Source organism: Mycobacterium sp. IDUB_3, assembly GCF_055419585.1.
Genome location: NZ_JBVAXZ010000001.1, coordinates 2460780 through 2515591 on the forward strand (window position 1 = coordinate 2460780; position 54812 = coordinate 2515591).

The following is a 54812-nucleotide window of genomic DNA, read 5'->3' on the forward strand; positions in this document are numbered from 1 at the left end:
GACGAACCCCGAGTAGTCGGCGTCGCGGGCCGCAACGATACCGCCCGGCGCACACACGCGCCGCATCTCCCGCAGGGCTGCAACCGGATCGGCGACGTGCTGTAGCACCTGATGCGCGTGCACGACATCGAAAGTGCCGTCCGGGAACTCGAGGTTGCGCACGTCGGCCGTCGAGAACGAAACGTTGGGCAGAGTGCGTCGCTCGACTTCGGCGCGGGCGACCTCGAGCACGTCGGCGACCTGGTCGACGGCGGTGACCGGTCCGGGCGCGACGAGGGCTGCCAGGTCGGCGGTGATGGTGCCGGGTCCGCACCCGACGTCGAGCACGGACAGCCCTGGCTTCAGGTACGGCAGCAGATACGCCGCGGAGTCCTCGACGGTGCGCCGCTGATGAGAGCGCAACACCGATTCGTGGTGTCCGTGCGTGTAGGTCGCTTGATGTTCGTCGCTCACTGTGACCCCTTGCCTGGCGCGTCTCGTCTGGCAGCTTACGCGGCCGGGTCACATTATGAAACAAACGTCTCATATATTGAGACAGTCTAGTCGACGGGCACGTTGAGTATCGGTTGGTCGATACCGGCTCCCGGGCCGTCGAAGTGCCACCACTCCCCCGAATACGCCTTCAGCCCGCCGTAGCTCATCGCGTTGCGCAGCGCGGCGCGGCTCGCCACGGCGTCGGCACTGATGCCCTGGTTGTTGAAAGCCGTTGCCCGAGAAGTGAAGTCGTCGAAGTCGGTGCCCATGTCCGCCAGGCAGAGTCCGCCCGCATGCAGCCCGGATGGGCACGGTTGCTGGGCGGTGGTGAACGTGACGTCGACCGAGCGCCCCGACTCGTGGCTGTGTGCAAACGGTCCCGGGCGTGCAACCCACGCGGGGTTGGGGACCAGGTTGAACATCTTGACCTGAACGTCGTGCGGCCGATAGCAGTCCCAGAACACCAAAAGGTGCCCCTGCGGGCGTAACGCGCCGGCCGCGGCTGCCAGGCCGGGAGCCATCGATTGGTGCACAAGACATCTGGCATCGGACGGATACAGCTGCGTGTGGGTGAAGTTGTTCGTGGTCGCGTAACGCAGATCGAGCACCGCGTCAGTAACGACGGTGCGGATGTCCACGAATCCTGCCGCTCGCGCGGCGTCACTGACCGGCGGCACGTCGGGGCCGGCCGAGGCCCACGGAGTCCCGCCCATCGAGACGAGCGCCGCCAAGACCGACGACCGCAGCACCCACGCGAGACGCATGCCGTCATTATCGCGGCTGGCCCGCCCGGATCGGGTTAAGAACTAGATGATGTCGTAGCCGGCGTCTAGCTCGGAAAACACCAGTGGGCTGGTACGGAGCAACCGCACCAGCCCACTGTGATGTATGTGAAGTTCTTAGACGCTACTGACTCCTACTGCCTGGGGCCCCTTGGCTCCTTGCTCAACCTCGAACTGAACACGCTGGTTCTCATCGAGCGAGCGATAGCCGTTGCCCTGGATCTCAGAGTAGTGGACGAAGAGGTCCTTCGTACCGTCGTCAGGGGTGATGAAGCCGAAGCCCTTTTCACCGTTGAACCATTTCACAGTTCCCTGTGCCATTTACTTACTTCTCTCATCAAATGCGGATGTTCCAAACACACCCATGCGGGCTCAGGGTAGCACGAGGCCCACCACATTTGGAAAATAGTTGCGTTGCTTGCCAATTGGTTTATCAGCGGGTCGGGACGGTGCCCACGCCTGTGGCCAGGTAGAACAAGCGCGCCCAGGCTGTGACGGAGCCGCCCTCTTCGATGCAGATAGCACGCCATGGCAGCATCTCACCTGAGCGCGGTGTGCACGGCGCCGGCGGCCTGTAGAGTGGACGGGGAACCGCCCTCTAGCGGTCACCGCGAATCGCGAACGAATCACGAATGAGACCACGGTGCGATTCGATCGTTCGACGCCAGGTAACAACGCCTATCGGTCGAACTCTTCATTCGGAAGGACAGCCCATGGACCAGTCGAACCTGTTTTCCCACCCCGAGGAACCGAAGTATGTCGCTTCGGGCGAAACCTCTGCGACACCGGTCGAGCACCCGACGTTTTCCGATCGGCCCGATACAGAGGCCGTCGGTTCTACAAATCGCGGTCGCTGATCGACGTTGAAGTGCTAGGACGTCAGGATGCCTTGGCGTACCTGCGGACCAATTCGCCCTCTCCAAACGTGCTGGTTCGCTGCTGGCCGTGATCGTCTCGACTGAAGAATGTCCACTGCCCCGGCCCGCTCTGCGGGCCACTGATCATCTTGACCGTCAGGCGCAATTCGGTGGGACGCCGCGTGCCGATGATGTCACCGACCCTGACCTGCGATGGATGGATCTCGACCGCGTCGCGCCAGTTGTCTATTGCCATGTAATCCGTCCTCGCCGTTGTCACCACCTTACCCGTCATGCCGCTCCACGGGGCAGTTGACAAGCATCGTCTTCTCATCCCTTGCACCGCAGGGGATCTGTTGCGGTTGGCGATGGCAAGGTTCAGTTGCCGGGCGAATTGCCCAGACGCGGGCGGCCAAGCCGTGCCGTGCTTGCGCGCTGTCGCCGGCCACCCGACCGCCCCGGCGGGCCGGTGGTGGCGTAGCGTTGAAATAGAGCCGTTCGTTGTCAGCGGTGGTCCACCGCGCGGTCGGTGCGGATGACACCCCCGGGCAATGTGATTCCTCCGTTGGTCCCGCACCCGCGGGCCCGACGACGCTGAGCGCGAAGGAACCGCCCATGGGTTATGCAGACCCGGCCATCGCCCAACACCGGAAAACTCCATTAAATGCTGCGGTTGACTGCACCGTCGTGAATGGGTGGGCGAACTGCGAACTGCGGTATTTCCGATGAGCTACGCGGCCAGGTCCCGGCGCCAGGCCACTCCTATCCGGCTATCGGTTGCGCGCCACCTCGGCCGCGATATCGATGGCGCGTGGTGGCCGCGTGCAGATCGCATCACCAATGAATTACCCGAGCTTGTTGCGGTCCTGACTCCGTTGCTCGGGGATGTCACTTCCATCAATGTGAATTGGTCATCGCTGCAGCGACCACCCGATTTCAACTGGCCGGGCTGGGAAGGCAAACGCCAGCACGTCATGACGGTGAGCGGGGCGCTGGGTTGCGCGAACCTGCTGATCGTCTCTTACGCGACCCACAGTGCGTTGGCCCTGATGGTGCTGCGCTGCGCCGCAAACCTGCCCGTCGAGGGTGCCGACCGAACCAAACCCGCATTTATCGCCGCAGAGGCGATCCTGCGGGCCGCACACCAACAACGTGAACGGTCTTCCAGCTACTAGCCGGCGACCAGCGCCATATCCCACCGCGATATCGCCAAGGTGTTCACGCTCGTCCGTGGCCTGAAGAAGCTGTGAGGAGCGTGCCGCAATGCCGATGATCGATCTGACGTTCGTGCGTGGCTCGCTGGATGATCAGGCGTTGAACCGATTGACCGACGAGCTGGTCACCGTCCTGCTGCGCGCCGAACGCGCGCCGGACACACCGTTTTTGCGGGACAACACCTGGGTGTACCTGCACCCGCTGGAGAAGGCCGAAGTCTCGATCGGCGGGCGCGGGCCCGGCGAGCCCCGGTTCAGGGTCGACCTGACAGTGTTCGAGGGCGGCCTGGATCCGGCCCGCAAGGAACAACTCGCCGCCGACGTGCACGCTGCCGTGTGCGGCGCGGCGGGAATCGAACCGCAGGGCGCACGGGCCTTTCACGTTTGGACGTTGATCCACGAAATCCCCGAAGGAAATTGGGCAGGTGGCGGCAACATCATCTACTACCAGCAAGTGAAAGGCCTTGCGGCACAGGACTAACGCTGGTCAGTCGGCCCGGTTGAACTCGATGTGCAATTCCTTGAGCCCGCGCAGCAAGAACGTGGGCTCGTAGCGGTACTCGCGGTTGGGCGGCAGGCCGTGCTTGGCCTCACTGACCCGGATGTCGCGCGTTCGGTCCAGGAGCCGGTTGACGGTGATTTGGCCTTCCACGCGCGCCAGTGGTGCGCCCGCACAGGTGTGGATTCCGCGACCAAAGGCGATGTGCTCGCGAACGTTCTTTCGGTCAACCTGAAATTCGTTGGGATTATCGAATTTTCGGGGGTCACGGTTGGCCGCTCCCAGGCACAGCATGATGACCGTGCCGGCCTGGATGCGCACTCCGCCCAGGGTGGTGGTCTTGCGCGCCAACCGGAAGTCGACCTTCGTCGGGCTCTGCATCCGCAGCGACTCCTCGATGAACGAGCCGATCAGGCTTCGGTCGGCGCGCAGCCGCGCCGCAAGCTCGGGTTGGTCAGCGAGGACCTGCACCGCGGCGCTCAGCAGCTTGGTCACGGTCTCCTGGCCGGCCGCGAACAGGAAGGTGGCCGGCCGCACGACCTCCAGCAGCGGTGGGGTCGAGCCGTCGGGGTACGTGGCGGTGGCCAGCCCGGTCAGCACGTCCGCGCGGGGGCGTTCCCGCCGGTCCGCGATGTAGGCACTGAACAGGTCATCGAGGTACTGCAACGGGTTGCTGCCCACCGGTTCGTGATCGAGCGCCCCCACCCTGGCGCCCGGCGCGTTACCGGCCCCGAGATTGCGCCGAATCTCGGCACGGTCCTCATCGGGAACCCCGAGCAGATCGGCGATCGCCAGAGTCGCGAACGGCTTCGCGTACTCGCCGAGGAACTCACACTGACCGTTGGCGATGAACTCGTCGAACTGCCGGTCCGCCAATCGCCAGATGTAATCCTTGTTTTCCTGCAGGCGCCGCGGCGTGAGCAGCCGCCCGAGCAGGGAGCGCGCCTTTTCGTGTTCGGGCGGGTCCATGACGACCATGTGCTCGAAGATCGGGAACTCGTGGCGGTGCGCTTCGATCTGGTCGCTGATGTCGTCCCCCTGCGGGGTGAACGGCAGCGGCGGAAACGGACCGCCGATCGCGTTCACGGCGGAGAACGAAGCGATGTCTTTGAAGGCGGCCTGGACTTCCTGGTAACCGGTGACGGCCACGACCCCGTAATGCGGCTCGCGGAATACCGGGCCCTGGCCGCGCAGGTAATCCCAGTAGGCATACGGATCTTGCGCGATGTCTGCGTCGGTGAAGTAGTCGACGTCGGCGAGTTCAGTCATGAGTTCGATTCCTTCTCTTGGCCGACAAAGCGGCGCATCACGCGTCCCCGGCGACCACGCTGATGGCCTGGCGTGGGCAGGCGGCCACGGCGGCGTCGATGCTGTGGCCCCTCCATCCCGGTTAACTCCGGTCCGTGTCAAACAAAACTGATCGATCGACCAAATTGCTAGGATGCGGTATGCCTACCACGGATCGAGCGGGCCGGTCAAGCAAGCCCGGCGCGCCCAACCCCGCGGCGGCTCGCCAAAACAAGAGGGGCACCGATGCGGGGGCGCGGGGCAAGCTGATCGAGGCCACCGCCCGGATCATGCGCGAGGAGGGCTATGCCGCTGCCTCGTCGCGGCGGGTGGCCGCGGAGGCCGGCGTCAAACAGGCCCTGGTTTATTACTACTTCCCGACGATGGACGATCTGTTCGTGGAGGTGCTGCGCGCGGGTGCCGAGACCGCACTGGCACGCATGCGCGCCCTGCTGGCCGACGACGACCCGCTGCAAGCGCTGTGGTTGATGAACAGCGATTCAGCCGTGACGGCACTTAATGCCGAGTTCATGGCATTGGCCAACCACCGCAAGGCAATTGGCGCCGAACTCAAGGCCTACGCCGAGCGGGTACGCGACATCGAGACGGCGGCCGTCACGATGGTGCTGCGCGCCAACCACGTCGATCTCGAGGAGTACCCGCCGGTGGCCATCTCGATGCTGATCGCGCAGGTGGCGCGCAGCCTGTGCAACGAGAGCGCGGTCGGCGTCACCCAAGGGCACGACGAGTTGCGTGCGTTCGTCGAGCGCCAGATGAGTCTGCTGAAGGCACCCGCGACCGGACCGATACCGAGCAGCTAAGGTCCGCCGCCCCTCCCGCGGCGACCCCGCGTCACTTCCCCGCCGCGCAGCGCCAAATCGTGCAACCATCCCGGCGGCCGTTGACACTGCGACCGAATGGTGCCACCCTTCCTGATCGATCGACAAATAATTGAAGTCGACCGACAACACGCCGGGCCGTCGTCATCCCGGCCTCTCGGATCAGTGAGGTGCAGTCATCTGCGGAAGAGTCGAGGGCAAGGTTGCGTTTATCACCGGGGCGGCCCGGGGCCAGGGCCGCAGTCACGCGGTGCGCCTGGCGCAGGAGGGTGCCGACATCATCGCCGTCGACATCTGCACCCCGATCAGCAGCAGCAGCGAGATCCCGCTGTCGACGCCGGATGACCTGGCCGAGACGGCCGACCTGATCAAGGGGCTCAACCGCCGCATCGTGACCGCCGAAGTCGACGTGCGCGATTACGACGCCCTGAAAGCGGCGGTGGACAGCGGAGTCGAACAACTCGGCCGCCTCGACATCATCTGCGCCAACGCCGGCATCGGCAACGGCGGCCAGACTCTCGACAAAACCAGTGAAGTCGACTGGCGAGACATGATCGACGTCAACCTCTCCGGCGTTTGGAAGACAGTCAAAGCCGGTGTACCCCATCTGATTTCGCAGGGTCAGGGCGGCTCGATCATTCTCACCAGCTCGGTCGGTGGCCTGAAGGCCTACCCGCACACCGGTCACTACATCGCCGCCAAACACGGCGTAGTCGGACTGATGCGTACCTTCGCGGTCGAACTCGGCCAGCACTTCATCCGGGTGAACTCCGTTCACCCGACCAACGTGAACACGCCGATGTTCATGAACGAGGGAACGATGAAGCTGTTCCGACCGGACCTGGAGAACCCCGGACCCGACGACCTCAAGGTGGCCGCGCAATTCATGCACGTACTGCCGGTCGGCTGGGTCGAACCGGTCGACATCAGCAACGCGGTGCTGTTCCTGGCATCCGACGAATCGCGTTACATCACAGGCCTTCCGGTCACCGTCGATGCCGGGAGCATGCTCAAGTAGCGGTACCCACCGGTTGCCTGCCAGCCCAGCGCCGTGTTGCCCGGATCGCAACCTAGCGGCCACAGACAGTTCATAGCCGCGACATGTCCCGTCAGGTTCAGGCCTTGTCAGTTCCGCTATTACGATCAGCCAATGCGCGCGGTCGAACGCGAGCTGGCCAGAGAACGCGAGGGCAGGTCGATGACGACGAGCGAAGAACCCAAGGCCGCAACAGAGGCCCCCGAGGCCGAACTGTCAAGCGCGTCAGAAGAAGACGGTAAACCCGGTCACCGCGGCGTCATCCAAGCTTTCACCGCACTCTGTGTCCGGTATGTCGAACGGTTGATGCCCGACCCCTACCTGTTCGCGGTCATCCTCACCGTCATCGTCGCCGCGCTGGTTGCGCTCTTGGTGCACGGTGCCTCGGCGAGCGGCATGCTCAAGGCGTGGTACGGGGGCGTGTGGGGATCGCAGAATATCTTCACTTTCGCCTTCCAGATGGTCTTGATCCTGGTGACCGGCTACACGCTCGCCGAGGCACCGGTTCTGAAGCGGGCCATCGTCTTTATCGCGAGCAAGCCGAGGAACCAGGTACAGGGAGCGCTGCTCTGTTTCGGGTTGAGCGCCGCACTGTCCCTCCTGAACTGGGGGCTCGGGTTGGTCGCAGGTGCGCTGATTGCCCGCCAAGTCGCGAAGCGCTTCACCGACGCACATTTCGGCTACCTCATCGCCGCGGCGTTCATGGGCTTCATCGTCTGGACGCAGGGACTGTCGTCGTCGATCGCGCTGGCGAACACGGACGACGGCAGCCCAATCAATGTGATCCACAAGATGACTGGCGCCACCGTGCCGCTCAAGCTGACGATCTTTGAGCCCTACAGCTGGCTGTCGGTGATCGTCGTACTGGCGCTGCTCGCGCTTGCCATCTGGCGCATGCAGCCGACGCAAAGCCTTGCGCCCGATCCCGCCGTGTTCGAGGACGAGGACCAGTCCGAGGTAAAGGCCGAGGGCAAGCGATCGTTCGCCGAATGGCTGGAAAACCAGTGGATCCTCAATGTGCTCGTGTTCGCCGCGGGCATTGCCTACTTCTGCCTCAGCGGCTTCGCGCTGAACATCTCGTCGATGATCATGTTGTTCACGATCACCAGTGCGCTGCTGCACCGTACGCCGATCCGGTTCATCCGGGCATTTACCGGCGCCGCGAAGGTGTCCGGTCCGCTGCTGCTGCAGTACCCGCTCTACGGCGGTCTGGTTGCCCTACTCGGCTATGCGCCCCCGCACCCCGCCGGCAAGGCCGTGCCCCTGCAGACGCTGCTGGCCCACGGGCTGGTGAGCGGCGCGACGCAGTACACGCTGCCGTTCCTGACCTTCATCGGCTCGTTGATCATCAGCTTGTTCGTGCCTTCCGGCGGCGGGCACTGGGCCGTGCAGGGCCCGATCGCGGTCGACTCGGCGCGCGCGGTCGGTCAAACCTCGCCGGGCTACCTCGGGCTGATGTCCATGGCGGTCGCCGTCGGCGAGGGGGTCGCCAACATGATCCAGCCGTTCTGGTTGCTGCCCCTGCTCGCGATCGCGAAACTCAATGTCCGCCAGGTGATGGGCTTCACGATCGTCGCGTTCCTGATCGGGTTGGTGGTGTTGGGTGCCACCACTCTGATTGCGCCCTATGTGGTTTGACGGGACGCTAGACGAGAATTCGCAGATCCTTGGTGGCCAGGGGCGGGATCGAACCGCCGACCTTCCGCTTTTCAGGCGGACGCTCGTACCGACTGAGCTACCTGGCCGGAGGGCAGCGAGTGCCTCGCCGCGCTTGGCGACCCTGACGGGACTCGAACCCGCGACCTCCGCCGTGACAGGGCGGCGCGCTAACCAACTGCGCCACAGGGCCTTGCTGCTGCTCCGCGTCACCGCGTCGCGTACCCCCAACGGGATTCGAACCCGTGCTACCGCCGTGAAAGGGCGGCGTCCTAGGCCACTAGACGATGGGGGCCAGAACCGAATCACTCCGGGGTACTCACAACGTGGTTTCGTTGGGAGCCACGTCAGCTTAGGTCACGGTGTGCCCAATCCTCAAACGAGCCTCGTTTTCGGTCCAAGTATCCTGAATCTCCGCGGCCCCTATAGCTCAGTTGGTAGAGCTACGGACTTTTAATCCGCAGGTCCTAGGTTCGAGTCCTAGTGGGGGCACCACCACGCGCACGGCCGGAGGCTGTGCGCGCCAGAACGACGGCTCATTGCCCGAGCACCGCGCTGCTGTAGGTGACGTCGGCGAAAGCCGCGGCGACGTCGTCGTCGGCGTAGACAAACCCGTTGGCCGCATGCAGCTCCGCGACGGTCTGAGAGCTGGTCTTCCAGCCGCGCCGGCTCAGGTGGTCGACGATGTGGCTGCGCTGGCCGTGGTAGACGAGATCGTTGAAGTCGATCTCGAACCCGAGTTCGCTCATCCGGTCGTGGTGGGCGCGCCACCGCGGGTCGGCGAAAACGGCAGTGTCAGGCACGAATTCGAAGGCGAGACGGCTGCCGGGGACGCTCAGCGTCGTGATGTTGTCGAACAGCGCGTCCTGAGCTTCGTCGGGCAGGTATACCACCAGGCCTTCGGCGCTCCATGCCGACGGCGCCTGCGGATCGAATCCGGCCGCCTGCAGGGCCGAGGCCCAATCGTCGCGCAGGTCGATGCCGACGGTGCGCCGCTCGGCGGTCGGCTCGGCTCCCAGGTCGCCGAGCGTCAGCGTCTTGAATTCGATCACCTCCGGCATGTCGACCTCGTACACGACCGTCCCTGCCGGCCAGGGCAGCCGGTAGGCGCGGGAATCGAGGCCCGACGCCAGGATCACCACCTGGCCGATGCCGCTGCGGGTCGCGTCCAGAAAGAATTGGTCGTAGAACCGGGTCCGGCAGGCCATCCCCTGCGCCATCCGCTGCGGGTCGAACTCGGTATTACCGCCGGCCGCGATTTCGCCGTTGACCAACCGGACGTAGACATCAATCCCCACCGCGCGCACCAGCGGCGCGGCATACGGGTCGTCGATCAACCTCGCGTCGGATGAGAGCGCCCGCTGGGCGGCCACCATCGTCGCCGTCGCCCCGACACTCGTCGCGAGATCCCACCGATCACGTTCGGCGCGCGCCATGGTGCCCCCTTAACCGGGTCAGAAAAAAGATAGATAATCTAGTTAGTATCACAACGTCGCATCCCGGCCCTCGGGACTACCCTCCGAGTCATCCGCTCCCGTTCCACGCCGGAGGACCCATGACCGATTTCGCACAGCGGACGATCGACCTGGCGCGCCGAAACGTGACCGAGGGTGGCCGCCCGTTCGCGACCGTCATCGTCCAGGACGGCGCGGTGCTCGCCGAGAGCGCCAACAAGGTGGCGCAGACGAACGATCCCACCGCCCACGCGGAAATCCTGGCGATCCGCGAGGCCTGCATGAAGCTGGGCACCGAGCACCTCGTCGACGCCACCATCTACGTGCTGGCCCACCCATGCCCGATGTGCCTGGGCTCGCTGTACTACTGCTCCCCCAAGGAAGTCGTCTTCCTGACGACCCGGGACAGCTACGAGCAGTACTACACCGATGACCGCAAGTATTTCGAGTTGTCCACGTTCTACGACGAATTCGCGAAGGAATGGGACCAGCGACGCCTGCCCATGCGTTACGAGCCCAGGGACGACGCCGTGGAGGTCTACCGGCTCTGGAACGAGCGCAACGGCGGCCGCCAGTCGACGGTGGTCCCGTCGTCCTGATCCGCGTCTTGGCAGCCGAATCGACTTTCGCTAATATTTGCGTATGCATGCAGATAATGGCAAAGGCCGACTGCCCGACGACCAGGCCAGCCTGGTGGTCGAGGTGTTCCGGATGCTGGCCGATGCCACTCGCGTGCAGGTGCTCTGGTCGTTGACCGACCACGAGATGTCGGTCAACGAACTCGCCGAGCACGTGGGCAAGCCGGCGCCGTCGGTTTCCCAGCACCTCGCGAAGTTGCGGATGGCACGCCTGGTCCGCACCCGGCGCGAGGGCACGACGATTTTCTACAGCCTGGAAAACGACCACGTCCGTCAACTCGTCATCGACGCGGTCTTCAACGCCGAGCACGCCGGCCCCGGGGTGCCCGGTCACCACCGACGCGACAGCGGGCTCAAGGCGGTCGCCGAGTCCTCCCGCCCGCCGAGCCGGCAGCACAGCGCCGGCCGCTGAGCGAGCAGCAGCCACAAGGCATTTCACTAAGAAGGGAACAGCAATGAGCGAACAGCACACCCACGACGGTCCGCACGCGCACGAGCACCAGCACGGCGACCAGACACACGCCCATGCGCACACCACCCATGAGCACGACCACGTCGAGCACGAACACTCACACGCGCACGCCGACGGGACCGAACACACCCATGCGCACGTGCATCAGGCGGGCCTGGAAGAGGTTCACGGCCACACCCACGAGTAGCGCGGCCGGGGCCTGGTCGGCTCAGGACACCACCGGGCAGTAATGCTTGGGGTTACCGCGCTCGTCTTCGGGCGGCAGGTTGCGGGCCGGCGTTTGCACCAGGGGCGTATCGAGCGGGATCCGCCCGTTGGCGCGGTCCAAGCCGGCCCGGGCCCGCGGGTGCTTGCGGAATCTGCTGGGCACCAGGGCGAACACGCCGCGGACGAGGTCACCGAAACACCGGTGCAGCCACTCGTCGCGGCGTGACCAGCGATAGCCCATCAGCTCCCGCACCGGCGGGTCGTACAACCCGACCGTCACCCAGACGAAGAACGGCGCCAACAGCTTACGTTGCGCGGCCCACAACTGATCCGGAATCCATTGCGCGAACGGGGGTTTCGGCAGCTCGGTCAGATCGAGCACGGCCCGGGCCGCCCAGTTGTTCTCCAGCACGTTGCGGCACATGTGGTCCCAGTAGACCTGGAATTCCTCCCAGGAAGCCGGCACCGGCCGCATGCTCATGCCGTACATCCGGTACCACTCGACGTGTTCGTCGAACAGCTGGCGCTTCTGCTCCTCGGTGATCCCGCCGCAGAATCGCTCGGCCACATGGATGGTGCCCATAAAGAAGGTGGAGTGCGCCCAGTAGAAGACGTCGGGGTTCAGCGCGTGATAGCGCCGGCCCTGTTCGTCGACCCCCTTGATGTCGGTGTGGTAGTCGCGCACCTCGGCACCCGTGCCCGGGGCGCGGTCCCCGTCGAACACCACTCCCCCGATGGGATACAACGAACGCAGTAGACGCGGCCAGCGCTCTCGGAAGAACGTGGAGTGATCGATGACCGCTGCGCCCAGCTGCGGGTGCATGTTCTGCATCGAACCCGCCCACGGACCCTGCAGCATGCCCCGCCAGTCGCCGAAGTACCGCCAGGTCAGCGAGTCGGGTCCCAGTGGTGCGGGCGGCGCGTCGTACCCCGCCGGCGACACCGGGCAGCCACCCGCGACACCGTCGGACGCGTCGGCCCGCTCGGCCGAAACCGACTGCTCAGCGGTGCCGACCACGTCGCTGCGTGCTACGTCGCTGGTCAGAGGGCGCGATGCGGACGTATCTTGAGTCACTATTGGATCCCTGTAGGTATCGTGAATTTTGACTACAACCGTTGTCAATTTAGAGCTTAGGAGCGATGTGCAGACGGGTCAACGACGGGGCCGCTGGACCGGCGTCCCCTTGGAGAGTCGCCTCGCGCTTCGCCGCGACAACCTCATCAGCGCCGGCGTACAGCTACTCGGCAGTCCCGGCGGGCCGGCGGTGACCGTACGCGCGGTCTGCCGTGCTGCCGCGCTGACCGAACGCTACTTCTATGAAAGCTTCGCCGACCGTGACGAATTCGTCCGCGCGGTCTACGACGACGTCTGCACGCGCGCGATGAACACCCTGACGTCGGCGACGACCCCGCGCGAGGCCGTCGAGCGATTCGTCGAGCTCATGGTCGACGACCCGGTCCGCGGTCGCGTGCTGTTGCTGGCGCCGGCGGTGGAGCCGATTCTGACCCGCTCCGGTGCGGAGTGGATGCCCAATTTCATCGACCTGCTACAACGCAAGCTGTCGCGGATCGGCGATGCCGTGCTGCAGAAGATGATCGCCACCAGCCTGGTCGGCGGCCTGTCGGGACTGTTCACCGCCTACCTGCACGGACAGCTGGGCGCCACCCGCGAGCAGTTCATCGATTACTGCATCAACATGCTGTACATCACGGCCGCGCCGTACGTCCCGGCCGGCGAACTCGGCAATTCGCAATAACGCGCGTTTTCAATTGCGCCGTATCGGCAAGCCGTACAACTAGACGTATAAACCACGCCAGCTCGAAAACCGGCATCAAAACGTCACCTGGCGCGCCGGATGAGGAACTTGATGCTACTGAAGTTCACAGATATATTGACTGCTACCCATCGACACAGATAACTGGAGGCCGTATGTCAGCCGGGCTGACCGACTTACAGCTGCTGCACGAGCTCGAGCCGTTCGTCGAGACGTACCTGAATCGGCACGAGAGCATGCACAAGAACTGGAACCCGCACGACTACATCCCGTGGTCGGACGGCAAGAACTACTACGCACTCGGTGGGCAGGACTGGGAGCCCGGTCAGTCCCGGCTGTCTGACGTCGCCCAGGTGGCGATGGTGCAGAACCTGATGACCGAAGACAACTTGCCCTCATATCACCGCGAGATCGCGATGAACTTCGGCATGGACGGCGCCTGGGGCCAGTGGGTCAACCGCTGGACCGCCGAGGAGAACCGGCACGGTATCGCGCTGCGCGACTACCTGGTGGTGACCCGCGCGGTCGACCCGGTCGAGCTGGAGAAGCTGCGCATCGAGGTGGTAAACCGGGGCTTCAGCCCGGGCCAGAACCAGCAGATTCGGGCCGATCTGTTCGCCGAGAGCCTGTTCGACTCCGTCATCTATGTCACGTTCCAGGAGCTGGCGACCCGGATTTCGCACCGCAACACCGGTAAGGCCTGCAACGAGCCGATCGCCGACCAGCTGCTGGCCAAGATCTCCGCCGACGAGAACCTGCACATGATCTTCTACCGCGACGTCAGCGACGCCGGTTTCGCGGCCGCGCCCAATCAGGCGATGAGGTCGCTGCACAAGGTGCTGCGCAACTTCCAGATGCCGGGCTACCAGGTGCCCGAGTTCCGCCGCAAGGCCGTCGTCATCGCCGTGGGCGGCGTGTACGACCCGCGCATCCACCTCGACGACGTGGTCATGCCGGTGCTGAAGAAATGGCGCATCTTCGAGCGCGAGGACTTCACCGGTGAGGCGGCCGCCATGCGCGACGACCTTGCGCTGCTGATCAAGGAACTCGAGCAAACCTGCGAGAAATTCGAGATCTCCAAGCAGCGCCAGCTCGACCGCGAAGCCCGCACCGGCAAGAAGGTCACCGCCGCCGAGCTGCACCAGACCGCGGGCACGCTGACCATGAGCCGGCGGTAACCAGGCGGTGCGCATCGGTTCCATCGCGCTCCGCAGCCCGGTGGTCCTGGCACCGATGGCGGGCGTCACAAACGTCGCATTCCGGACGCTGTGCCGTGAACTCGAGCAAGCCAAGGCCGGCACCGTCAGCGGGCTCTATGTCTGCGAGATGGTCACGGCGCGTGCGCTTGTCGAGCGTCATCCCGCCACCCTGCACATGACCACGTTCTCCCCGGACGAGTCGCCGCGCTCGCTGCAGCTCTACACCGTCGACCCGGCGACCACCTACGCGGCCGCCAAGATGATCGCCGACGAAGGCCTGGCCGATCACATCGACATGAATTTCGGCTGCCCGGTGCCGAAGGTGACCAAGCGCGGCGGCGGGTCGGCGCTGCCGTACAAACGGCGGCTGTTCGGTCAGATCGTCGCGGCGGCGGTGCGCGGAACCGAGGGCACCCAGATACCGGTGACCGTCAAGTTCCGTATCGGCATCGACGACGCACACCACACGCACCTCGATGCCGGCCGCATCGCCGAAGCCGAAGGGGCCGCCGCGGTCGCACTGCACGCCCGCACCGCGGCGCAGCGCTACTCCGGCACCGCCGACTGGGAGGAGATCGCCCGGCTCAAGCAGCAGGTGCGGACGATCCCGGTACTCGGCAACGGCGACATCTATGACGCCAGCGACGCGCTGACCATGATGGCCACCACGGGCTGCGACGGCGTCGTCATCGGCCGCGGCTGCCTGGGCCGACCCTGGCTTTTCGCCGAGCTGTCGGCCGCATTCACCGGCAGCCCGCCACCCACGCCGCCAACGCTGGGCGAGGTCGCCGACATCGTCCGACGGCACGGGCAGCTGCTTGCCGCGCACTTCGGCGAGGACAAGGGCATGCGCGACATCCGCAAGCACATCGGCTGGTACCTGCACGGCTTTCCGGCCGGCTCGGAGCTGCGCCGGGCCCTGGCGATGGTCAAGACGCTAAACGAGCTGGACACCCTGCTCGACCGGCTGGACGGCACCGTGCCGTTCCCGGACGAGGCGACGGGCCCGCGCGGCCGGCAGGGTTCACCGGCCCGGGTGGTGCTGCCGGAAGGTTGGCTGACCGACCCGGACGACTGCACAGTGCCGGCCGGAGCCGACGTCATGCACTCCGGCGGCTAGCCGATAACTCGAAATCGCGTCTGGACCAATAACTCAGTACGATGTGGGCTTTGTTGCATGCGTTTGGGTGGCGGATGGGTTCGGTGCCGCTGCACCCGGGCAACAAAAGTGGTTGGCACCAGCGGCAGCGCCCGCAATGCGGGGCTGCGCTGACATCAGGGCACGGACACGCTGACGTCTGCATCAGAGCTTCGGAGGCCGGTACGACATGAGTGACGCCGAGAGCGACGCCACTCGTAATGGTCGGCGCGGCCCGGGCGGGACGCACGCCCGCCCGATCGCGCCCGACCCGGCGCCGTTGGGCGCCGCTCCGTGGGAACGATTCTTCGAGCCCCCCGCCGACGACAACCTGCACCGCTGGCAACCCGAGGCCCCGATGGAGCCCGTCGTGCCGCGCGAGGAGGAATCCGAACACGGCGGATCCCACACCGGCGGCGGCGTCAGCGTCGCCGATCTGATCGCCAAAATCGGTGCCCCCGGCCGGCCCGTCCACCATCGTGCGGCCGCCGACGATCCGGAGGTCGAGCCGTCCGGCGCCGAGCCGCGCCTGCCGATCGAGCTGCAGAAAACCCAGGTCATCGAGGACCTGGCCTACTCCGTGGACGCCGTCGCCGAGCTTCGCGCCCTCGAGGCCGCCGACTATCCGAACGAGGACGACCCCGACGACCTGGCCCAAGACACCAGCCCCGAGGAACCCGAACGCCGGCGCCGTCCGTTGCTGGTGGCCGCGCGCTCGACGGCCGCACTGGCTGCGGTGCTGGCCCTGGCCATGACCGGCGGGGCTTGGCAATGGAGCGCGTCGAAAAACGCCCGGCTGAACACGATCAGCGCGCTCGACCAGAACTCCACCGACATCCGCGACCGCAACGGCCAGTACGGCGACGAGGACTTCTTGATCGTGGGTCTCGACTCCCGGGCCGGCGACAACGCCAGTATGGGCGCCGGCAACACCGACGACGCCGACGGTGCCCGGTCGGACACGGTGATGCTGGTCAACATTCCGGCCAACCGAAAGCGCGTCGTGGCGGTGTCGTTCCCCCGCGACCTGGCGATTACCCCGATGCAATGCGAAGCGTGGAACCCCGAAACCGGGCAGTACGGGCCCCTTTACGACCCCAAGACCAAGACCTACGGGCCCAAGATGATCTACACCGAGACCAAATTGAACTCGGCGTTCGCCTTCGGCGGCCCGAAGTGTCTGGTGAAGGAAATCCAGAAGCTGTCCGGCTTGAGCATCAACCGATTCATCGCCGTCGACTTCGCCGGCTTCGCGAAAATGGTCGACGCCCTCGGCGGCGTCGAGGTCTGCTCGAGCACACCGCTGCACGACTACGAGCTGGGCACCGTCCTCGACCACGGTGGACGCCAGGTTCTCGACGGCTCGACCGCCTTGAACTACGTGCGGGCGCGTCAGGTCACCACCGAGGTCAACGGCGATTACGGACGGATCAAACGCCAGCAGCTGTTCTTGTCGTCGCTGCTGCGGTCGTTGATCTCCGAGGACACCCTGCTAGACCTCAACAAGCTCAACAACGTCGTCAACATGTTCATCAGCGACACCGTCGTCGACAACGTGCAGTCCAAGGACCTGGTCCAACTCGGGCAGTCGCTGCAGGGCATGGCGGCCGGGCACGTCACCTTCGTCACCGTGCCGACCGGCGTGACCGACCAGAACGGCGACGAGCCGCCGCGAATGGACGATATGCGGGCGCTGTTCGATGCCGTCATCAACGACGATCCGCTGCCCGAGGAGAACGACCAGAACGCGCAGAATTTGAGTACGTCCCCGACGAAGGGCCCGTCGAAGGCGCCGACGACCAAGAAGACGCCGGCACCGGCGCCCGAGGCGCAACACGAGCAGGTGACCACCACGTCGCCCAGCGGCGTGACGGTGCGGGTCTCCAACGCGACCACGCAAACCGGCCTGGCGGCCACCGCGACCACCCAGCTCAAGCGGGACGGCTTCAACGTGATGTCGCCTGACGACTATCCGAGCTCGGTGAACGCGACGACCGTGCTGTTCTCGCCCGGCAATGAAGAGGCCGCCGCCACCGTCGCGTCCTCGTTCGCCAACGCGAAAGTCCAGCGGGTATCTGGCTACGGGCAGGTCGTGCAGGTGGTCCTGGGCCCCGATTTCAAGTCGGTCGCCAGCCCGCAGCCCAGCGGATCGTCGATGAACCTGCAAATCGAACGCGGTTCGAGCAATGCGCCGGCCAAGCTGCCCGAGGACCTGACCGTCACCAACGCGGCCGACACCACCTGCGAGTAACCGCTTTTGACGGCGCTCCGCTGCCCTTTTCTTGCGGCGAGACCGTACCCTTGGTGCTATGCGGACCGCCTACCACGAGCAACTCTCGGAGTTATCCGAGCGCCTCGGCGAGATGTGCGGCTTGGCAGGAATCGCCATGGAGCGGGCCACCCAGGCTCTGCTGCAGGCCGACTTGGTGCTAGCCGAACAAGTCATCTCCGATCATGAAGCCATCGCCGCGCTCAGCGCGCGTGCCGAAGAAAGCGCCTTTGTACTACTGGCATTACAGGCACCGGTGGCCGGCGATCTGCGGGCCATTGTGAGTGCCATCCAGATGGTGGCAGACATCGACCGGATGGGTGCGCTGGCGCTGCACGTCGCCAAGATCGCCCGCCGGCGCCATCCCCAACACGCGCTGCCCGAAGAGGTCAACGGCTACTTCGCCGAAATGGGCAGTATCGCAGTCGAATTGGGTAACAGCGCCCAAGAGGTGGTGCTGTCGCGCGACCCGGAGAAGGCCGCCCGGATTCGCGAAGAAGACGACGCCATGGACGACCTGCACCGGCATCTGTTCTCGGTGCTGATGGACAAGGAATGGAAGCACGGCGTCGCGGCGGCCGTCGACGTGACGTTGCTGGGCCGGTTCTACGAGCGTTTCGCCGACCACGCCGTCGAGGTGGCCCGGCGGGTCATCTTCCAGGCAACGGGCAGGCTGCCCGAGGAAGAAGCGAAATCCGCCTCGCAGTAAGCGACCCCGCTAGCCGAAGCGGCCCGAAATGTAGTCCTCGGTCGCCTTCTGATTCGGGTTGGAGAAGATCTTCTCGGTGTCGTCGACTTCGATCAGCCGCCCCGGCTTACCGACGGCCTCCAGGTTGAAGAACGCCGTGTAGTCGCTGACCCGGGCCGCCTGCTGCATGTTGTGCGTGACGATGACGATGGTGTAGTCCTGCTTCAGTTCGCTGATCAACTCTTCGATGGCCATCGTCGAGATCGGGTCCAGGGCCGAACACGGCTCGTCCATCAGCAGCACATCGGGTTGCACGGCGATGGCCCGCGCGATGCACAGGCGCTGTTGCTGCCCGCCGGACAGCCCGCCGCCGGGCCGGTCCAACCGATTCTTGACCTCATCCCACAGGTTCGCCCCGCGCAGCGAATACTCGGCCGTCTCATCGAGCACCTTGCGGTTGCGCACCCCCTGCAACTTCAGGCCCGCGACGACGTTGTCACGAATTGACATGGCGGGGAACGGGTTTGGCCGCTGGAACACCATCCCGATGGCTCGGCGCACGCCGACCGGGTCGACCCCGGCGCCGTAGATGTCTTCGTCGTCGAGTAGCACGCTGCCTTCGACCCGTCCGCCGGGCACCACCTCGTGCATCCGGTTGAGGGTGCGCAACACCGTCGTCTTGCCGCAACCCGACGGGCCGATGAACGCCGTCACGCTGCGGGGCAGAACCGACAGCGTCACATCCGAGACCGCGTGAAACGATCCGTAATAGATGTTGACGCCCTTGAGGTCCAACCGTTTGGCCACTTAGTGCTCCTGCCTATGACTTTCTGACGCCCAGAAATTTCGCTATCACCCGGGCCGCGACGTTGATGGTGGCGATCACCAGGATGAGGGTTAATGCAGCACCCCACAACCGATCCGTGGGGATGGGATTGAAGCTCGCGCCGACCGTCGTCTGGTTGAACATCATGCCGGGCAGCGTCCCCATGAACCCGCTGAAGATATCGAAGTTCATCGACTGTGCATAACCAACGAGGATCAGCAGCGGCGCCGTCTCCCCCATCACCCGGGCCATAGCCAGCAGTATCCCGGTGACGATGCCGGACAGCCCGGTGGGGATGACCACCCGGGCAATGGTTTTCCACTTGGTGACGCCCAGCGCGTAACTGGCCTCGCGAAGATCCACCGGGACGATCCGCAACATCTCCTCGGTGGCCCGCACGATCACCGGGAGCATCAGTAGGACCAGCGCCAGTGACACCGCGAATTCCGACCGGGGAAGTCCCAACGTTGCCACGCACAACGCGTAGATAAACAGTGCCGCAACGATTGACGGCACACCGCTGAGGATGTCGACCATGAACGAGGCCAATCTGCCCAGCGCGGTGCCGCCGCCGTACTCGACCAGATAGATGGCGACCATCAGCCCGAGCGGGACGGAGATGAGGGCGCACAACAATCCCTGCAGCACGGTGCCGACCAGCGCGTGGTAGGCGCCCCCGCCGGTCACGAATGCCGTCATCCCCGCCTGCGAGTGCGACCACCACGTGGTTGACACCACCGCCTTGAAGCCCTTGGCGATTACCGACCACAGCACCATCACAAGCGGGGTCACCGCGACCAGGAGTGACAGCGAAACAAGCAGGGTGGCAACGTAATTCGTGATGCGGCGGCGCCAGCTGACCGGCGAGAAAGTCCGCGGCTTGAGCGGGCGGTCCAGCATCGAGGTCATCGGGCGCCCTTTCGCCCGGCTCCGGCGACGGCGCCCCGCGCGAAGGCGTCGACCAGGAAAGTGAGCACGAACAGCGTCAGCCCCGCGGCGATATACGCACCGGCCTTGTACCGGTCGTCGAATTCGGCCGCGGCGCCGGCGATCTTGGTCGCGAAGGTGGAGCCGCCGTCGAACAGCGACCAGCCGAACGCCGACTGGGTGCCCCGCAGGATGATCAGCAGCGCCACCGTCTCGCCCAGGGCGCGGCCCAGCCCCAGCATCGAGCCGCTGACGTAGCCCGACCGCCCGAACGGCAGCGTGACCGTCTTGACCACTTCCCAGCGGGTGGCGCCGAGCGCCAGCATGGCCTCGATCTGGTCCTGCGGCGTCTGGACGAACACCTCACGCGTGACCGCGGTGATGATCGGCAGGATCATCACCGCCAGGACGATGCCACCGGTGAAGATGGTGCCCCCACCGGCGGGCGACGCGTTGCCGCTGGCGAACAGAAAACACCAGCCCAAGGAGCGATTAAGCCAGGCGGCGACCGGCCGTAGCTGCGGTGCCAGCACATACAGGCCCCACGCTCCGTAGATGATCGATGGCACCGCCGCCAGCAGATCGACCGAGTAGGCCAGCGGCGTGGCGACCCGCCGCGGCGCGTACTGGGTGATGAAGAGGGCTACGCCCAGCGCGACCGGCATGGCCAGGATCAGCGCGAACAGCGACACGAACACGGTGACCGGGACCAGGCTGGCGATACCGAAGTGCATCGCGGACGTGTCCGTGGTGGCCCAGACACCGCCGTAGCTGAAGAAGTTCTCCCGATTGCGGTGCAGCGCCGGTATCGCGCGTCCGAGCAGAAAGGCGGCGATCGCGGCGATGACCACGATGATGACCACCCCCGACGACTGCGCGAGCCAGCGGAAGACCCGGTCCGCCACATGGGGCCGCCCCTCTCCCCAGGGGCTGGTGGGTGTGGCCTGCTTCTCCGGATACGGCGCGGCGACAACCGCACCCGAACCCGCGTCGATGGGATTTGGCCCTGAAAAACCCGTCACTGTGATCCCGTCACAGTTCTGCTGTCGCTCCTTGAAACCCGAGTCACTTGTTACTGCATCGCATTGATAGCCGTAATCAGTCGCTCCCTGACCTTATCGGGCAGCGGGACGTAGCCGGCCTTCGCGAGTTCGCCCTGCGCGCTCGTGGCGGATATCGAGAGAAACGATTTGACGGCCGCCGCGGTCTGCGCGTCGTAGCCCTTTGAGCACACGATCTCGTAGGTGACCAGCAACAACGGGTAGACACCCGGCTCCTCGGAGCCGTACATGGCATTGAGGTCGAGCACCAGGTCATCGCCCTCGGCCAGGAATCGGGCCGCGTTGACGGCGTTCCCGGCCGTGTCGTTGGTCAGCGGAATCACGCCGCCGCGGGTGGCGATTTTGGCGTAGGGCACGCCGGCCTGGTCGGCGAAGCCCTTCTCGACGTATCCGATGGCGCCCGGGGTGGCCCGCACCGCCTGGATGACCCCGGCCGACTTCGCGGCGCCCTCGCCGACGCCGCCCTGAAATTCCGTGCCAACCCGTTTGGACCAGCTCTGCGGCGCGGCCGCGGTCAGGTACTTCTGAACGTTGTCGGTGGTTCCCGACGAGTCGGTCCGGTAGATCGGTGTGATCTTGGTGTCGGGCAGCGCCGTGCCCGGATTCAGCGCGACCAGGATCGGGTCGTTCCAGCTGGTGATCCTGCCGGTGAAAATCTTGGCCAGCGCGTCACTGTTGATCACCAAAGCCGGATTTCCGGGCACGTTGTAGACGATCCCGATGGGGCCGAATACCAGCGGCAGATCCCACGCCGGATTGCCGTCGCAGCGTTTGGCCGCGGGCCCGATCTGCTCGGCGACCAACGGAGAGTCCGCGCCCGCGAAATCGACATGTCCGGCGATGAACTGCTCACGACCGGCGCCCGATCCGGTCGGGTTGTAGGCCAGGCCCTTGCCCGGGCAGTACTGGCCCCACACCTGGTTGAACACCGTGACGGCGTTCTGTTGAGCGGTCGAGCCCTCCGCCGTCAGCTTGTCCTTGCCGCCACACCCCGCCGTCCCGGTGACGCCGGAGCTGGGCGCACTGGCCCCGCGGGGGTTCTCGTCGCTACCGCAGGCGGTCAGCGCTCCAGCCCCGAGCGCCGTCGCCAACGCCACGGCGGCCAGCGTCCTGCCCTGCCTGTCCAGCCTCACCGATCTCGCTTTCCTGACGCGTTCCCGGACGCATGTGGGCGCCGCTGGCCATCTGTCATGTGAGGTTGCCAAGTGCCGGCGAAAATATGCGCCGACGCGGTCCACAGCAACGTCTCGGTGGCCAGGACCAGATTAACGATCTGGGTAGATGCGGCTCGTACCCGCGGTCAGTTGGCCGCGGGTACGACCGCGTATGCGGTGTCGACGCTGTAGGTGGTGAAGCCCAAGCGCTGGTAGGTGCGCACCGCGGCGACGTTGTCCGACTCCACGTAGAGCATCACGGTGGGGTCGGGGGCGTCGGCCAGGCGCCGGCCCAACCAGTCGATGCCGACGGCGGTCAACACCTGCCCCACACCGCGGCCCTGCGCCGACGGGTCGACGCCCACCACATACACCTCGCCCAGCCCGGGCCGATCGAGGTGCACCTTCGTCCAGTGGAAACCCAGCAGCGCGCCGGCCTGGTCGCTGCCCGAGTCGGCGAACGCAAGGAACAGGCCCGCGGGGTCGAACCACGGTTCGTTGCGGCGCTCCGCCAGCTCGACGTCCGTCCAGCCGCCCTGTTCGGGATGGTAGGCGAACGCGGCATTGTTGACCCGCAGCAGCTCGGCGTCGTCGGCGGTGCCCGCATAGGTGCGGATCTTGACCCCGGGCACCGACGGCACGGTCGAGGGCAGGTCGCGCAGCGAGCGTCGCATCTGCATCAGTTCCCGCACGGGCGCCAGGCCCAGGGCCGACGCGGTCGCACGGGCCGGCTCGAGCGTGCCGTGGGCCCAGAACCGGTTTCCCGCACCGGTTTTGGCCAGCGCCGCACGTGCCAGTGTGGACCCGATACCGCGGCGGCGCGCCTGCGGGTGCACCACGAGTTCGGCCATCCCGGTCTCCCCGTCGCGTGGCGGGCTCAGGTTGAGGTAACCGACGATCGCGTCGCCGGCCGGGGCGGGATCCGTAATCAGCAGATGCTCGGTGCGGTCGTGCCCGAGCTCGCGCAGCACCTGCTCGCCAACCGGTGCGACGCCATCGGATTCGGTTGCCGCACTGACAAGTTCGCGCACGCCCCGCTGCTCTTCGACGGTCAGCGTCCGGCGCCAGTCGGGCGCCGTCACTGTGTGTGCAACGGATCGACCAACGGATGTTGGACGTCCTGCGATTCGGATTCGGACTCGCCGTCGGCCTCGTCGGCCTCGTCGGGCTCGGCGACCGGCGTGCGCCCCCGCGCCGGGCGGACGGCCTTGTACCCGACGTTGCGGACGGTGCCGATCAGCGCCTCGTGCTCGGGACCGAGCTTGGCCCGCAGCCGGCGCACGTGCACGTCCACGGTGCGGGTGCCGCCGAAGAAGTCGTATCCCCACACCTCGTGCAGCAGCTGCGCGCGGGTGAACACCCGGCCGGCATGCTGAGCCAGGTACTTGAGCAGCTCGAATTCCTTGTAGGTGAGATCCAGCGGGCGGCCCCGCAGCCGGGCGGTGTAGGTGCCTTCGTCGATCACCAACTCGCCCAGGCTGACCTTGCCGGCGCTCTCCTGGTCCGCAAGCCCGCCGCGACGTCCGATCACCAGCCGTAGCCGCGCGTCGACCTCGGCGGGCCCGGTGGTGGGCAGCAGGATCTCGTCCAGACCCCAGTCCGAGCTGACGGCCACCAGCCCGCCTTCGCTCACCACGGCCAGCACCGGGACCGACCGGCCGGCAGTGCTCAACAGGCGGCACAGTCCGCGCGCCGACGACAGGTCGGTGCGCGCGTCGACGATCACCGCGTCCGCGGTCCCGGCCTCCAGCAACGAAGAGGGTTCTGGCGGCGCCGTCCGGACGGCATGCGGAAGCAGGGACAGCGAAGGCAGGACCGGGTCGGGATGAAGCTCCGACGTCAGCAGTAGTAGCTCCAACTAGCCCCTCCAGCTCGGGGGAACGGCATCTCCCAATTTCACAACGTCGTTAAGCGTTAGTTACCAGGTCATCTAACGATAACGTGTCACCTGCTTTTTTCGCGTGGCGGACGAGCCGGGTGTGAGCCCCACCACGGCCGATCCTGCGGCGACCGGCTCTTGGGCGTTACGCCACAATATGCGGGTGCGCAAGGTGCTGATAGCTGTGACCGCGACGGCGATCCTGGTTGCGGTGGTCGCCCTCGGCGCGATCGGTTTTGACTACGGGACCAGCATCTATGCCGAATACCGGCTGTCGGCCAGCGTCCGCAAAGCGGCCAGGCTGGGCACCGACCCGTTCGTGGCCATTGTCGCGTTTCCCTTCATTCCGCAGGCGGTGCGCGGCAACTACAGCCAGGTGGAGATCAAGGCCAACGCCGTCGACCACGCGATGACCGGCAGGGCCACCCTGGAAGCCACGATGTACTCGGTGGACCTCGCCCGGGCGTCGTGGCTGATCAGCCCGGACGCGAAGCTCCCAGTGGGCAAGCTGGAGAGCCGCATCATCGTCGACTCGACGCACCTGGGCCGGTTCATGGGCATCAGCGACCTGATGGTCGAGGCTCCGCCCAAGGAAACCAATACCTCGACCGGGGGCGTGACCGCATCGGGCATCTCGGACAGCCACGGGCTGGTGTTCACCGGCACACCCAAATCGGCGGGCTTCGATCGCCGAGTCAGCGTCTCGGTCGACCTGTCCATCGCCCCCGATGACCCGGCGACGCTGGTGTTCACCCCGACCGCCGTGCTCACCGGATCGGACACCGCCAACCAGACCGTGCCGGCGGACAAGCAGGACGCGGTGCTGCACGCCTTCAGCGGCCGGCTGCCCAATCAGCGTCTGCCCTTCGGTGTCGCGCCGACCACCGAGGGCGCGCGGGGATCCGACGTCATCATCGAGGGCATCACCCATGGAGTAACCGTGACCCTCGACGGGTTTAAGCAGTCATGACCGTCATCGTCGTGACCGTCGCGGTGCTGGCCGCGGCAACACTGGCCGGGTGGTTGCTGACCCGGCGCTCCGGACGCATCCGCGAAATCGACACCACGCCGGATCGGGACACCGACGCCGACATCGCGGCGCTGGGACTGTCCCGCAGCGGGCCGACCGTGGTGCATTTCAGTGCCCCGTGGTGCGGCCCGTGCGATCGGGTCCGCCGGGTGGTCGAGCAGGTCTGCGACGACCTGGGCGACGTGGCTCACGTCGAGGTCGACCTGGACGCCAAACCGGAGACCGCGCGCCGCTATTCGGTCCTGTCCCTGCCCACCACGTTGATCTTCGACGTCGACGGGCGGCAGCGATACCGCACGTCCGGGGTGCCCAGCGGCGCCGACCTGCGGTCCGCCCTGAAACCGCTGTTGGCTTGACCACCGTGTCATTGGGTAAGCTGACCGACGTGTTAGCCCGCCTCGAGCCCATGCTCACCCAGCGTCGCGCAGTTGAACTGTGCCGCACCGCGGGCTGTTGTTGTTGCTGTTGCTGCTGAGTAGCCGCGCTTCCGCGTAGCACTCGGAGCGGCCCGGGTTCCAGACCGTGGCACGTCTCCATTCGTCGTTTCCGTCAGCAACAGAGGTATCGAGGAGTAGTACCTTGCCAAGCAGCAACACCACCACGCAGCCCGACCTGGTCGACGTGCGTGGACCACGATTCGCAGCTTGGGTCACCACCGCAGTCCTGGTGCTCGCGCTCGTCGTGTCCGCGGCAAGTCCGCCGGCCGCGGCGGTGATCCTGGCCGTCCAGGCCGCCGTCTTCGCCATCGGCGCGGCCGGTGGGCCGCGCAAGCACCCGTACGGCCGGATATTCGCCACCGCCGTCGCGCCGCGGTTGGGCCCGGTGCAGGACCGCGAACCGACCGCACCGTTGAAGTTCGCCCAACTCGTCGGCTTGATCTTCGCCGTGCTGGGGGTTGCCGGCTTCGCCGCCGGCGCCGTCCTGTTCGGCGTCATCGCCACCGCGGCCGCCCTGGCGGCCGCGTTTCTCAACGCGGCCTTCGGCATCTGCCTGGGGTGCCAGCTCTACCCGCTGGTGGCCCGCTTCCGACGCCCTGTGCGTCCCACCCGACCTGCTGTAAACAAAAGCGATTGAAAGGATCCACTCCATGGCACGCTCCGACGTCCTGGTCTCCACCGACTGGGCTGAGAGCAATCTCGGCGCCTCAGGCGTCGTCTTCGTCGAAGTCGACGAAGACACCAGCGCTTACGACGCCGGCCACATCCCCGGCGCGATCAAGCTGGACTGGCGCTCCGACTTGCAGGACCCGGTCAAGCGCGACTTCGTCGACGCCCAGCAGTTCTCGAAACTGCTCAGCGAGCGGGGCATCTCCAATGACGACACCGTGATCCTCTACGGCGGCAACAACAACTGGTTCGCCGCCTACGCCTACTGGTATTTCAAGCTGTACGGCCACGTCGACGTCAAGCTGCTCGACGGCGGCCGCAAGAAATGGGAGCTCGACGGCCGCGCGCTGTCCAGCGAGCCGGTCAGCCGGCCGGCGACGTCATACATCGCCGCCGCGCCGGACAACAGCATCCGGGCGTTCCGCGACGACGTCATCGCCGCCATCAACGTCAAGAACCTGGTCGACGTGCGCTCCCCCGACGAGTTCTCCGGCAAGATCCTGGCGCCCGCGCACCTGCCGCAGGAGCAAAGCCAGCGGCCCGGCCACATCCCCGGCGCCATCAACGTGCCGTGGAGCAAGGCCGCGAACGAGGACGGCACCTTCAAGTCCGACGAGGAGCTGGCCAAGCTCTACGCCGGCGCCGGCCTGGACGGCGACAAGGAAACGATCGCCTATTGCCGGATCGGCGAGCGGTCGTCGCACACCTGGTTTGTTCTCTATGAATTGCTCGGGCATCGGAATGTGAAGAACTACGACGGCAGTTGGACGGAATACGGCTCCCTGGTGGGTGCCCCGATCGAGTTGGGAAGCTGATATGTGCTCTGCACCGAAACAAGGACTGACGTTGCCCGCCAGCGTCGACCTGGAGAAGGAAACGGTGATCACCGGTCGCGTCGTGGACGGCGAGGGCCAGGCAGTGGGGGGCGCGTTCGTCCGCTTGCTGGACTCCTCGGACGAGTTCACCGCCGAGGTGGTGGCGTCGGCCACCGGTGACTTCCGGTTCTTCGCCGCACCGGGATCCTGGACCCTGCGTGCCCTGTCGAAGGCCGGCAACGGCGACGCCGTGGTGGCGCCGTCCGGTGCCGGCATCCACGAGGTCGACGTCAAGATCGCCTGACCCGGCCGCCCCCGACGGGGGCGCCGCGGGACGAATACACTTGTCCCCGTGGTGCTGTTCTTCGAGATCATGCTGGTCGCGGCGGTCGTGGTGATTTCATGGTTCGCCCTGTACACCCTCTATCGGCTCATCACTGACGAGTCGTGAGTTCCGACGAACCGTTGAGTCCCACCAGTTCCGGCGACCGGGCGGTGGCCGCCGCCGCTGAGCGCGCCAGGCTGACCGCCGGCCGCAACATCCCGTCCTACGATGACCTGCCCCTGCCCGCCGACACCGCGAACCTGCGCGAAGGCGCCAACCTGAGCGACGACCTGCTGGCGCTGCTGCCGCTGGTCGGTGTCTGGCGCGGCGAAGGCGAAGGCCGTGGGCACGACGGCGACTACCGGTTCGGCCAGCAGATCGTGGTCTCGCACGACGGCGGCGACTACCTCAACTGGGAAGCTCGCTCCTGGCGGCTCAGCGAAACGGGCGACTACCAAGAACGCGGTTTACGCGAGACCGGTTTCTGGCGCTTTGTCACCGATCCCGACGACCCCGGCGAATCCCACGCGATCGAACTGCTACTGGCCCATTCGGCGGGCTACGTCGAACTGTTCTATGGCCGCCCGCTGACCCAGTCGTCGTGGGAGCTGGTCACCGACGCGTTGGCCCGCAGCAGATCGGGTGTGCTGGTCGGCGGCGCCAAACGGCTCTACGGCATCGTCGAAGGCGGCGACCTCGCCTACGTCGAAGAGCGGGTGGACGCCGACGGCGGTCTGGTGCCGCATCTTTCGGCGCGGCTGTCCCGTTTCGCCGGCTAAGACGTGTCCCTGCGCCGTGTTGTCACCACCTCCAGACATGGAGCGGCCCCCGAGCCGTGTTCCTGGTTGGACAAAAACCGGAAGCTCGGGGGCCGGGTGACTGCGGGGAATTCGCTAGCGCACTTGGGACGCCAGGTCTTCCGAGCAGGTGCTGCTAGCGCGCAGCCACCTCACATGTCCATGAAGCTATCAATTTCGCGGACCACCTCCCTTCTTGTGTACGACCGACCGTACCGGCGAATCAGCCAGCCGACAACAGAATTCAGCGCTCAGCGATCGCTGACGATGGCGGCGTCGATCAGTTCGGCGAAGTCCGCCGCCATCGGGGACGACTGCAGTGGGCGGCCATCGAGGGTGTGCACCCGGGCAGCCAAGGTCATGCTGGAGATCAGCCAAACGCCTTGTGCGGCATCTAGATCCGCGACGCGCAGCGCCCGGTAGTCGCAGTCATAGCCCTTGTCCCTGGCCACCTGGAACAGGGCCTGCTGGGTGGTGCCGCGCAGGATCGGATACCACGGCGGCGGTGTCAGCAGGCACGGAGTCTCGGAGGCGGTGGCGATCACCACCGTCGAGCGTGGGCCTTCCAGGATGTAGCCGTCGGTGCTGACGAAGATCACGTCACCGGCATCCTGACGGGCGGCATGGCGCAGGGCGGCCATATTGACCGCGTAGGACAGGGTCTTGGCGCCGGCCAGCAGCCATGGCATCGCATCGACACCGGTGGCGGGCAGCCCGCGGTCGAGCGTGATGGCCGCCAGCCCGCCGCGCCGGACCGCCGTCACGCGTTCGGGAACGGCGTTGACCATGACGAATGCCGTCGGCACCGAACCGCCCTCACGCCCGCGGCTGTAGATCAACCGCATCGCGCCCTCGTCGGCGCTGCCCGCGCACCACTGCCGGGTGGCCACCTCGATCGCGCCTCGCCACCGCGGCAGATCCGGCTCGGGCAGATCGGTCAACGCGGCCGATTGGGTCAGCCGCTGCAGATGCGACTCGATCAGACAGGCCCTGCCGTCGCGGACCAACAGCGTCTCGAAGACACCGTCGCCGCGGACCGCTGCCAGGTCGTCGGCGTGCAGCAGGGGCGCGTCGGGCGAATGCATTTCGCCGTCCAGCGTGACGATCACACCCGTCTGGCCAGCCATGGTGCAGAAGCCTATCCAATGACCCCAATCCCGTGACCGCGAGCGCGGCGACGCCGGGCCGCACGCGTGCGCGGGTCCGTAGAGTTGACTCGTGACCCGCCCTGTCCCCGCACCCGACACCGGACCCGACGCCGGTGCCATCTGGCATTACGGCGACCCGCTGGGCGAGCAGCGCGCGGCCGACACCGAGGCGATACTGGTCGACCGCTCGCACCGCGGCGTGCTCACCCTGACCGGAAACGACCGGCAGACCTGGTTGCACAGCATTTCGACACAGTTCGTCAGCGACCTGCCCGACGGCGCCACCACGCAGAACCTGAGCCTCGACGGCCAGGGCCGCGTCGAGGATCACTGGATCCAGACCGAGCTGGCCGGCACCACCTACCTCGACACCGAGCCGTGGCGGGCGGAGCCGCTGCTGCAATACCTGCGCAAGATGGTGTTCTGGTCGGAGGTCACCCCGGCCGGTGCAGATCTGGCCGTGCTGTCCTTGCTCGGCCCGAAGCTGGCTGACCAGGCGGTTCTCCACGCGCTCGGAGTGGAGGCGCTGCCCGCCGAGCTGACCGCGGTTCCTGTCGGTGACGGCTTCGTGCGGCGGATGCCGGGCAACGCGCGCGGCCAGAACGAGCTCGACCTGCTGGTTCCGCGCACCGCGGTCGACGACTGGCGCAATCGCCTGGCGCAGGCCGGGGTGCGGCCCAGCGGGACATGGGCCTACGAAGCCCACCGCGTCGCGGCGGTGCGGCCCCGCCTCGGCGTCGACACCGATGAGCGCACGATTCCGCACGAGGTGGGATGGATCGGTGGACCCGGTACCGGAGCCGTCCATCTGGACAAGGGCTGTTACCGCGGGCAGGAGACCGTCGCGCGGGTGCACAACCTGGGCCGGCCGCCCCGGATGCTGGTGCTGCTGCACCTCGACGGGTCGGTGGACCGGCCCTCGACCGGTGATCCGGTGCTGGCCGGCGGCCGTACGGTCGGCCGCCTCGGCACCGTCGTCGACCACGTGGATCTCGGGCCCATAGCGCTGGCCCTGCTGAAGCGCGGGCTGCCCGCCGACACGGAATTGTTGACCGGAGCGGAGGCCTCGGTGGCTGCGGTGATCGATGTCGATTCCCTGCCTGAAACCGCACAGATCGGCGCCGGGCGGTTAGCTGTTGAACGGTTGCGGGGCGGTGCGGGATAATGAACGGTAACGTCCGCCACAGCAAGCAGGGGGCGCCAACGCCCGGTGGCGGGGCACGGTAAACTGTCGGCAGGACAATACGACACCAGGAGATCGGAGCCGCCTACTCGTTAGGCCGCTCCGTTATTGCGCGAGGGGGTTCCCCCATGGGCCGCGGCCGGGCTAAGGCAAAGCAGACCAAGGTTGCTCGAGAACTCAAATACAGTTCTCCGCAGACCGACTTAAAGCGGCTTCAGCAAGAGCTGTCCGGGACGGGTTCGGACGAGTCCGACGAACTGGACGGCGACGGGTCCGACGAATCCTGGGACGACCAGGACAGCTGGCGGCGGTAGAGCCAACGATTCGGCGCCGATGCGTAGTGCACCGGCGCCGCGTTAGTTGTACCGAAGTCCGAGTTTCCTAGAATCTCGGGTGCTGACCCACCATCTTGGCCCGCGGTCCCTCTTTCCCGCCTTTGCCGACGGTGCCAAGCACCCAGCAATCCAAGTGTCGGGCGGTCAGGATGGCCAGAGCGCGGTCGGTGTCTTCGGGAGCCACCATGGCGATCATGCCGACGCCCATGTTGAACGTCTTCTCCATCTCCTCGCGCGTCACCCGGCCGCGCTGGGCGATCATCGCGAACACCGGCGCGGGCGTCCAGGTGCCACGGTCCATCTCGGCGACCAGCCCGTGCGGGATGACGCGTTGCAAGTTGCCGGCCAGGCCGCCGCCGGTGACGTGGCAGAAGGTGCGGACGTGGGTTTCGGCCGCGAGCGCCAGGCAGTCCTTGGCGTAGATGCGGGTGGGTTCGAGCAGCTCTTCACCCAGGGTGCGGCCGAACTCCTCCACATAGCCCTCGAGGTTCATCCGGTCGATCTCGAGCAGCACGGTGCGCGCCAGCGAATACCCGTTGGAATGCAGGCCGGACGAGCCCATGGCGATGATGACGTCACCGGGTTTGACCCGGTCGGGCCCCAGCACGTCGTCGGCCTCGACGACGCCGATGCCGGTGGCCGAGATGTCGTAGTGGTCCGGTTCCATCAGGCCGGGGTGTTCGGCCGTCTCGCCGCCCAGCAGCGCGCAGCCGGCCCGCACGCATCCCTCGGCGATGCCACTGACGATGGCGCTCAACCGTTCCGGCACCGTGCGGCCCACCGCGATGTAGTCCTGCAGGAACAGCGGTTCGGCGCCGCACACCACCAGGTCGTCGACCACCATCGCGACCAGGTCCAGCCCGACGGTGTCGTGCTTGTCCATCGCCTGGGCGACCGCCAGCTTGGTGCCGACGCCATCGGTGGACGCCGCGAGCAGCGGCTCGCGGTAGTCGCCGCGTAGCGCGAACAGGCCGGCGAATCCGCCCAGGCCGCCCCGCACCTCGGGTCGTGTGGCTTTTGTGGCCAGCGGCTTGAACAATTCGACGGCGCGATCGCCGGCTTCAATGTCCACCCCGGCCGACGCGTAGGTGATGCCCTGACTGCCGTGGTGGCGTCCGGGGCTCTTTCCGGGATCCGTCATCGCGATAAAGGCTACTAGGCGGCGCTGACGGCCGGTATCAAACGTCGGTGTAGGTGTGCAACCGAGTTCCCTCAGTGCACGACGGGCACTTCGTCGGCCGCGAGATCGTCGAGGCCGGCGCCGCGCGCGGCATTGGCGAGCATGTGCTCGATGACGTTCTTGCCCAACGCGGTTTCACCGGGCAGTTCGATCGGATACTGGCCGTCGAAACACGCGGTGCACAGCCGGGAGGCGGGCTGCTCGGAGGCCGCGACCAGGCCGCGCAGCGAGATGTAGCCCAGCGAGTCGGCGCCGATGGCGTGCCGCACCGCCTCGAGCATCTCCTTCTTGTCTTCGACCGCGTTGGCGATCAGTTCCGCCGGCGACGGGAAGTCGATGCCGTAGAAGCAGGGCCATTTGACCGGGGGTGAGGCGATCCGGACGTGCACTTCGACTGCACCGGCCTCGCGCAGCATCCGCAGCAGGGCACGCTGGGTGTTGCCGCGCACGATCGAGTCGTCGACGACGATGAGTCGCTTACCGCGGATCACCTCTTTGAGCGGGTTGAGCTTCAGCCGGATGCCGAGTTGGCGGATGGTCTGCGAAGGCTGGATGAAGGTGCGGCCGACGTAGGCGTTCTTCATCAGACCCTGGCCGTAGGGAATGCCGGACTCCTGCGCGTATCCGACCGCGGCGGGCGTGCCGGACTCGGGCACGCCGATCACCAGGTCGGCGTCGACGGGACGCTCCCGGGCCAGCCGGCGACCGATCTCCACCCGGGTCGCGTGGACGGACCGGCCGGCGATCGTGCTGTCCGGTCGCGCCAGGTAGACGTACTCGAAGATGCAGCCCTTGGGGGTGGGGTTGGCGAAGCGCGTGGAGCGGACGCCGTCGGCGTCGATCGCCAGTAGTTCACCAGGTTCGATGTCACGCACGAACGACGCGCCGACGATGTCGAGCGCCGCCGTTTCGGAGGCCACCACCCAGCCGCGATCCAGCCGTCCGAGCGAAAGTGGCCGCACCCCATGCGGATCGCGGCACGCGTACAGGGTGTTCTCGTCCATGAAGGTGAGGCAGAACGCGCCGCGCACGGTCGGCAGCAGGTCCAGCGCCGCCTGCTCCAGGGTGGCGTCCGCCGCGCCGTGGGCCAGCAGCGCGCCCAGGATGTCCGAGTCCGTGGTCGCCGGAGCCGGGGCGCGCTTGGCGATCAGGCCCTCGTCGCGCGCGCGGGCGGCGAGCTCGGCGGTGTTGACCAGGTTCCCGTTGTGTCCCAACGCAACCCCGGTGCCGGCCGCGGTGTTGCGGAAGACCGGCTGCGCGTTCTCCCACGTCGTGTCGCCGGTGGTCGAGTAGCGGCAGTGGCCGATGGCGACGTGGCCCGGCATGGCGCCCAGCGTCTGCTCGTCGAACACCTGGCTGACCAGGCCGAGGTCTTTGAAGACCAGCACCTGGGATCCATCGGCCACGGCGATGCCGGCGGCTTCCTGGCCGCGATGCTGCAGTGCGTACAAGCCGTAATAAGTGAGTTTGGCGACGTCCTCGCCCGGGGCCCAGACCCCGAATACACCGCATTCTTCACGGGGTGCGCTGAAATCCTCTTCGGGCTCTTGGACGGTCACGATTAGGCAGCTCCCCGGGGAACGGTTGGTGACGTAACGGAGTCTACGGGCACCGTAGCCGCGCCGACGAATCCGCCGGGCGTGTTGAGCGACGAATTACCGGGCAAATTCCCTAAACCTGCAGTTCAGGGTTATGTTCAGCCCACATCGAACAGGGGCAGACAGTGTCCAATCTCACCGGCTCGCGAGCCGGAAAGCCGCAGCGCACCGGTGCTCTGCGCCTCGGCGAACGACGACTTTCCGGTGGCCAGCAGCAGCCAGGTCCGCGGGTCGGTTTCCACCACGTTTGGCGGCGTGCCCCGGGTGTGTGTGGGCCCGGCGATGCACTGCACGGCGACGAACGGCGGGATGCGCAGCTCCACGCTCCGCCCGGGCGCCACGGCGGCCAGGGTGCGGGCAGTCAGGCGCACGGCCGCCGCCAAATCCTGCCGGTCGGGCGCCGGACGGGATTCATCGCGGAGCCAGTCCGCGACGGCCAGCACGGCCTGCCGAGTCTTGGCCGGATCGGCTTTCTCGCGGGGGCCCATACCCTAGGGTCTCAAAATCATGAAGCCCCGTCGCTCAAGGGCGCGGCCGCCGTACAAGACCGCCGGCCTGGTGACGATCGTGATCACGGGGTTGCTCGGGTCGCTTCTCTATCTGCAGTTTCGGGGCGACCTCGCGCCGAGCACCAAGTTGACCGTAATTGCGGTCCGGGCGGGCCTGGTGATGGACTCCGGCTCCAAGGTCACCTACAACGGGGTGCAGATCGGCCGGGTGTCAAGCATTTCGGAGACCACGCATGACGGCAAACCGGCCGCCAAGCTAGTCCTGGACATCACCCCGAAATACGTCGAACGGATCCCGGCCAATGTGGCGGCCGCCGTCAAGGCGACCACGGTGTTCGGCAACAAATATGTGGCGTTGAGCGCGCCGAAACACCCTGCGGTGCAGTCGATCACACCGTCGATGGTAATCGATGCGACGTCGGTGACCACCGAATTCAATACTCTTTTCGAGACACTCACCTCGATCGCGGAGAAGATCGATCCGGTCAAGGTGAACCTCACGCTCAGCGCGGTCGCTCAGGCGCTGACCGGAATGGGCGCGAAGTTCGGCGCCTCGCTGGTCAACGGCAACGCCGTCCTCGACGATCTGAACCCCCGGATACCAGCCCTGCGCAACGACATTCAGCGGTTGACGGCGCTGGGCGATACCTACGCGCACGCCTCACCCGACCTGTGGGACGCGCTCGATCACGCGGTCACCACCGCACGCACACTCGGCTCTCAGCAGCGCGACCTCGACGCCGCGCTGCTGGCGGCCGCCGGGTTGGGCAACGCCGGCGCCGACGTCTTGGGCCGCAGCGGTCCGTTCTTCGTACGCGGCGCCGACGACCTGGTTCCCAGCAGCCAGCTGCTCGACGAGTACAGCCCCGAAATCTATTGCACCATTCACAATTTCGATGAAGTCGCGCCGAGAATCCACAACGCGCTGGGCGACAACGGCTACTCGCTGGGCGCCCACGCCTCGGGCGCCATCGCGGGCGCGCCCAACCCGTACATCTGGCCGGAGAACCTCCCACGCACCAACGCCAGGGGCGGCCCCGGTAGGCGAGCGGGCTGTTGGCAGAAGATCACCCGAGAACTGTGGCCCGCCCCCTTCCTGGTGATGGACACCGGCGCCAGCATGGCTCCCTACAACCACTTCGAAGTCGGCTCGCCCCTCGCGGTCGATTTCGTGTGGGGCCGCCAACTCGGTGACTACACCATCAATCCCTGACGACTGTCAGCGGTTCGACGCCTGCACGGCCAGCACGGCGATCGCCCCGGCTTCGTTGATGGCCAGGTGCGCGAGCATGGGTGCGGCCAGGCTGCCCGACCGGTCGGCCAGCCAACCGAAGAGCCAGCCCGCGATCCCGGTGACCAGCACGGTGGCGGCCACCGGCTCACCCGTCGCGCGCGCATCGGCGATGTGCGACAGGCCAAAAGCGCCGGCCTGCAACAACCGTCCGCCGCGTTGCCCGAAAGCGGCGGCGCCGGCGGCGGCCAGCGCCCCGCGAAAGGCGGACTCCTCCGACCACACGGTGGCCACCGGTATCCGCAGCAGTAGCCAGTCCGGCGCCGTCGCCGGTGCCTCGCGGCCGGCCATCGATCGGCGCACCGGCGGCAGCAGGGTTGTCGCCGCGACCGCGCAAGCAGTCGGAAACGCGGCCAGTGACCCCAGCCGCAGGCCGGCCCGTAGCCGGGGCGGATCCAGGCCCAAGGGTGCACGCGTCATCGCCACCAGCAGGCCACCCGCGCCCGCCTGTAGCAGCGCTCGCCACGAGGCCGGCAATCGGGGACTGACGAAGCTCCAGCCGACCAGCGCGGCGGCCAGGGACAACGCGCCAGTCCGACGAAAACTCCTGTCAGACATCAGGTTTCGCTGCGGGCACTCATCCGAAGAGCCGCGGCAGCACCGCCTCGGAGGTCTCGCGCAGTTCGGCCAGGGTAACCGTGAACAGTCCCTGGACCTCCAGCGCGTCGGAGGCCTGGTCGACCACGCCGATGCGCACCGCCGGCAGCCCGCGCGCCTCGCACATCGACCGGAACCGGCTCTCCTCGGTGCGCGGGACGGCCACCAGCACGCGGCCCGCCGACTCGGAGAACAACGTCACGAACGGATCGGCGTCCTCGGGAAGCACGATGCGACAACCGGTTTCGCCAGCCAGGGCAGCTTCGACGATGGCCTGTGCGAGGCCGCCTTCGGACAGGTCGTGCGCCGCGGACACCAGCCCGTCGCGCGATGCCGAACGCAGCACCTCGCCCAGCAGCTTCTCGCGGGCCAGGTCGACCTTGGGCGGCAGGCCACCGAGATGGTCGGCGGTCACCTGCGCCCAGATCGAGCCGTCGAACTCGTCGCGCGTATCGCCCAGCAGCATCAGGGTTTCGCCGGGCTCGGTGCCCAGACCGGTGGGGATGCGCCGGCCGACGTCATCGATGACGCCGAGTACCCCGACCACCGGGGTGGGCAGGATCGCCGTCGACCCCGTCTGGTTGTAGAAGCTGACGTTGCCGCCCGTGACCGGAATCCCCAGGGCCACACAGCCGTCGGCCAGGCCGCGTACCGCCTGCGAGAACTGCCACATCACGCCGGGGTCTTCGGGCGAGCCGAAATTCAGGCAGTTGGTCACCGCGACCGGGGCCGCCCCGGTGACGGCGACGTTGCGGTAGGCCTCGGCGAGGGCGAGCTGGGCGCCGGCGTAGGGATCGAGCTTCGTGTAGCGGCCGGACGCGTCGGTCGACAAGGCGATGCCGCGGCCGGTGGATTCGTCGACGCGCAGCACGCCTCCGTCGGCGTGCTCGGCCAGCACGGTGTTGCCGCGCACGTACCGGTCGTACTGCTCGGTGATGAACGCGCGGCTGCACAGGTGCGGACTGCCCAGCAGCGCAAGCAAAGTGGCGCGCAGTTCCTCACCGGTGGCCGGCCGTGGCAGCCGCGTCGAGCTGTCGGCGTTCAGGGCGTCCTGGGTGTCGGGGCGGGCGACCGGGCGCTGGTAGACCGGGCCTTCGTGGGCGACGGTGCGCGGCGGCACGTCGACGACCGTCTCGCCCTGCCAGGTGATCCGCAACCGGTCCCCGTCGGTGACCTCGCCGATCACGGTGGCCAGCACGTCCCACTTGCGGCACACCGCCATGAAGGCGTCGACGTTTTCCGGGGTGACGACGGCGCACATCCGTTCCTGGGACTCGCTGCACAGGATCTCCGCGGGCGTCATCTGGTTGGTGCGCAGCGGCACGGTCTCGAGCTGGATCGCCATGCCGCCGTCGCCTGCCGACGCCAATTCCGAAGTGGCGCATGATAATCCGGCGCCGCCCAGGTCCTGGATGCCGACCACCAGGTGACCGGCGTACAGCTCGAGGCAGCACTCGATGAGCACTTTCTCCATGAACGGGTCGCCGACCTGAACCGAGGGCAGTTTCTTGCGCGAGTTCTCGGCGTCGAAGGTGTCCGACGCCAGCACCGAAACCCCGCCGATGCCGTCCAGCCCGGTGCGGGCACCGAACAGGATGATCTTGTTGCCGGTGCCGGAGGCGAAGGCCAGGTGCAGGTCCTCCTGCCGCAGCACGCCGACGCACATGGCGTTCACCAGCGGGTTGCCGGCGTAGCACGCATCAAAGACGGTCTCGCCGCCGATGTTGGGCAGGCCCAACGAGTTGCCGTAGCCGCCGATGCCGCGCACCACGCCGTCGACCACGCGACGGGTATCCGGCGCATCCGCGGCGCCGAAGCGAAGCTGGTCCATCACCGCGACAGGTCGCGCGCCCATCGCCATGATGTCGCGGACGATCCCGCCGACTCCGGTGGCCGCGCCCTGATAGGGCTCGACGTAGGACGGGTGGTTGTGCGACTCGACCTTGAAGGTGACCGCCCAGCCGTCGCCGATGTCGACGACGCCGGCGTTCTCGCCGATGCCGGCCAGCATGCCGGCGCGCATTTCGTCGGTGGTGGTCTCGCCGAAGTAGCGCAGGTGCACCTTGGACGACTTGTAGGAGCAGTGCTCGCTCCACATCACCGAGTACATCGCCAGCTCGGTGTCGGTGGGGCGGCGGCCGAGGATCTCGCGGATGCGCTGGTATTCGTCGTCTTTGAGGCCCAGCTCGGCGAAGGGCTGCGGTTCGTCGGGAGTGGTGGCGGCGTGCTCGACGGTGTCGATGGCCTGGGTGCGCGCACTCGTCCCGGAGACAGTCACGCCAGACAGTCTAGGGCTGGGCGGCGTGCAGGCGCTTTTCGCCGCCCCTTCGGTCAGGCGGTACCTATCCGGCGCGGAGCAGGTCTGCGCTTGCGGTGTCGGCGGGGTAGAACAATTCGACGGCCAGTTCGGCGAGGGTGACGTCGAGCGGCGTCCCGAACGTCGTCAGCGTCGTGAACATCGACAACCGTCGGCCCCCGCCGGCGTCAAGGACGAACGGAATCAGCAGCGACTCGCTATCCGGGGGCGCGCGCCGGGCTTCGGCCGCGGCCGCGACCCCGGGGTAGTCGCGTACCTCCTCGTCGAGTGCCGCCAATCCCGGGTCGCCGGTGAGAGCGATGGTGCGTCGCAGCTGGTGCAGTAGGTAGCCGGCCCAGTCCGGGAAATTCAGGGTTCGCGCCGCCAGACCGTCGGGGTGCAAGCACAACCGGTAGACGTTCGCCGGCGGACCCAGCAGCTCCTCGGGTAGGCCGGCGGTCAGCGCGGAGGCTGCCGCGTTGGTCCCCACGATGTTCCAGCACCGGTCGATGACGATGCCCGGGTAGGGATGGTGCGCATCGAGCAGGCGCTGCACCGCGTCCCGAGCCGGGGAGAGTGCGGCATCCTCGAACGGACGCGATCGATAGCGCGGCGCGAAACCGGCGGCGAGCAGCAGCGTGTTACGTTCCCGCAGCGGTATATCGAGGCCGTCGGCCAGGGTGAGCACCATTTCCGGACTGGGGCGCGAGCGTCCCGTCTCGATGAAGCTCAGATGCCGCGCCGACACACCGACACTCAGCGACAGATCGAGCTGACTCACCCGTCGGCGCGTCCGCCATTCGCGCAACAACTCACCAACCGCCGCCTGGCTCACCAGGCAACGGTAACCACGTCTGGGCACTCACGGCGATGACCTCGGAGGTAATTGCGGGGGCGCGCAGCGCGGCGACACGCTTGCTGTACGCGCTCGATCGGAGCGCCCGATCCAAGGAGGAACCATGACGGACGTCCAATCCGCGCCGAAGTTCAGCGCCGAGGTTTTCGCGGCATACTGGGCCGCCCCCACCATGTCGCGCGGCTTCGACATCCTCGCCGAGGACATCGTCGGCTACTGGCCGGGCGATCCGGAGCCGGTCCGGGGGATCACGGCGTACACGGCGAAAATCGCCGAATTGCTCGAGGCCGCACCGGATTTGCGGCTCGAGGTGATCGACAGCGCTACCGTCCCCGCCGCCGCCGAAGGCGAGGAACTCGTGTTCTTGCACTACGTCGGTCACGGCACCGGCCCGGACGGACCGTTCCACATCCGCGGCATCGACCGGGTCCGTACCCGCAACGGGATCGTGGTGGAGAACGTCATCCGCTACGACCCCGTTTTCGTGGGTCAGCGCTGAGTTACGGCTACTGACGCACGACGCAGAAGACGTTGCCCTCGGGGTCGGCCAGCACCACCCAGCGAAAGGTGTCGCCGAACTGGTGCCGGCCGACCTCGGTCGCTCCGGCCGCCGTCAGCCGTGACGCCTCGGCGTCGATGTCGGATGCACCCAGATCGAGGTGCACTCGGTTCTTTCCGGGTGTGGGATCGGGCACCTTCTGGAATCCGAGCCGCAGCCCGTCGCCGAAGGTCACCGCGGTGAACTCGTCGGCGAGCACCTCGTGCGTCGTCCCGCCGAACTGTTCGGCCCACCACGCGCCCAGCTTCGCGGGGTTGTCGCAGTCGAAGGTCAGCATCTCCACGTTGAGCGCCATACCGGCAGACCTTATGCCGCTAGTCGGCGGAAAGGAACGCCTGCATGGCGGCCGAGTAGGCGGCCACGTCGTGAACGCCCATCAACTCGCGCGCGGAATGCATCGCCAGTTGAGCGGCGCCGACGTCGACGGTCGGGATGCCGGTCCGCGCGGAGGTCAACGGTCCGATCGTCGATCCGCACGGCAGGTCGGCCCGGTGTTCGTAGCGCTGCAGGTCCACTCCGGCCTGCCGGCAGGCCAGCGCGAACGCCGCGGCGGTGCGGCCGTCGGTGGCGTAGCGCAGATTCGGGTGCACCTTGAGCACCGGCCCGGCGTTGACCGCGATCGGGTGGCTGGGCTCGTGTCGCTCGGGGTAGTTGGGATGGGTGGCGTGCGCCATGTCCGCCGAGGCCAGCAGCGAGGCCGGCCGCCGGCGCAGGTAGTCCTCGCGGCTACCGCCGGCCGCCAGCACGATCCGCTCCAGCACGGTGCCCAGCAGGTCTGATTGCGCGCCGTGATCCGACGACGATCCGACCTCCTCGTGATCGAAGAGCACCAGCACCGGCAGATAGGCGCCGGCCCGCTCCACGGCCAGCAGCGCCTCCAGCCCCGCATAGCAACTGGCCTGGTTGTCCAGCCGGGGCGCGCTCAGTAGGTCCGCGTCGGCGCCGATCACCGTGGCGGGAGTCAGGTCGTGGGTCATCAGATCGGCGCCAAGCACGTCGGTCGCCGCCACGCCGGCGCGCTGGGCGACGTAATCGACGAATGATCGCGGCGCATCCCCGACGCCCCACACCGCGTTGACGTGTCGCTGCGGGTCCAGGGTCAGCGACTTGCGGTCCTCGGCCAGGTGGATCGCCAGCTGCGGCACCCGGAGGATGGGCTCGTCGATCCGCACCAGCCGGTGCGCGACCCCGCCGTCTTCGTCGTCCGCGCGCACCGAGAGGCGCCCGCTGATGCCCAGATCGCGGTCCAGCCACGAGTTGAGCCACGCGCCCCCATAGGGTTCCAGCGCCACTACCCGCCAGCCGGCGACCACCCGGTCGGGATGCTGCTTGACCCTGAGGTTGGGACTGTCGGTGTGCGCACCCACGATTCGGAACGGCCGGTCTGCGCCCTCCGAATTCCAAGCGACCAGCGAGGCCGCCCGCACAGTGAAGTAGCGCCCCGGCTCGGACGGCCAGTGGTTAGCTTCGCTCAGTTCGGTGTATCCGGCTGCGATCAGCCGGGCGGCCACCGTGGCGCACACGTGAAACGGCGACGGAGACGCGTCGATGAAATCGCAGAGTCCTTGCGCACTCGCTGAGGACTTCGCCTGGTTTCGAGGCCCGCCGGACATGTTGAACATCATGGCGCTCGGCCGTCATGCAGTTTTACGCTGGGTTCGATTGCGCACTCCTTGCTCGCGCCGCTTCCGGCGCTCGCCGTCGCCACGCTCGGTTCGATTGCGCACTCCTTGCTCGCGCCGCTTCCGGCGCTCGCCGTCGCCACGCTAGGGTCACCAACGTGCCCCCCGTCCAGCCGCAACCCATCCTCGCGCCGCTGACCCCGGCGGCGATCTTCCTGGTGGTGACCATCGACGACGGCGGAGAGGCGGCGGTGCACGACGCGCTGCCCGACATTCCGGGGCTGGTGCGCGCGATCGGTTTCCGCGAACCGCAGAAACGGTTGTCGGCGATCGCCTCGATCGGCTCCGACGCGTGGGATCGCCTGTTCTCCGGACCGCGGCCCGCCGAACTGCATCGGTTCCCCGAGCTGAACGGACCGCGGCACAGCGCGCCTGCCACACCCGGGGATCTGTTGTTCCACATCAGGGCCGAGAGCTTGGATGTCTGCTTCGAGCTGGCCGACCGCGTCCTCAAATCGATGGCCGGTGCGGTCACCGTGGTCGACGAGGTGCATGGTTTCCGCTACTTCGACAACCGCGACTTGCTCGGGTTCGTCGACGGCACCGAGAACCCGGACGGCGCGCTCGCCACCAGCGCCACCGCGATCGGCGACGAGGACCCCGACTTCGCCGGCTCTTGCTATGTGCACGTGCAGAAGTACCTGCACGACATGTCTTCGTGGAATTCGACCCCGGTCACCGAGCAGGAGCGCGTGATCGGCCGCACCAAGCTGGACGACATCGAGCTCGGCGACGACGTCAAGCCGGCCAACGCCCACATCGCCCTCAACGTGATCACCGACGACGACGGCACCGAACTGAAGATCGTGCGGCACAACATGCCGTTCGGCGAGCTCGGCAAGAGCGAATACGGCACGTACTTCATCGGCTATTCGCGTACCCCGCAGGTCACCGAACAGATGCTGCGCAATATGTTCCTCGGCGACCCGCCGGGCAACACCGACCGTATCCTGGACTTCTCCACGGCCGTCACAGGCGGCCTGTTCTTCTCTCCCACCCTCGACTTTCTCGACGATCCACCGCCGCTGCCCACAGCGCCGGTGGCGGAAACGCCAGTGGCACAGAATGGCTCACTTTCGATCGGCAGCCTGAAAGGAACCTCTTCATGAACAACCTCTACCGCGACCTGGCACCGGTCACCGAAACCGCTTGGCAAGAAATCGAATTGGAGGCGGCCCGCACCTTCAAACGCCACATCGCCGGGCGCCGGGTGGTCGACGTCAGCGAGCCCGGCGGACCGGTGACCGCCGCGGTGAGCACCGGTCGGCTCGCAAACGTGGCGTCTCCCACCGAGGGCGTGGAAGCCCACCTCCGAGAAACCAAACCCCTCGTTCGGCTGCGTGTTCCGTTCACCCTGTCGCGTTACGAGATCGACAACGTCGAGCGCGGCGCCAGCGACTCCGACTGGGATCCGGTCAAGGAAGCCGCCAAGAAGCTGGCGTTCGTGGAAGACCGAGCCATCTTCGAGGGCTACGCCGCGGCATCCATCGAGGGCATCCGCTCGGCCAGCTCGAACAAGTCGCTGACCTTGCCGGCGGATCCGCGCGAGATTCCGGACGTCATCACTCAGGCGATCTCCGAACTCCGGCTGGCCGGTGTCGACGGTCCCTACTCGGTGCTGCTGTCCGCCGAGGTCTACACGCGGGTCAGCGAGACCACCGAACACGGCTATCCGATCCTCGAACACATCGACCGGCTGGTTCCCGGAGACATCATCTGGGCGCCGGCCATCGACGGTGCATTCGTGCTCACCACCCGCGGCGGCGACTTCGACCTGCAGCTCGGGACCGACGTGTCGATCGGATACACCAGCCATGACGCCGACACCGTGCAGCTGTATCTGCAGGAGACGATGACATTCCTGTGCTACACCGCGGAGGCGTCCGTCCCGCTGAGCCCGTAGGAATAATCGCCGACGGACCGCTGCTTAGGTGGAGGGACAAACGAACTTCTCTCCTGGAGGCAGGGTTTCGATGGCAACAACATTGGCAGGCTCGACCGCACTGGTGACGGGCGCGACATCGGGAATCGGCCGGGAAATCGCACTGCAGCTTGCGGCTCGCGGCGCCGAGGTCGTGGTGCAGGGTCGCGACGCCGAACGCGGCGCCAAGACCGTCCGCGATATTGAAAATGGCGGGGGTAAAGCACGTTTCGTCGCCGCAGATCTCAACGTCGCCGACGATGTGCGGCGGTTGGCCGCCGAGGCCGGACCCGTGGACGTCCTGATCAACAACGCCGGCGTCTATGAGTTCGGGCTGACCGCGGACACCGACGACGCGACCTTCGACGAACACGTGAACGTGAACCTGCGTGCGCCGTACATCCTGGTGCAGCAGTTGGTGCCGGCCATGGCGGCTCGGGGCAACGGCGCCGTGGTCAACGTGAGCACGCTGGCCGCATCGGTAGCGACACGAAGCGCGGGGATCTATGGGGCCACCAAAGCCGGCTTGGAGCAGCTCACGCGCGTGTGGGCAGATGAATTCGGCGAGTCGGGCGTGCGGGTGAACGCGGTGGCCGCGGGGCCGACCGACACGCCTGGGGCCGCCGCCCTTCCGGGTGTACTCGACACCATCGCGGCGATCACCACGCTGAAGCGAGTGGCCGATGCGAGCGAGATCGCAAGCGCCGTGGTCTTTCTCGCTTCGCCGGACGCCAGCTATGTCAACGGCGCTATCTTGCACGCGACGGGGGGTCAGTCGGCGATTGCCGCATAACGGTTTTCGCTAGAGATCGAGCACCACATCGGTTTCCGGAGCCGCCGAGCAGATGAGGACCGAGCCGTCAGCTGGCGGCTCCAAAGGCTGCTGGACGTAACTGGTCGTCCCCGCGACAACTCCTGTGACGCACACGTGACACACCCCACTTCGGCAGGAGAAGCGGGTCGGAACGTCGCAGGCCTCGGCGAGGTCGAGGATGCTTCGGTAGGCGGGTGACCAGTTGACCGTTAATCCGCTGCGCGTAAAGGTGATCGCCGGTCCGACGCCGGGTGGCCCCACCGGTGGGTGGGGTGGCCTGCGCTCGCCGGTCTCGACAACGCCCGGGTTGATCGCGGGCAACGCGCCGAACAGCTCGGTGTGGATGCGGGTCGGGTCGAATCCCATGCCGGCCAGGTCGTCACGCACGTCCGCCATGAATTGCGTTGGACCGCAAAGGTAGACGCTGGCGTCGGTCGGCAGGCCCAATTTCGCGATCGACTCTCGGCGCAGCCGGCCCTGCGTTTCGGTGTAGAAGATCTGCTGCCTCGCGTGCGGTAGCGATTTGATGAGAGTCGCAACTTCGGCTGCGAACACTTGGGTTTCGCGGTTGCGCGTGGTGTGCAACCACCAGATGTCGCGCTGACTCCCGGCTGCGGACAGCGCATGCAGCATCCCTAGCACCGGCGTCGCCCCGATTCCGGCCGAGAACAGGATGACTGGCCCGCTGCCTTCGACCAGGTGGAAGTCGCCGCGGGGGGCGGCCGCCGCGATCACCGACCCCGGCCGGATGTGGGTGTGCAGCCACCGGCTCACCACGCCGTGGTCCTCGCGCTTGACACTGATGCGGTAATGGCCGGCGGAGGAATCATCCGACAGGGAGTAACTGCGCAGCGGTGGTGGGTCGCCGGCGCCGGCGATCCTGACCGTCAGGTACTGTCCGGGCAGCGCCGGCGGCAGCGGAGCCTGGTCGGCGGCCTCGAGCCGGATCGAGAGGACTTGCGAACTCTCCCAGCATGTCTCAGTGACCCGCAAATTACGAAAGCCCCTCCACCCCGGCTCGACTCCGAGGGGTGGGGCTACCGCGGGCGGCGCGCCATCGCGTGCGGCCAGCAGATCGTGGAAAGACTGCTGCCAACCCGGGCTGAGCGCGGGAACGTCGACGGCCTTGCGCAAGGCTTCGACTTTGCGGTCGGGCAGGTACAGCAACGCGTCGACCTCGGCGACACTGAGTTCGTGCCGACCGCGGCGGGTCCGGACGATGTCGTCGCCTGCCCGCACCCGGCCCTCGGTGATTACCCGGAAGTAAAAGCCCGGACGATGTTGAGCGACAAGCAAATTGGGCATCTCTGGCTCGCCGAGGCGCAGCCCGACCCGAAAGCACGTGACACGCGGCTGAGTAACCTCGAATTCGGCATCGCCGATTCGATAGCGGTCTCCAATGCAAACGTCGGTGTCGGCGAGCCCGGCGATGGTGAAGTTTTCGCCGAAGTCACCCGGTTGCAGGTCGTCGCGAGCCAGGTAGGTCTTCCAGAAGTCGTAGGACTCGCTCTGGTACACCATGACGGCGCGTTGTTCCCCGCCGTGGCCGGCGAGATCGCCCTGACCGTCGCCGTCGATGTTCAGCCGTCGCACCATGACCGGCCCGTCGACCGGACTCTTCCAGATCCCGGTGTAGACCGTCTTATCGTGCCACTGCACGTTCTTCGGCATGCCCACGTTCACCGAAACAAGCTTGCCCACCGTGTCACCTCGAACCTGACCCGACATTGCGCGAGCCGGGCCAACTGGGTTGGTTGGCCCAGAGTATGGCAGCCGGGTGCGCGGGGCAACATGTCCGTTTCGCGGACTGTTGCGCGAGGCCCGTTTGGTGCATACTGGGTCGTACAACCCATAAATTTGGACGCTCGGTTCAGCGCACCTCCATCGGACGCCGCCGCGGCGCACGATGCTGAAATGCATTCAGTCAGGAGGAATGCCATGCCTGCTGTTCATCATCGCTACGCCGCGGTCGACGGCCACCGGATCTTCTACCGGGAGGCCGGGGACCGGGCCGATCCGGCGGTGGTGCTCCTGCACGGGTTTCCCACCAGCTCGTACATGTTCCGCCACCTGATCCCGCTTCTCGCCGACAAATACCACGTCATCGCGCCGGATCACCTCGGCTTCGGGCTGTCCGACGCCCCACCTGCCGACGAGTTCGACTACACCTTCGACGCGCTGACCGACCTCACGGCGGGCCTGCTGGGAACCCTGGGCGTCGACCGGTACGCCATGTACGTCCAGGACTACGGCGCACCGATCGGCTGGCGGCTCGCGCTGCGCGATCCGGCCGCCGTCACCGCGATCATCAGCCAGAACGGCAATGGCTATGACGCGGGATTCGTCGAGAGCTTCTGGAAGGTCGTGCAGGCGTACCAACAGGAGCAGACAACAGCCACCGAGGCCCCGGTGCGGCAGTTCCTCACCCTCGATGCCACCCGCTGGCAGTACGTCACCGGCGTGGCCGACGAGACACTGGTCGACCCCGAATCCTGGCATCACGACTACGCGTTGCTTTCGCGGCCCGGCAACGATCTGGTGCAGCTGAATCTGTTTCGTGATTACGCCACCAATGCGCCCCTGTATCCGTACCTACACGAGTACTTCCGCGCGACCCGGGTGCCGCTGCTCGCGGTCTGGGGCCGCGGCGACGAGATCTTCGCGCCGGCCGGCGCCGAGGCGTTCGCTGACGACCTGCCCGACGCCGAGATCCACCTGCTCGACGGCGGGCACTTCCTGCTGGAGTCGGCCTGCGACGACGTCGCCCAGCTGACCCGGAGTTTCCTCGCCAAGCACCTCAAGGCCTGATCCTTGTTGTATGGGCTGGAGGTCCCATAAATGGGAGCGCTCCCGAGATAACCTGGCGCGATGGCCCACCCCGATGTTCGCGACGAACAACGGTTGACCGCCAAGGGGCGAGCCACCCGCGACCGGATCGTGCAGGCCGCCGCCCAGCTGATCGTCACCGAGGGCCTGTCCGCGTCCAACATGGAGAACGTGCGCCGCGCGGCTTCGGTCAGCGGCTCACAGCTCGCCCACTATTTCGCCGACAAGGCGGCGCTGATTCGCGCGGTCATCTGGCGCCAGATCGCCGTGGTCCTGGACTTTCACCGTCAGCCCACGCTTCGGGGCCTGTGTTCTTTTGACGACTTCGAGCGGTGGATCGACCTCAACATGCGCTACCTGCGCCGCATCGGATATTTCGGCACACCCACCTATCACGCGCTGACCGCCCAGCTGGCGAAGACGGACGACACCACCCGCGACGCTCTGGGGTCCGGGTACCGCCAGTGGATCGGCTTGTTGGAGAAGGCAATTCAGCAAATGAAAGACGACGGCCTGCTGGTTGGCGGTGCCGACCCCCGGCAGGTCGCTTTGGTGATCATCGCCGCCCATCAGGGAGGTGGTGTGTTGACGTTCACCTATCAACAGGAGTGGCCGCACGCCGACGCGGTGCGTTTCGCGGTGAACTACCTCCGCCTGTTCGCAACCGACAGCGCCGAGCGCGCACCCCGCCCCCCGCGCCGGTCGCGGGGCCGCCGCCCCGCCCGGCAAGCCGGCTGACGCTCACGGCCGGAGGTGACGACATGACCGAACACAACCCCCCGCGGTTGACGCGCAAGGGACTGGCAACGCGCGCACGCATCGTCGAGGTCGCCGCACGCCTGATGTTCGAGCATGGCATCGCGAATACCAGCATCGACCGGGTGCGACGCGCCGCCGGAGTGGGCGGATCCCAGATTTCGCACTACTTCCGGGACAAGCGCGACCTGATCCGCCACGTCGTCGATGCGCGCCGCAAGGACGTCCGGGACTTCCACTCGCGGCCGCAGTTCGCCGGACTCGACAGCCTGGATGCCCTACAAGCGTGGGCCGATGCCTGCGTATCAGACATCGACGCCGTATACCGGGTCGGAGGATGCGTCTATGGGTCGTTGGCCGGCGAGCTGATCGAGGCCGACAGCGAAATGCACGACGAGCTCTCCGCGGGTTACGACCAATGGATCGAACTGTTTCGGGTCGGCCTCGAGTCGATGCGCGATCGCGGTGATCTGCGCCCGGAAGCCGACCCGCGGCATCTGGCCGTGTCGCTGGTCGCCGCGCACCAGGGCGGCGCCATGCTCACCCACACCACCGGCGATCCGGAGCCGCTGCGGGCGGCAGTCAATGCCGCCGTCGACTACGTGCGCTCTTTTGCGACTCGACCGCCCACCCGCAACGGGCGATCCGCGCCGTCGCGCGGCCGAAGTAAAGGCTAAGGGCGCCATTCCCCTGGACATAGCGGGAAGGCGCGCCCATAATAATGGGTCAGTTAGCCCATTCGTCTCGATCATGTGATCACTTCCATCGACCTGGGAGGGCAGTAAGTGGCTGCCGCCGATCCGCACCAGCTGCCCACCGCGCCGGCTGTTGTACGCGAGCAACCCGGCGGGGAAACCATGCGGGCGATCGTCTTGGCAAAGTTCGGCGGTCTGGACAGCCTGGTCTATACCGACATCCCCAAGCCGCTGCCCAAGGACGGCGAAGTCGTCATCGCGGTAAAGGGTTTCGGCATCAATCACGCCGAGATGCACATGCGTCGTGGTGAATGGGCCGAAGCCGCAGAAGTGAGCGGCATCGAATGCGTTGGCATCGTCGACTCCTGCCCGGGCGGCGAGTTCCCGGTCGGGGCCAAGGTGGCCGCGCTCATGGGAGGCCTGGGCCGAACCATAAATGGCAGCTACGCCGAATACACCCGCGTCCGCGCGGCCAACGTCGCGCTCATCGAATCCGACCTGCCGTGGTCGCAGTTGGCCGCGCTGCCGGAAACCTATGCGGTGGCCTGGACATGCCTCTTCCGCAACCTGCGCCTTGAAACCCAAACCTTGGTCTTGCGGGGTGCGACGTCGTCTCTGGGCCAGGCCGCGCTCAAGATGGCGGTGGCCGCGGGTGCCCAAGTCATCGCGACCACCCGCCGCAGCGAACGTGTTGGCATGCTCGAGAAACTGGGCGCTTCCCGTGTCGAGTTGGAGCGCCGTGACCTGGCGGCCCATATCGCTGAGAGCAAGCAGATTGACGCCGTCCTCGATCTGGTGGGCAACAGCACCATCCTGGATTCCCTCGACATGCTGCGCCGTGGCGGCACGGCCTGTCTGGCCGGATGGCTGGGCGGGCTGGATCCCCTTGGGGATTTCAACCCGCTGCTGCGCATGGCCTCCGGTGTGAACTGGAACTTTTTCGGCAGCTTTGTGTTCGGCACACCAGGCTTCCCGCTCTCCGATGTCCCCCTGCAGGACATCGCCCGGCAGGTCGCCCAAGGCGCGCTGGAAGCGAAGCCGTCTCGCGTCTTTTCGTTTGACCAGATTCATGAGGCCCACCGAGTGATGGAGGCCGGAGAATCCGGCGGCAAGATGGTCATCGTGATGGAGTGATTCTGCGTGAAATTCACTGTTGTGGGACACGATTCACGAGGGAAGGACACGATATGGGTCTGGCATGGCAGCAAGGCCCGCTGGCGGCGGGATCGCTCGGACACTTCCTCACCGAACAGCCGATGCCACCGCGGCTGCTGTTCGCCGAGCCGTTGCGCCGCCGGATGCGGGTGCGCTTCGCGGATCGGTGGATCGCCGACAGCGAGGACGTGATCCTCCTACACGAACCGGGCCGCTACCCGGTCGCCTACTTCCCCCGCGGTGATATCGAAGAGGGAACGCTGCACACCGAGGATCGGGTGACGCAGCATCGCGACCTCGGGGCCACGCAGTGGTTCACCGTCAAGGCACCGGGACGCGAGACCAACCACAGCGCGTGGGAACACACCGGGCTGCCCGCCCATGCGGTGGTGCTCGATGGCCGGGTGGCGTTTGCGTGGCGTGCCATGGATGCCTTCTACGAAGAAGAGGAACGGATCGTCGGGCACGCCGCGGATGCCTACCATCGCATCGACATCCGGTCTACTGCACGGCATCTCGTCGTGCGGGACGGCGATCGGGTGATCGCCGACACCCATCGCCCGTTGGCGCTGTACGAGTCCGGCTTTGCGCCCAGATGGTACGTGCCGCGCGAAGATACCGAGGAGTCCGCACTCAAACTCGTTGATATCCAGACGTTTTGTCCCTACAAGGGAATCTGCTCCTACTATGACATCGGCAGCCACCAACGGGCGGCATGGTCTTACGTCGACGCGTGGACGGAGGTCGCACGCGTCCGAAACCTGGTGTCCTTCGAACCCGACAAAATCGATGTGCACCTCGACGGCAAGCAACTTCAACTGGAGCCGGGCCAGACCGTCATCCCACACGGGGTAGACCGCGGGCTCGACACAGACGAGGTGTCAGGGAAGAACCCGACCCGGAGCGCCTCATGAGGGCGTCCATCGAAGTCGTCATCCTGCCCGTCGCGGATCCCGATCGCTCGCTACGGTTCTACCGTGACCAGCTTGGGTTCAACCTCGACGTCGATTACGCGCCCACCCCGGGATTCCGGGTCATCCAATTGACGCCCGAGGGCTCGGGCACCTCGATCCAATTCGGAGTGGGTCTCACCGATGCGCCGAACGGCTCAGTGCGCGGCCTGTATCTCGTGGTCTCCGACATCGAGGCCTGTCGCGCGGAGCTGACCGGTCGCGGCGTAACCGTCAGCGAGATACGCCATAAAGATACCGACGGCGGCTGGAGCGGCAAGTTCCTCCCGGGCACCGACCCGGACCGCGGTGACTATGCGAGCTTCGCGGACTTCCGCGATCCCGACGGCAATGGTTGGGTAGTGCAGGAGCGGAACCATCAGCCGGGCTGACAGTGGTTGAAAACCATTGCGGCAGATCGGGAGGTAGCGGTGGCGGCGCGAGAGACCAGTCCTGAACGGCTACGCGGATTCTCCGACGGCGTGTTCGCCGTCCTCATCACGATCCTGGTGTTAGAACTCAAACCGCCGAGCGCCCACGGATTCCGCGCCCTGCTTCCGCTGTGGCCGACCGGGCTGAGCTATGTGGTCAGCTACCTGTTCATCGCGATCGTCTGGGTCAACCATCATCACCTGTTCAACTACGCCCAGGTTGCGACGTCGCGCCTGGTCTGGTCGAACTTCGCGCACCTCTTTTCGGTCTCGCTGATCCCGTTCACCACCGAGTGGATCGCCGACAGCCGGCTGGCCCCGGCGCCGGTATCCCTGTACGCCGCGGTCTTCGTCCTGGTCAACATCACCTACCTGGCGCTGTGTTGGGAAGCGGTGGATCGGCCCGCCCACCAAGATGTTTCAACGCGGATGCGACGCATGCTGCAAATGAGGTCGTTCATCACGCTCGGGGTGTTCGTGACGGCGGCGCTGGTCGCGCTGTGGTGGCCGGTGGCGGCGATGTTGTTGATCGTGTTGTGCCTCGTGGGGTACCTCCGACCGGATATTCCCCAACGAAAGAATGTCGAGCCGTCATGACCACACCGTCCATCCTGGTCTTCGACGTCAACGAGACGTTGCTCGATATCGAATCCATCGCACCGCTTTTCGCTGAGCTGTTCGGAGATGAAGGCGTGCTGCGGGAATGGTTCGCGCAGTTGATCATGTACTCGATGACCATCACGCTGGCCGGCGATTATGTGACGTTCCCCGTGCTGGCCCAAGGCGTGCTGCGCATGCTGGGCGACGTCCACCGGGTGGACGTCACCGACGAGCATGCCGACCGCCTGAAGGCCCAGCTGCTTACCATGCCGGCGCACCCCGATGCCGCCGATGGACTTGCCGCCCTGCGTGACAACGGTTTTCGGCTGGTATCCCTGACCAACTCCCCGCCCAATCTGGATGGCCCGACGGCGCTTCAACAATCTGGACTTGCCAACTTTTTCGAGCATCAACTGAGTGTCGATGCCCGTGGCGTGTTCAAGCCGTCACCCGCCGTCTATCGCTACGTATGCGAGACCCTCCAGGTGGCTCCCGCGGACTGCATGATGGTCGCCGCACATGTGTGGGACACAATCGGTGCGCAGAACGTCGGATTCGGTGGGGCTCTCCTCACCCGGCGCGGCAACGCACCGCTGCCGGTGGACGGCCTGCCGCAGCCGGACATCGTCGCCAGTGATCTGCGTGGGCTCGCCGAGCAACTGGTAAAGGGAATCCGCGAGTGCTGAGACGTGGCGACCCACCCAAGCGAAAGGATCGTCGACCATGACAGCAGCTGGCGGAGGAGACTTTGACGTCGTGGTGCTTGGCGCCGGCCCGATCGGCCAGAATGCCGCCGAACGCGCCCGGGCCGCGGGACTGCGTGTCGCTCTGGTCGAACGCGAACTCGTCGGCGGCGAATGCTCGTATTGGGCGTGCGTGCCCAGTAAAGCGTTGCTGCGCCCCGTCATTGCGCTTTCCGATGCCCGTCGTGTCGACGGTGCACGGGAAGCCGTCACCGGCTCCATTCGCGCCGACGGCGTGTTCGGCCGCCGCAACCGTTACGTCACCGACTGGGACGACAGCAGCCAGGCCGACTGGGTCAGCGGAATCGGCGCGACCCTGATCCGGGGGCACGGGCGATTGGACGGCCCACGACGGGTCGTCGTCACCAACAGCCACGGCGAGCAGGTGGCGCTGACCGCACGGCATGCGGTGGTCATCTGCACCGGAAGCCGCTCGGCATTGCCCGATCTGCCCGGCATTGCCGAGGCGAAGTCATGGACGAACCGGCAAGCGACCGATAGCAGTGCGGTTCCCGAGCGCCTGGCCATCGTGGGCGCCGGCGGCGTGGGGGTCGAAATGGCCACGGCCTGGCAGGGTTTGGGCTCGCAGGTGACGCTGCTGGCGCGCGGATCGGGACTGCTGCCCCGGATGGAGCCCTTTGTGGGCGAATTGATCGGACGCGGGCTCCTCGAGGCCGGCGTCGACCTGCGGGTGGGAGTATCGGTTCGCGCGCTGCGCCGCCCGGACGACTCCCACGTTGTACTGGACCTGGACGACGACACCGAATTACGGGCCAATGAGGTGCTTTTCGCGACCGGGCGTACACCGCTAACCGACGACATCGGCTTGGACACGGTGGGCTTGAGGCCGGGCAGCTGGCTGGAGGTGGACGACACCTGCCTTGTTCAGGGTGCCGCCGAGGACGGCTGGCTCTACGCGGCGGGAGACGTCAATCACCGGGCTCTGCTCACCCACCAGGGCAAGTATCAAGGCCGCATCGCCGGTGCCGCGATCGGGGCACGCGCGGCGGGCAAGCAGTTGGACAGCGAACCGTGGGGCGCTCATGCTACGACCGCCGACCATCACGCGGTGCCGCAAGCCTTCTTCACCGATCCCGAAGCGGCCGCCGTCGGCCTGACAGCTCAACAAGCCAAGCAAGCCCGACACCGGGTCCGCACAGTCGATATCGAAATCGGTGACGTCGTGATGGGGGCCAAGCTTTACGCGGACGGTTACACCGGCCGCGCGCGGATGGTGGTCGACCTGGATAGCGGCCACCTCCTCGGCGTGACTATGGTCGGCCCGGGCGTGACCGAACTGCTGCACTCGGCCACCATCGCTGTCGCCGGCCAGGTACCCATTGACCGGTTGTGGCACGCCGTGCCGTGCTTCCCGACCATCAGCGAACTGTGGCTGAGACTGCTCGAGGCGTATCGGGATCAGTCGGACGATAATTGACCCATGGCCACCACAGACGGATTCCATCCGGACTTCGACGACACGGCAGCACCCGCCGCGCGCAATCGGGTGCGCCACATCAAGGCGTCGGAAATCAGCTCCGACACAGCACAATCGGAGGGTTTACGGCGCTTCGCCGCCCTGTCCGGCAGCTCGGTCGGCGCGGAGAAGCTCTGGATGGGCGAGACGCACGCGTCGCCGCAATCGGCTTCGGACAACCACCATCACGGTGACTCGGAGACCGCCATCTATGTGCGAAGCGGCAACCCGGAATTCGTCTTCCATGACGGCACCGGAGAGGTCCGCATCGCCGCCGCGCCCGGCGATTACGTCTTCATCCCGCCGTATCTGCCGCCGGGAGGAAAACCCCGACCCCGACACCACCGCCGAGGTGGTGATCGCACGCAGCAGCCAAGAGGCCATTGTGATCAATCTCCCCGCCCTGTATCCGCTGGCCGATCATCAGTAGACGGCGATCTCGATCAGGTTGCCGTCGATGTCACGACAGTAGTGCGAGGTCATCTCACCCAGCGCCCCCACCTTGGTCACCGGTCCGGAGATCACCTCCACTCCGCACGCGGCGAGATGTGCGCGAACATCGTCCGGGCTGGCGTGGGTGACGAAGCACAGGTCTTCGGAACCGGCGGCCTCGACCGACGCGGTGAACCAGTGGGGATCGTCGGTCAACGCGCCGACAGGCCGCAGATTGATCTTCTGATCCCCGAAGCACAGCGCCGTCCTGTGCGACGGCCCGAACTTCTCCCGCCGCATGCCCAGCACCCGCTCGTACCACGCGGCAGTGGCCTCGACGTCGCGGCAATTCAGGACAATGTGGTCGAACCGTT

Annotated in this window: 60 protein-coding genes, 4 tRNA genes and 1 pseudogene (2 of these 65 cut by a window edge); 38 read left to right on the forward strand and 27 right to left on the reverse strand. The window is 66.6% G+C overall.

The features are described 5' to 3' along the window. From ACZYVJ_RS11000 to ACZYVJ_RS11015, 4 genes are all read right to left on the reverse strand, one after another. On the reverse strand, positions 1-453 hold the 5' portion of the coding sequence (locus tag ACZYVJ_RS11000; protein ID WP_463831027.1) for a methyltransferase domain-containing protein. Its footprint begins 360 nt before the window's first position; 453 of the gene's 813 nt are visible here — the first part of the coding sequence; its start codon is at positions 451-453; the stop codon falls past the left edge of the window. Positions 454-539: 86 nt separating this feature from the next. Beyond that, a complete protein-coding gene (locus ACZYVJ_RS11005; protein ID WP_463832948.1) occupies positions 540-1187 on the reverse strand; it encodes a M15 family metallopeptidase in 648 nt (215 codons plus the stop codon). 186 nt (positions 1188-1373) lie between these two features. Further along, positions 1374-1577 carry a cold-shock protein gene (locus ACZYVJ_RS11010; protein WP_007777569.1) on the reverse strand — a complete coding sequence of 68 codons (204 nt, stop codon included), beginning with the start codon at positions 1575-1577 and terminating at the stop codon, positions 1374-1376. Positions 1578-2135: 558 nt separating this feature from the next. Then, entirely contained in the window at positions 2136-2369 is a 234-nt protein-coding gene (locus tag ACZYVJ_RS11015) for a hypothetical protein (protein ID WP_463831028.1), read from the reverse strand. A gap of 469 nt (positions 2370-2838) precedes the next feature. Here ACZYVJ_RS11015 and ACZYVJ_RS11020 point away from each other — a divergent pair, with 469 nt between their 5' ends. Together ACZYVJ_RS11020 and ACZYVJ_RS11025 are read left to right on the forward strand one after the other, a co-directional pair. Further along, complete coding sequence (locus tag ACZYVJ_RS11020) at positions 2839-3288, forward strand: DUF5994 family protein (RefSeq protein ID WP_463831029.1); 450 nt, start codon at positions 2839-2841, stop codon at positions 3286-3288. 88 nt (positions 3289-3376) lie between these two features. Continuing rightward, entirely contained in the window at positions 3377-3808 is a 432-nt protein-coding gene (locus ACZYVJ_RS11025) for a tautomerase family protein (RefSeq protein WP_463831030.1), read from the forward strand. A 6-nt stretch (positions 3809-3814) separates the two neighbouring features. Here ACZYVJ_RS11025 and ACZYVJ_RS11030 read toward each other — a convergent pair whose 3' ends face one another. Then, the gene (locus ACZYVJ_RS11030; protein WP_463831031.1) at positions 3815-5095 is read right to left on the reverse strand and encodes a cytochrome P450; all 1281 of its coding nucleotides are present in this window, start codon (positions 5093-5095) and stop codon (positions 3815-3817) included. A gap of 284 nt (positions 5096-5379) precedes the next feature. Here ACZYVJ_RS11030 and ACZYVJ_RS11035 point away from each other — a divergent pair, with 284 nt between their 5' ends. From ACZYVJ_RS11035 to ACZYVJ_RS11045, 3 genes are all read left to right on the forward strand, one after another. Continuing rightward, positions 5380-5934, forward strand: coding sequence for a TetR/AcrR family transcriptional regulator (locus tag ACZYVJ_RS11035; protein WP_463832949.1), 555 nt, complete (start codon positions 5380-5382; stop codon positions 5932-5934). Positions 5935-6130: 196 nt separating this feature from the next. Then, a complete protein-coding gene (locus tag ACZYVJ_RS11040) occupies positions 6131-6970 on the forward strand; it encodes a mycofactocin-coupled SDR family oxidoreductase (RefSeq protein ID WP_463832951.1) in 840 nt (279 codons plus the stop codon). A 279-nt stretch (positions 6971-7249) separates the two neighbouring features. Further along, positions 7250-8626: a TIGR00366 family protein gene (locus tag ACZYVJ_RS11045; protein ID WP_463832952.1), complete on the forward strand. Its 1377-nt coding sequence runs from the start codon at positions 7250-7252 to the stop codon at positions 8624-8626. A gap of 30 nt (positions 8627-8656) precedes the next feature. Here ACZYVJ_RS11045 and ACZYVJ_RS11050 read toward each other — a convergent pair. From ACZYVJ_RS11050 to ACZYVJ_RS11060, 3 genes are all read right to left on the reverse strand, one after another. Further along, positions 8657-8733 (reverse strand) — tRNA-Phe (locus tag ACZYVJ_RS11050). A gap of 27 nt (positions 8734-8760) precedes the next feature. Then, positions 8761-8837, reverse strand: a tRNA-Asp gene (locus ACZYVJ_RS11055). Positions 8838-8866: 29 nt separating this feature from the next. Further along, positions 8867-8939 (reverse strand) — tRNA-Glu (locus ACZYVJ_RS11060). A gap of 124 nt (positions 8940-9063) precedes the next feature. On the opposite strand from ACZYVJ_RS11060, the gene ACZYVJ_RS11065 reads away from it, so the two are divergent. Continuing rightward, a tRNA-Lys gene (locus tag ACZYVJ_RS11065) sits at positions 9064-9139 on the forward strand. Positions 9140-9180: 41 nt separating this feature from the next. Here ACZYVJ_RS11065 and ACZYVJ_RS11070 read toward each other — a convergent pair. Further along, positions 9181-10080 carry a class I SAM-dependent methyltransferase gene (locus ACZYVJ_RS11070; RefSeq protein ID WP_463831032.1) on the reverse strand — a complete coding sequence of 300 codons (900 nt, stop codon included), beginning with the start codon at positions 10078-10080 and terminating at the stop codon, positions 9181-9183. A gap of 119 nt (positions 10081-10199) precedes the next feature. On the opposite strand from ACZYVJ_RS11070, the gene ACZYVJ_RS11075 reads away from it, so the two are divergent. The 3 genes from ACZYVJ_RS11075 to ACZYVJ_RS11085 are packed head-to-tail and all read left to right on the forward strand — an operon-like array spanning position 10200 to position 11395. Beyond that, positions 10200-10697, forward strand: coding sequence for a nucleoside deaminase (locus tag ACZYVJ_RS11075; RefSeq protein ID WP_463831033.1), 498 nt, complete (start codon positions 10200-10202; stop codon positions 10695-10697). A 43-nt stretch (positions 10698-10740) separates the two neighbouring features. Continuing rightward, entirely contained in the window at positions 10741-11148 is a 408-nt protein-coding gene (locus ACZYVJ_RS11080; protein WP_463831034.1) for an ArsR/SmtB family transcription factor, read from the forward strand. Between the two features lie 43 nt (positions 11149-11191). Continuing rightward, positions 11192-11395, forward strand: a complete 204-nt coding sequence (locus tag ACZYVJ_RS11085; protein WP_463831035.1) for a zinc transporter Slc39a7 — start codon at positions 11192-11194, stop codon at positions 11393-11395. A 21-nt stretch (positions 11396-11416) separates the two neighbouring features. Here ACZYVJ_RS11085 and ACZYVJ_RS11090 read toward each other — a convergent pair whose 3' ends face one another. Next, positions 11417-12490, reverse strand: coding sequence for an oxygenase MpaB family protein (locus ACZYVJ_RS11090; RefSeq protein ID WP_463831036.1), 1074 nt, complete (start codon positions 12488-12490; stop codon positions 11417-11419). Positions 12491-12557: 67 nt separating this feature from the next. On the opposite strand from ACZYVJ_RS11090, the gene ACZYVJ_RS11095 reads away from it, so the two are divergent. The 5 genes from ACZYVJ_RS11095 to phoU all read left to right on the forward strand — a co-directional run bounded on the left by ACZYVJ_RS11095 (position 12558) and on the right by phoU (position 18505). Then, positions 12558-13172, forward strand: coding sequence for a TetR/AcrR family transcriptional regulator (locus tag ACZYVJ_RS11095; RefSeq protein ID WP_463831037.1), 615 nt, complete (start codon positions 12558-12560; stop codon positions 13170-13172). Positions 13173-13345: 173 nt separating this feature from the next. Continuing rightward, a complete protein-coding gene (locus tag ACZYVJ_RS11100; protein WP_463831038.1) occupies positions 13346-14368 on the forward strand; it encodes an acyl-ACP desaturase in 1023 nt (340 codons plus the stop codon). A 7-nt stretch (positions 14369-14375) separates the two neighbouring features. Beyond that, positions 14376-15509, forward strand: coding sequence for a tRNA dihydrouridine synthase DusB (dusB, locus tag ACZYVJ_RS11105; RefSeq protein ID WP_463831039.1), 1134 nt, complete (start codon positions 14376-14378; stop codon positions 15507-15509). Positions 15510-15717: 208 nt separating this feature from the next. Then, positions 15718-17778: an LCP family protein gene (locus tag ACZYVJ_RS11110; RefSeq protein WP_463831040.1), complete on the forward strand. Its 2061-nt coding sequence runs from the start codon at positions 15718-15720 to the stop codon at positions 17776-17778. 58 nt (positions 17779-17836) lie between these two features. Next, positions 17837-18505, forward strand: coding sequence for a phosphate signaling complex protein PhoU (gene phoU, locus ACZYVJ_RS11115; protein ID WP_463831041.1), 669 nt, complete (start codon positions 17837-17839; stop codon positions 18503-18505). A gap of 9 nt (positions 18506-18514) precedes the next feature. On the opposite strand, the gene pstB is transcribed toward phoU, so the two are convergent. The 6 genes from pstB to ACZYVJ_RS11145 all read right to left on the reverse strand — a co-directional run bounded on the left by pstB (position 18515) and on the right by ACZYVJ_RS11145 (position 24310). Next, on the reverse strand, positions 18515-19291 hold the full coding sequence (gene pstB / locus ACZYVJ_RS11120; RefSeq protein ID WP_463831042.1) for a phosphate ABC transporter ATP-binding protein PstB: 777 nt from the start codon (positions 19289-19291) through the stop codon (positions 18515-18517). 13 nt (positions 19292-19304) lie between these two features. Next, positions 19305-20219, reverse strand: a complete 915-nt coding sequence (gene pstA, locus ACZYVJ_RS11125; protein WP_463831043.1) for a phosphate ABC transporter permease PstA — start codon at positions 20217-20219, stop codon at positions 19305-19307. Next, positions 20216-21259: a phosphate ABC transporter permease subunit PstC gene (gene pstC, locus ACZYVJ_RS11130; RefSeq protein WP_463831044.1), complete on the reverse strand. Its 1044-nt coding sequence runs from the start codon at positions 21257-21259 to the stop codon at positions 20216-20218. Before pstC ends, pstA begins: the two co-directional genes overlap by 4 nt. A 50-nt stretch (positions 21260-21309) precedes the next feature. After that, entirely contained in the window at positions 21310-22431 is a 1122-nt protein-coding gene (gene pstS, locus ACZYVJ_RS11135; RefSeq protein WP_463831045.1) for a phosphate ABC transporter substrate-binding protein PstS, read from the reverse strand. A gap of 167 nt (positions 22432-22598) precedes the next feature. Beyond that, positions 22599-23534: a mycothiol synthase gene (gene mshD / locus ACZYVJ_RS11140; protein WP_463831046.1), complete on the reverse strand. Its 936-nt coding sequence runs from the start codon at positions 23532-23534 to the stop codon at positions 22599-22601. Then, the gene (locus tag ACZYVJ_RS11145; RefSeq protein WP_463831047.1) at positions 23531-24310 is read right to left on the reverse strand and encodes a winged helix-turn-helix transcriptional regulator; all 780 of its coding nucleotides are present in this window, start codon (positions 24308-24310) and stop codon (positions 23531-23533) included. Before ACZYVJ_RS11145 ends, mshD begins: the two co-directional genes overlap by 4 nt. Before the next feature lie 178 nt (positions 24311-24488). Here ACZYVJ_RS11145 and lmeA point away from each other — a divergent pair, with 178 nt between their 5' ends. The 7 genes from lmeA to ACZYVJ_RS11180 all read left to right on the forward strand — a co-directional run bounded on the left by lmeA (position 24489) and on the right by ACZYVJ_RS11180 (position 28386). Beyond that, positions 24489-25301 (forward strand): mannan chain length control protein LmeA, encoded by an 813-nt coding sequence (gene lmeA, locus ACZYVJ_RS11150; RefSeq protein WP_463832953.1) that lies wholly within the window; start codon positions 24489-24491, stop codon positions 25299-25301. Beyond that, positions 25298-25717, forward strand: coding sequence for a thioredoxin family protein (locus ACZYVJ_RS11155; protein WP_463831048.1), 420 nt, complete (start codon positions 25298-25300; stop codon positions 25715-25717). The genes lmeA and ACZYVJ_RS11155 overlap by 4 nt, the downstream gene beginning before the upstream one ends. Before the next feature lie 29 nt (positions 25718-25746). Beyond that, positions 25747-25836 carry an Ms5788A family Cys-rich leader peptide gene (locus ACZYVJ_RS11160; RefSeq protein WP_367593360.1) on the forward strand — a complete coding sequence of 30 codons (90 nt, stop codon included), beginning with the start codon at positions 25747-25749 and terminating at the stop codon, positions 25834-25836. 104 nt (positions 25837-25940) lie between these two features. Next, positions 25941-26435: a DUF4395 domain-containing protein gene (locus ACZYVJ_RS11165; protein ID WP_463831049.1), complete on the forward strand. Its 495-nt coding sequence runs from the start codon at positions 25941-25943 to the stop codon at positions 26433-26435. A gap of 13 nt (positions 26436-26448) precedes the next feature. After that, entirely contained in the window at positions 26449-27282 is an 834-nt protein-coding gene (locus tag ACZYVJ_RS11170) for a sulfurtransferase (RefSeq protein WP_463831050.1), read from the forward strand. 1 nt (position 27283) lies between these two features. Further along, on the forward strand, positions 27284-27586 hold the full coding sequence (locus tag ACZYVJ_RS11175; RefSeq protein WP_007777644.1) for a DUF1416 domain-containing protein: 303 nt from the start codon (positions 27284-27286) through the stop codon (positions 27584-27586). A 143-nt stretch (positions 27587-27729) separates the two neighbouring features. Continuing rightward, positions 27730-28386, forward strand: a complete 657-nt coding sequence (locus tag ACZYVJ_RS11180; RefSeq protein ID WP_463831051.1) for a heme-binding beta-barrel domain-containing protein — start codon at positions 27730-27732, stop codon at positions 28384-28386. Between the two features lie 269 nt (positions 28387-28655). On the opposite strand, the gene ACZYVJ_RS11185 is transcribed toward ACZYVJ_RS11180, so the two are convergent. Next, on the reverse strand, positions 28656-29513 hold the full coding sequence (locus tag ACZYVJ_RS11185; RefSeq protein ID WP_463832954.1) for an aminodeoxychorismate lyase: 858 nt from the start codon (positions 29511-29513) through the stop codon (positions 28656-28658). Between the two features lie 109 nt (positions 29514-29622). Here ACZYVJ_RS11185 and ygfZ point away from each other — a divergent pair, with 109 nt between their 5' ends. Further along, positions 29623-30717, forward strand: coding sequence for a CAF17-like 4Fe-4S cluster assembly/insertion protein YgfZ (gene ygfZ / locus ACZYVJ_RS11190; protein WP_463831052.1), 1095 nt, complete (start codon positions 29623-29625; stop codon positions 30715-30717). Positions 30718-30863: 146 nt separating this feature from the next. Beyond that, positions 30864-31049 carry a DUF3073 domain-containing protein gene (locus ACZYVJ_RS11195; protein ID WP_463831053.1) on the forward strand — a complete coding sequence of 62 codons (186 nt, stop codon included), beginning with the start codon at positions 30864-30866 and terminating at the stop codon, positions 31047-31049. 67 nt (positions 31050-31116) lie between these two features. Here ACZYVJ_RS11195 and purM read toward each other — a convergent pair whose 3' ends face one another. The 3 genes from purM to ACZYVJ_RS11210 all read right to left on the reverse strand — a co-directional run bounded on the left by purM (position 31117) and on the right by ACZYVJ_RS11210 (position 34336). Then, positions 31117-32211: a phosphoribosylformylglycinamidine cyclo-ligase gene (gene purM / locus ACZYVJ_RS11200; RefSeq protein ID WP_221045980.1), complete on the reverse strand. Its 1095-nt coding sequence runs from the start codon at positions 32209-32211 to the stop codon at positions 31117-31119. Between the two features lie 71 nt (positions 32212-32282). After that, the gene (gene purF, locus ACZYVJ_RS11205; RefSeq protein ID WP_463831054.1) at positions 32283-33809 is read right to left on the reverse strand and encodes an amidophosphoribosyltransferase; all 1527 of its coding nucleotides are present in this window, start codon (positions 33807-33809) and stop codon (positions 32283-32285) included. 137 nt (positions 33810-33946) lie between these two features. Further along, positions 33947-34336 (reverse strand): sterol carrier family protein, encoded by a 390-nt coding sequence (locus ACZYVJ_RS11210; RefSeq protein WP_463831055.1) that lies wholly within the window; start codon positions 34334-34336, stop codon positions 33947-33949. A gap of 19 nt (positions 34337-34355) precedes the next feature. Here ACZYVJ_RS11210 and ACZYVJ_RS11215 point away from each other — a divergent pair, with 19 nt between their 5' ends. After that, entirely contained in the window at positions 34356-35570 is a 1215-nt protein-coding gene (locus ACZYVJ_RS11215; protein ID WP_463831056.1) for an MCE family protein, read from the forward strand. Between the two features lie 6 nt (positions 35571-35576). On the opposite strand, the gene ACZYVJ_RS11220 is transcribed toward ACZYVJ_RS11215, so the two are convergent. From ACZYVJ_RS11220 to ACZYVJ_RS11230, 3 genes are all read right to left on the reverse strand, one after another. Continuing rightward, positions 35577-36206: an Rv0804 family intramembrane glutamic endopeptidase gene (locus tag ACZYVJ_RS11220; protein WP_463831057.1), complete on the reverse strand. Its 630-nt coding sequence runs from the start codon at positions 36204-36206 to the stop codon at positions 35577-35579. 19 nt (positions 36207-36225) lie between these two features. After that, positions 36226-38523: a phosphoribosylformylglycinamidine synthase subunit PurL gene (gene purL / locus ACZYVJ_RS11225; RefSeq protein ID WP_463831058.1), complete on the reverse strand. Its 2298-nt coding sequence runs from the start codon at positions 38521-38523 to the stop codon at positions 36226-36228. Between the two features lie 64 nt (positions 38524-38587). Continuing rightward, positions 38588-39376, reverse strand: coding sequence for a helix-turn-helix domain-containing protein (locus ACZYVJ_RS11230; protein ID WP_463831059.1), 789 nt, complete (start codon positions 39374-39376; stop codon positions 38588-38590). Between the two features lie 124 nt (positions 39377-39500). Between ACZYVJ_RS11230 and ACZYVJ_RS11235 the strand changes: the two genes are divergently transcribed. After that, a complete protein-coding gene (locus tag ACZYVJ_RS11235; RefSeq protein WP_463831060.1) occupies positions 39501-39896 on the forward strand; it encodes a nuclear transport factor 2 family protein in 396 nt (131 codons plus the stop codon). Between the two features lie 7 nt (positions 39897-39903). On the opposite strand, the gene ACZYVJ_RS11240 is transcribed toward ACZYVJ_RS11235, so the two are convergent. After that, positions 39904-40251 (reverse strand): VOC family protein, encoded by a 348-nt coding sequence (locus tag ACZYVJ_RS11240; RefSeq protein WP_463831061.1) that lies wholly within the window; start codon positions 40249-40251, stop codon positions 39904-39906. Positions 40252-40270: 19 nt separating this feature from the next. Next, positions 40271-41578, reverse strand: coding sequence for a M18 family aminopeptidase (locus ACZYVJ_RS11245; RefSeq protein WP_463832955.1), 1308 nt, complete (start codon positions 41576-41578; stop codon positions 40271-40273). Positions 41579-41736: 158 nt separating this feature from the next. On the opposite strand from ACZYVJ_RS11245, the gene ACZYVJ_RS11250 reads away from it, so the two are divergent. The 3 genes from ACZYVJ_RS11250 to ACZYVJ_RS11260 all read left to right on the forward strand — a co-directional run bounded on the left by ACZYVJ_RS11250 (position 41737) and on the right by ACZYVJ_RS11260 (position 44352). Further along, positions 41737-42747: a Dyp-type peroxidase gene (locus ACZYVJ_RS11250; protein ID WP_463831062.1), complete on the forward strand. Its 1011-nt coding sequence runs from the start codon at positions 41737-41739 to the stop codon at positions 42745-42747. Then, on the forward strand, positions 42744-43541 hold the full coding sequence (locus tag ACZYVJ_RS11255) for a family 1 encapsulin nanocompartment shell protein (RefSeq protein WP_463831063.1): 798 nt from the start codon (positions 42744-42746) through the stop codon (positions 43539-43541). Before ACZYVJ_RS11250 ends, ACZYVJ_RS11255 begins: the two co-directional genes overlap by 4 nt. Positions 43542-43611: 70 nt before the next feature. Beyond that, the gene (locus ACZYVJ_RS11260) at positions 43612-44352 is read left to right on the forward strand and encodes an SDR family NAD(P)-dependent oxidoreductase (protein WP_463831064.1); all 741 of its coding nucleotides are present in this window, start codon (positions 43612-43614) and stop codon (positions 44350-44352) included. A gap of 9 nt (positions 44353-44361) precedes the next feature. On the opposite strand, the gene ACZYVJ_RS11265 is transcribed toward ACZYVJ_RS11260, so the two are convergent. Beyond that, positions 44362-46074 (reverse strand): MOSC domain-containing protein, encoded by a 1713-nt coding sequence (locus ACZYVJ_RS11265; protein ID WP_463831065.1) that lies wholly within the window; start codon positions 46072-46074, stop codon positions 44362-44364. Positions 46075-46311: 237 nt separating this feature from the next. Here ACZYVJ_RS11265 and ACZYVJ_RS11270 point away from each other — a divergent pair, with 237 nt between their 5' ends. The 10 genes and pseudogenes from ACZYVJ_RS11270 to ACZYVJ_RS11315 all read left to right on the forward strand — a co-directional run bounded on the left by ACZYVJ_RS11270 (position 46312) and on the right by ACZYVJ_RS11315 (position 54436). After that, positions 46312-47181: an alpha/beta fold hydrolase gene (locus ACZYVJ_RS11270; RefSeq protein ID WP_463831066.1), complete on the forward strand. Its 870-nt coding sequence runs from the start codon at positions 46312-46314 to the stop codon at positions 47179-47181. 60 nt (positions 47182-47241) lie between these two features. Continuing rightward, positions 47242-47937 (forward strand): TetR/AcrR family transcriptional regulator, encoded by a 696-nt coding sequence (locus ACZYVJ_RS11275; RefSeq protein ID WP_463831067.1) that lies wholly within the window; start codon positions 47242-47244, stop codon positions 47935-47937. 23 nt (positions 47938-47960) lie between these two features. Continuing rightward, positions 47961-48632 (forward strand): TetR/AcrR family transcriptional regulator, encoded by a 672-nt coding sequence (locus ACZYVJ_RS11280; RefSeq protein ID WP_463831068.1) that lies wholly within the window; start codon positions 47961-47963, stop codon positions 48630-48632. A 180-nt stretch (positions 48633-48812) separates the two neighbouring features. Then, positions 48813-49784, forward strand: coding sequence for a zinc-binding dehydrogenase (locus tag ACZYVJ_RS11285; protein ID WP_463832956.1), 972 nt, complete (start codon positions 48813-48815; stop codon positions 49782-49784). A 53-nt stretch (positions 49785-49837) separates the two neighbouring features. Beyond that, entirely contained in the window at positions 49838-50719 is an 882-nt protein-coding gene (locus ACZYVJ_RS11290; protein ID WP_463831069.1) for a DUF427 domain-containing protein, read from the forward strand. Next, positions 50716-51147, forward strand: a complete 432-nt coding sequence (locus ACZYVJ_RS11295) for a VOC family protein (RefSeq protein WP_463831070.1) — start codon at positions 50716-50718, stop codon at positions 51145-51147. Before ACZYVJ_RS11290 ends, ACZYVJ_RS11295 begins: the two co-directional genes overlap by 4 nt. Positions 51148-51186: 39 nt before the next feature. Continuing rightward, on the forward strand, positions 51187-51783 hold the full coding sequence (locus ACZYVJ_RS11300) for a TMEM175 family protein (RefSeq protein WP_463831071.1): 597 nt from the start codon (positions 51187-51189) through the stop codon (positions 51781-51783). Beyond that, positions 51780-52472: a haloacid dehalogenase type II gene (locus ACZYVJ_RS11305; RefSeq protein ID WP_463831072.1), complete on the forward strand. Its 693-nt coding sequence runs from the start codon at positions 51780-51782 to the stop codon at positions 52470-52472. Before ACZYVJ_RS11300 ends, ACZYVJ_RS11305 begins: the two co-directional genes overlap by 4 nt. A 37-nt stretch (positions 52473-52509) precedes the next feature. After that, positions 52510-53967: a dihydrolipoyl dehydrogenase family protein gene (locus ACZYVJ_RS11310; RefSeq protein ID WP_463831073.1), complete on the forward strand. Its 1458-nt coding sequence runs from the start codon at positions 52510-52512 to the stop codon at positions 53965-53967. A gap of 3 nt (positions 53968-53970) precedes the next feature. Further along, positions 53971-54436 (forward strand): annotated as a pseudogene (locus ACZYVJ_RS11315) (cupin domain-containing protein). On the opposite strand, the gene ACZYVJ_RS11320 reads toward ACZYVJ_RS11315, so the two are convergent. Next, positions 54430-54812, reverse strand: partial view of a VOC family protein gene (locus ACZYVJ_RS11320; protein ID WP_463831074.1) — the 3' portion only. It continues 16 nt past the right edge of the window; 383 of the gene's 399 nt are visible here — the last part of the coding sequence; the start codon falls outside the window, past its right edge; its stop codon occupies positions 54430-54432. The pseudogene ACZYVJ_RS11315 and the gene ACZYVJ_RS11320 sit on opposite strands and share 7 nt — an antisense overlap.

Excerpts from the sequence above, each read along its gene's own strand:
- ACZYVJ_RS11005 (WP_463832948.1), bottom strand. The coding sequence starts at position 1,187 with ATGGGCGGGACTCCGTGGGCCTCGGCCGGCCCCGACGTGCCGCCGGTC.
- ACZYVJ_RS11010 (WP_007777569.1), bottom strand. The coding sequence starts at position 1,577 with ATGGCACAGGGAACTGTGAAATGGTTCAACGGTGAAAAGGGCTTCGGC.
- ACZYVJ_RS11015 (WP_463831028.1), bottom strand. The coding sequence starts at position 2,369 with ATGGCAATAGACAACTGGCGCGACGCGGTCGAGATCCATCCATCGCAG.
- ACZYVJ_RS11020 (WP_463831029.1), top strand. The coding sequence starts at position 2,839 with ATGAGCTACGCGGCCAGGTCCCGGCGCCAGGCCACTCCTATCCGGCTA.
- ACZYVJ_RS11025 (WP_463831030.1), top strand. The coding sequence starts at position 3,377 with ATGCCGATGATCGATCTGACGTTCGTGCGTGGCTCGCTGGATGATCAG.
- ACZYVJ_RS11030 (WP_463831031.1), bottom strand. The coding sequence starts at position 5,095 with ATGACTGAACTCGCCGACGTCGACTACTTCACCGACGCAGACATCGCG.
- ACZYVJ_RS11070 (WP_463831032.1), bottom strand. The coding sequence starts at position 10,080 with ATGGCGCGCGCCGAACGTGATCGGTGGGATCTCGCGACGAGTGTCGGG.
- ACZYVJ_RS11075 (WP_463831033.1), top strand. The coding sequence starts at position 10,200 with ATGACCGATTTCGCACAGCGGACGATCGACCTGGCGCGCCGAAACGTG.
- ACZYVJ_RS11080 (WP_463831034.1), top strand. The coding sequence starts at position 10,741 with ATGCATGCAGATAATGGCAAAGGCCGACTGCCCGACGACCAGGCCAGC.
- ACZYVJ_RS11085 (WP_463831035.1), top strand. The coding sequence starts at position 11,192 with ATGAGCGAACAGCACACCCACGACGGTCCGCACGCGCACGAGCACCAG.
- ACZYVJ_RS11100 (WP_463831038.1), top strand. The coding sequence starts at position 13,346 with ATGTCAGCCGGGCTGACCGACTTACAGCTGCTGCACGAGCTCGAGCCG.
- ACZYVJ_RS11110 (WP_463831040.1), top strand. The coding sequence starts at position 15,718 with ATGAGTGACGCCGAGAGCGACGCCACTCGTAATGGTCGGCGCGGCCCG.
- phoU (WP_463831041.1), top strand. The coding sequence starts at position 17,837 with ATGCGGACCGCCTACCACGAGCAACTCTCGGAGTTATCCGAGCGCCTC.
- pstA (WP_463831043.1), bottom strand. The coding sequence starts at position 20,219 with ATGACCTCGATGCTGGACCGCCCGCTCAAGCCGCGGACTTTCTCGCCG.
- lmeA (WP_463832953.1), top strand. The coding sequence starts at position 24,489 with ATGCGGGTGCGCAAGGTGCTGATAGCTGTGACCGCGACGGCGATCCTG.
- ACZYVJ_RS11155 (WP_463831048.1), top strand. The coding sequence starts at position 25,298 with ATGACCGTCATCGTCGTGACCGTCGCGGTGCTGGCCGCGGCAACACTG.
- ACZYVJ_RS11170 (WP_463831050.1), top strand. The coding sequence starts at position 26,449 with ATGGCACGCTCCGACGTCCTGGTCTCCACCGACTGGGCTGAGAGCAAT.
- ACZYVJ_RS11175 (WP_007777644.1), top strand. The coding sequence starts at position 27,284 with ATGTGCTCTGCACCGAAACAAGGACTGACGTTGCCCGCCAGCGTCGAC.
- ACZYVJ_RS11195 (WP_463831053.1), top strand. The coding sequence starts at position 30,864 with ATGGGCCGCGGCCGGGCTAAGGCAAAGCAGACCAAGGTTGCTCGAGAA.
- purM (WP_221045980.1), bottom strand. The coding sequence starts at position 32,211 with ATGACGGATCCCGGAAAGAGCCCCGGACGCCACCACGGCAGTCAGGGC.
- ACZYVJ_RS11210 (WP_463831055.1), bottom strand. The coding sequence starts at position 34,336 with ATGGGCCCCCGCGAGAAAGCCGATCCGGCCAAGACTCGGCAGGCCGTG.
- ACZYVJ_RS11215 (WP_463831056.1), top strand. The coding sequence starts at position 34,356 with ATGAAGCCCCGTCGCTCAAGGGCGCGGCCGCCGTACAAGACCGCCGGC.
- ACZYVJ_RS11220 (WP_463831057.1), bottom strand. The coding sequence starts at position 36,206 with ATGTCTGACAGGAGTTTTCGTCGGACTGGCGCGTTGTCCCTGGCCGCC.
- ACZYVJ_RS11235 (WP_463831060.1), top strand. The coding sequence starts at position 39,501 with ATGACGGACGTCCAATCCGCGCCGAAGTTCAGCGCCGAGGTTTTCGCG.
- ACZYVJ_RS11240 (WP_463831061.1), bottom strand. The coding sequence starts at position 40,251 with ATGGCGCTCAACGTGGAGATGCTGACCTTCGACTGCGACAACCCCGCG.
- ACZYVJ_RS11245 (WP_463832955.1), bottom strand. The coding sequence starts at position 41,578 with ATGTTCAACATGTCCGGCGGGCCTCGAAACCAGGCGAAGTCCTCAGCG.
- ACZYVJ_RS11255 (WP_463831063.1), top strand. The coding sequence starts at position 42,744 with ATGAACAACCTCTACCGCGACCTGGCACCGGTCACCGAAACCGCTTGG.
- ACZYVJ_RS11260 (WP_463831064.1), top strand. The coding sequence starts at position 43,612 with ATGGCAACAACATTGGCAGGCTCGACCGCACTGGTGACGGGCGCGACA.
- ACZYVJ_RS11270 (WP_463831066.1), top strand. The coding sequence starts at position 46,312 with ATGCCTGCTGTTCATCATCGCTACGCCGCGGTCGACGGCCACCGGATC.
- ACZYVJ_RS11275 (WP_463831067.1), top strand. The coding sequence starts at position 47,242 with ATGGCCCACCCCGATGTTCGCGACGAACAACGGTTGACCGCCAAGGGG.
- ACZYVJ_RS11280 (WP_463831068.1), top strand. The coding sequence starts at position 47,961 with ATGACCGAACACAACCCCCCGCGGTTGACGCGCAAGGGACTGGCAACG.
- ACZYVJ_RS11285 (WP_463832956.1), top strand. The coding sequence starts at position 48,813 with ATGCGGGCGATCGTCTTGGCAAAGTTCGGCGGTCTGGACAGCCTGGTC.
- ACZYVJ_RS11290 (WP_463831069.1), top strand. The coding sequence starts at position 49,838 with ATGGGTCTGGCATGGCAGCAAGGCCCGCTGGCGGCGGGATCGCTCGGA.
- ACZYVJ_RS11295 (WP_463831070.1), top strand. The coding sequence starts at position 50,716 with ATGAGGGCGTCCATCGAAGTCGTCATCCTGCCCGTCGCGGATCCCGAT.
- ACZYVJ_RS11305 (WP_463831072.1), top strand. The coding sequence starts at position 51,780 with ATGACCACACCGTCCATCCTGGTCTTCGACGTCAACGAGACGTTGCTC.
- ACZYVJ_RS11310 (WP_463831073.1), top strand. The coding sequence starts at position 52,510 with ATGACAGCAGCTGGCGGAGGAGACTTTGACGTCGTGGTGCTTGGCGCC.